The 56,245-nt window shown below is 70.2% G+C and carries 49 protein-coding genes and 1 tRNA gene (1 of these 50 cut by a window edge); 35 read left to right on the top strand and 15 right to left on the bottom strand.

Going from position 1 to position 56,245, the window contains the following annotated elements; all coding sequences use genetic code 11:
• From ACY0MJ_RS16330 to glgA, 13 genes are all read left to right on the top strand, one after another.
• Positions 1-450: the 3' portion of a flavodoxin domain-containing protein gene (locus ACY0MJ_RS16330; RefSeq protein ID WP_462639571.1), read on the top strand. The gene continues 27 nt to the left of window position 1, outside the view; only the last 450 of its 477 coding nucleotides appear in the window; its start codon lies off the left edge, out of view; the stop codon is at positions 448-450.
• Positions 451-571: 121 nt separating this feature from the next.
• Positions 572-2,143, top strand: a complete 1,572-nt coding sequence (locus ACY0MJ_RS16325; protein WP_462639570.1) for a benzoate-CoA ligase family protein — start codon at positions 572-574, stop codon at positions 2,141-2,143.
• A gap of 76 nt (positions 2,144-2,219) precedes the next feature.
• Positions 2,220-3,407, top strand: coding sequence for an ABC transporter substrate-binding protein (locus ACY0MJ_RS16320; RefSeq protein ID WP_462639569.1), 1,188 nt, complete (start codon positions 2,220-2,222; stop codon positions 3,405-3,407).
• Between the two features lie 55 nt (positions 3,408-3,462).
• Positions 3,463-4,326 (top strand): branched-chain amino acid ABC transporter permease, encoded by an 864-nt coding sequence (locus ACY0MJ_RS16315; protein ID WP_462639568.1) that lies wholly within the window; start codon positions 3,463-3,465, stop codon positions 4,324-4,326.
• A complete protein-coding gene (locus tag ACY0MJ_RS16310) occupies positions 4,323-5,384 on the top strand; it encodes a branched-chain amino acid ABC transporter permease (RefSeq protein ID WP_462639567.1) in 1,062 nt (353 codons plus the stop codon). Before ACY0MJ_RS16315 ends, ACY0MJ_RS16310 begins: the two co-directional genes overlap by 4 nt.
• Positions 5,377-6,135 (top strand): ABC transporter ATP-binding protein, encoded by a 759-nt coding sequence (locus ACY0MJ_RS16305; RefSeq protein WP_462639566.1) that lies wholly within the window; start codon positions 5,377-5,379, stop codon positions 6,133-6,135. Before ACY0MJ_RS16310 ends, ACY0MJ_RS16305 begins: the two co-directional genes overlap by 8 nt.
• Complete coding sequence (locus tag ACY0MJ_RS16300; RefSeq protein WP_462639565.1) at positions 6,128-6,841, top strand: ABC transporter ATP-binding protein; 714 nt, start codon at positions 6,128-6,130, stop codon at positions 6,839-6,841. The genes ACY0MJ_RS16305 and ACY0MJ_RS16300 overlap by 8 nt, the downstream gene beginning before the upstream one ends.
• Before the next feature lie 175 nt (positions 6,842-7,016).
• Positions 7,017-8,951 carry a 1,4-alpha-glucan branching protein GlgB gene (gene glgB, locus ACY0MJ_RS16295; protein ID WP_462639564.1) on the top strand — a complete coding sequence of 645 codons (1,935 nt, stop codon included), beginning with the start codon at positions 7,017-7,019 and terminating at the stop codon, positions 8,949-8,951.
• A complete protein-coding gene (locus ACY0MJ_RS16290; RefSeq protein WP_462639562.1) occupies positions 8,938-10,239 on the top strand; it encodes a glucose-1-phosphate adenylyltransferase in 1,302 nt (433 codons plus the stop codon). The genes glgB and ACY0MJ_RS16290 overlap by 14 nt, the downstream gene beginning before the upstream one ends.
• Positions 10,236-12,419: a glycogen debranching protein GlgX gene (glgX, locus tag ACY0MJ_RS16285; protein WP_462639561.1), complete on the top strand. Its 2,184-nt coding sequence runs from the start codon at positions 10,236-10,238 to the stop codon at positions 12,417-12,419. Before ACY0MJ_RS16290 ends, glgX begins: the two co-directional genes overlap by 4 nt.
• Before the next feature lie 3 nt (positions 12,420-12,422).
• Positions 12,423-14,243, top strand: coding sequence for a malto-oligosyltrehalose trehalohydrolase (gene treZ, locus ACY0MJ_RS16280; protein WP_462639560.1), 1,821 nt, complete (start codon positions 12,423-12,425; stop codon positions 14,241-14,243).
• Entirely contained in the window at positions 14,240-19,303 is a 5,064-nt protein-coding gene (locus ACY0MJ_RS16275) for a malto-oligosyltrehalose synthase (RefSeq protein ID WP_462639558.1), read from the top strand. The genes treZ and ACY0MJ_RS16275 overlap by 4 nt, the downstream gene beginning before the upstream one ends.
• Positions 19,300-20,802 (top strand): glycogen synthase GlgA, encoded by a 1,503-nt coding sequence (gene glgA / locus ACY0MJ_RS16270; protein WP_462639557.1) that lies wholly within the window; start codon positions 19,300-19,302, stop codon positions 20,800-20,802. The genes ACY0MJ_RS16275 and glgA overlap by 4 nt, the downstream gene beginning before the upstream one ends.
• On the opposite strand, the gene ACY0MJ_RS16265 is transcribed toward glgA, so the two are convergent.
• Positions 20,780-21,703 carry a LysR substrate-binding domain-containing protein gene (locus ACY0MJ_RS16265; protein WP_462639653.1) on the bottom strand — a complete coding sequence of 308 codons (924 nt, stop codon included), beginning with the start codon at positions 21,701-21,703 and terminating at the stop codon, positions 20,780-20,782. The two genes, glgA and ACY0MJ_RS16265, sit on opposite strands and share 23 nt — an antisense overlap.
• Positions 21,704-21,819: 116 nt before the next feature.
• Between ACY0MJ_RS16265 and ACY0MJ_RS16260 the strand changes: the two genes are divergently transcribed.
• Positions 21,820-22,467, top strand: a complete 648-nt coding sequence (locus tag ACY0MJ_RS16260; protein ID WP_462639556.1) for an FMN-dependent NADH-azoreductase — start codon at positions 21,820-21,822, stop codon at positions 22,465-22,467.
• Positions 22,468-22,575: 108 nt separating this feature from the next.
• On the opposite strand, the gene ACY0MJ_RS16255 is transcribed toward ACY0MJ_RS16260, so the two are convergent.
• A complete protein-coding gene (locus ACY0MJ_RS16255) occupies positions 22,576-23,142 on the bottom strand; it encodes an NADPH-dependent FMN reductase (RefSeq protein ID WP_462639555.1) in 567 nt (188 codons plus the stop codon).
• A gap of 211 nt (positions 23,143-23,353) precedes the next feature.
• Between ACY0MJ_RS16255 and ACY0MJ_RS16250 the strand changes: the two genes are divergently transcribed.
• Complete coding sequence (locus ACY0MJ_RS16250) at positions 23,354-23,626, top strand: oxidative damage protection protein (RefSeq protein ID WP_462639554.1); 273 nt, start codon at positions 23,354-23,356, stop codon at positions 23,624-23,626.
• A 1-nt stretch (position 23,627) separates the two neighbouring features.
• Positions 23,628-25,469 (top strand): bifunctional tRNA (5-methylaminomethyl-2-thiouridine)(34)-methyltransferase MnmC2/FAD-dependent 5-carboxymethylaminomethyl-2-thiouridine(34) oxidoreductase MnmC1, encoded by a 1,842-nt coding sequence (mnmC, locus tag ACY0MJ_RS16245; RefSeq protein ID WP_462639553.1) that lies wholly within the window; start codon positions 23,628-23,630, stop codon positions 25,467-25,469.
• On the opposite strand, the gene ACY0MJ_RS16240 is transcribed toward mnmC, so the two are convergent.
• Entirely contained in the window at positions 25,438-26,175 is a 738-nt protein-coding gene (locus tag ACY0MJ_RS16240; RefSeq protein WP_462639552.1) for a response regulator, read from the bottom strand. The two genes, mnmC and ACY0MJ_RS16240, sit on opposite strands and share 32 nt — an antisense overlap.
• Positions 26,176-26,313: 138 nt before the next feature.
• Between ACY0MJ_RS16240 and ACY0MJ_RS16235 the strand changes: the two genes are divergently transcribed.
• The 8 genes from ACY0MJ_RS16235 to ACY0MJ_RS16200 all read left to right on the top strand — a co-directional run bounded on the left by ACY0MJ_RS16235 (position 26,314) and on the right by ACY0MJ_RS16200 (position 33,178).
• Positions 26,314-28,143, top strand: a complete 1,830-nt coding sequence (locus ACY0MJ_RS16235; RefSeq protein ID WP_462639551.1) for a nitrite/sulfite reductase — start codon at positions 26,314-26,316, stop codon at positions 28,141-28,143.
• Positions 28,140-28,523 (top strand): DUF934 domain-containing protein, encoded by a 384-nt coding sequence (locus ACY0MJ_RS16230; RefSeq protein ID WP_462639550.1) that lies wholly within the window; start codon positions 28,140-28,142, stop codon positions 28,521-28,523. Before ACY0MJ_RS16235 ends, ACY0MJ_RS16230 begins: the two co-directional genes overlap by 4 nt.
• Before the next feature lies 1 nt (position 28,524).
• Positions 28,525-29,247 carry a phosphoadenylyl-sulfate reductase gene (locus ACY0MJ_RS16225; RefSeq protein ID WP_462639548.1) on the top strand — a complete coding sequence of 241 codons (723 nt, stop codon included), beginning with the start codon at positions 28,525-28,527 and terminating at the stop codon, positions 29,245-29,247.
• Complete coding sequence (cysD, locus tag ACY0MJ_RS16220; RefSeq protein ID WP_462639547.1) at positions 29,244-30,176, top strand: sulfate adenylyltransferase subunit CysD; 933 nt, start codon at positions 29,244-29,246, stop codon at positions 30,174-30,176. Before ACY0MJ_RS16225 ends, cysD begins: the two co-directional genes overlap by 4 nt.
• Entirely contained in the window at positions 30,176-31,489 is a 1,314-nt protein-coding gene (locus ACY0MJ_RS16215) for a sulfate adenylyltransferase subunit 1 (protein ID WP_462639546.1), read from the top strand. The genes cysD and ACY0MJ_RS16215 overlap by 1 nt, the downstream gene beginning before the upstream one ends.
• Positions 31,490-31,593: 104 nt before the next feature.
• Positions 31,594-31,917, top strand: coding sequence for a ferredoxin FdxA (fdxA, locus tag ACY0MJ_RS16210; RefSeq protein WP_462639545.1), 324 nt, complete (start codon positions 31,594-31,596; stop codon positions 31,915-31,917).
• A 2-nt stretch (positions 31,918-31,919) separates the two neighbouring features.
• Positions 31,920-33,035 carry an NAD(P)/FAD-dependent oxidoreductase gene (locus ACY0MJ_RS16205; protein WP_462639544.1) on the top strand — a complete coding sequence of 372 codons (1,116 nt, stop codon included), beginning with the start codon at positions 31,920-31,922 and terminating at the stop codon, positions 33,033-33,035.
• A 67-nt stretch (positions 33,036-33,102) separates the two neighbouring features.
• A tRNA-Asn gene (locus ACY0MJ_RS16200) sits at positions 33,103-33,178 on the top strand.
• Positions 33,179-33,231: 53 nt separating this feature from the next.
• On the opposite strand, the gene ACY0MJ_RS16195 is transcribed toward ACY0MJ_RS16200, so the two are convergent.
• The 4 genes from ACY0MJ_RS16195 to ACY0MJ_RS16180 are packed head-to-tail and all read right to left on the bottom strand — an operon-like array spanning position 33,232 to position 38,064.
• Entirely contained in the window at positions 33,232-34,449 is a 1,218-nt protein-coding gene (locus ACY0MJ_RS16195; protein ID WP_462639543.1) for an MFS transporter, read from the bottom strand.
• A 16-nt stretch (positions 34,450-34,465) separates the two neighbouring features.
• On the bottom strand, positions 34,466-35,842 hold the full coding sequence (locus ACY0MJ_RS16190; protein WP_462639542.1) for an MmgE/PrpD family protein: 1,377 nt from the start codon (positions 35,840-35,842) through the stop codon (positions 34,466-34,468).
• A 1-nt stretch (position 35,843) separates the two neighbouring features.
• Positions 35,844-36,812, bottom strand: coding sequence for a tripartite tricarboxylate transporter substrate binding protein (locus tag ACY0MJ_RS16185; RefSeq protein WP_462639541.1), 969 nt, complete (start codon positions 36,810-36,812; stop codon positions 35,844-35,846).
• 25 nt (positions 36,813-36,837) lie between these two features.
• Complete coding sequence (locus tag ACY0MJ_RS16180; protein WP_462639540.1) at positions 36,838-38,064, bottom strand: methylaspartate ammonia-lyase; 1,227 nt, start codon at positions 38,062-38,064, stop codon at positions 36,838-36,840.
• A gap of 89 nt (positions 38,065-38,153) precedes the next feature.
• Here ACY0MJ_RS16180 and ACY0MJ_RS16175 point away from each other — a divergent pair, with 89 nt between their 5' ends.
• From ACY0MJ_RS16175 to ACY0MJ_RS16145, 7 genes are all read left to right on the top strand, one after another.
• Complete coding sequence (locus tag ACY0MJ_RS16175) at positions 38,154-38,861, top strand: Crp/Fnr family transcriptional regulator (protein ID WP_462639539.1); 708 nt, start codon at positions 38,154-38,156, stop codon at positions 38,859-38,861.
• Between the two features lie 35 nt (positions 38,862-38,896).
• The gene (locus ACY0MJ_RS16170) at positions 38,897-39,661 is read left to right on the top strand and encodes an IclR family transcriptional regulator (protein ID WP_462639538.1); all 765 of its coding nucleotides are present in this window, start codon (positions 38,897-38,899) and stop codon (positions 39,659-39,661) included.
• A gap of 97 nt (positions 39,662-39,758) precedes the next feature.
• Positions 39,759-41,009: a methylaspartate ammonia-lyase gene (locus ACY0MJ_RS16165; protein ID WP_462639537.1), complete on the top strand. Its 1,251-nt coding sequence runs from the start codon at positions 39,759-39,761 to the stop codon at positions 41,007-41,009.
• Complete coding sequence (locus ACY0MJ_RS16160; protein WP_462639536.1) at positions 41,009-41,986, top strand: tripartite tricarboxylate transporter substrate binding protein; 978 nt, start codon at positions 41,009-41,011, stop codon at positions 41,984-41,986. The genes ACY0MJ_RS16165 and ACY0MJ_RS16160 overlap by 1 nt, the downstream gene beginning before the upstream one ends.
• On the top strand, positions 41,983-43,506 hold the full coding sequence (locus ACY0MJ_RS16155) for an argininosuccinate lyase (protein WP_462639534.1): 1,524 nt from the start codon (positions 41,983-41,985) through the stop codon (positions 43,504-43,506). Before ACY0MJ_RS16160 ends, ACY0MJ_RS16155 begins: the two co-directional genes overlap by 4 nt.
• Positions 43,503-44,474: a Bug family tripartite tricarboxylate transporter substrate binding protein gene (locus ACY0MJ_RS16150; protein WP_462639533.1), complete on the top strand. Its 972-nt coding sequence runs from the start codon at positions 43,503-43,505 to the stop codon at positions 44,472-44,474. The genes ACY0MJ_RS16155 and ACY0MJ_RS16150 overlap by 4 nt, the downstream gene beginning before the upstream one ends.
• Before the next feature lie 4 nt (positions 44,475-44,478).
• The gene (locus ACY0MJ_RS16145; RefSeq protein ID WP_462639532.1) at positions 44,479-45,576 is read left to right on the top strand and encodes a CaiB/BaiF CoA transferase family protein; all 1,098 of its coding nucleotides are present in this window, start codon (positions 44,479-44,481) and stop codon (positions 45,574-45,576) included.
• Between the two features lie 30 nt (positions 45,577-45,606).
• On the opposite strand, the gene ACY0MJ_RS16140 is transcribed toward ACY0MJ_RS16145, so the two are convergent.
• The 4 genes from ACY0MJ_RS16140 to ACY0MJ_RS16125 all read right to left on the bottom strand — a co-directional run bounded on the left by ACY0MJ_RS16140 (position 45,607) and on the right by ACY0MJ_RS16125 (position 47,644).
• Positions 45,607-46,620, bottom strand: coding sequence for a transporter (locus ACY0MJ_RS16140; protein WP_462639531.1), 1,014 nt, complete (start codon positions 46,618-46,620; stop codon positions 45,607-45,609).
• Positions 46,621-46,671: 51 nt separating this feature from the next.
• Positions 46,672-47,103, bottom strand: coding sequence for a DUF2946 family protein (locus ACY0MJ_RS16135; RefSeq protein ID WP_462639530.1), 432 nt, complete (start codon positions 47,101-47,103; stop codon positions 46,672-46,674).
• A 65-nt stretch (positions 47,104-47,168) separates the two neighbouring features.
• Positions 47,169-47,381 carry a hypothetical protein gene (locus ACY0MJ_RS16130; RefSeq protein WP_462639529.1) on the bottom strand — a complete coding sequence of 71 codons (213 nt, stop codon included), beginning with the start codon at positions 47,379-47,381 and terminating at the stop codon, positions 47,169-47,171.
• A 95-nt stretch (positions 47,382-47,476) separates the two neighbouring features.
• Entirely contained in the window at positions 47,477-47,644 is a 168-nt protein-coding gene (locus ACY0MJ_RS16125; protein ID WP_462639528.1) for a hypothetical protein, read from the bottom strand.
• 191 nt (positions 47,645-47,835) lie between these two features.
• Between ACY0MJ_RS16125 and ACY0MJ_RS16120 the strand changes: the two genes are divergently transcribed.
• The 4 genes from ACY0MJ_RS16120 to ACY0MJ_RS16105 are packed head-to-tail and all read left to right on the top strand — an operon-like array spanning position 47,836 to position 50,554.
• Positions 47,836-48,210, top strand: coding sequence for a PilZ domain-containing protein (locus ACY0MJ_RS16120; RefSeq protein ID WP_462639527.1), 375 nt, complete (start codon positions 47,836-47,838; stop codon positions 48,208-48,210).
• Positions 48,211-48,233: 23 nt separating this feature from the next.
• Entirely contained in the window at positions 48,234-48,980 is a 747-nt protein-coding gene (gene aat, locus ACY0MJ_RS16115; protein WP_462639526.1) for a leucyl/phenylalanyl-tRNA--protein transferase, read from the top strand.
• The gene (locus ACY0MJ_RS16110; RefSeq protein WP_462639525.1) at positions 48,977-49,732 is read left to right on the top strand and encodes an arginyltransferase; all 756 of its coding nucleotides are present in this window, start codon (positions 48,977-48,979) and stop codon (positions 49,730-49,732) included. The genes aat and ACY0MJ_RS16110 overlap by 4 nt, the downstream gene beginning before the upstream one ends.
• A 24-nt stretch (positions 49,733-49,756) precedes the next feature.
• Positions 49,757-50,554 (top strand): IclR family transcriptional regulator, encoded by a 798-nt coding sequence (locus ACY0MJ_RS16105; protein WP_462639524.1) that lies wholly within the window; start codon positions 49,757-49,759, stop codon positions 50,552-50,554.
• 72 nt (positions 50,555-50,626) lie between these two features.
• On the opposite strand, the gene pbpG is transcribed toward ACY0MJ_RS16105, so the two are convergent.
• From pbpG to pssA, 4 genes are all read right to left on the bottom strand, one after another.
• A complete protein-coding gene (pbpG, locus tag ACY0MJ_RS16100) occupies positions 50,627-51,610 on the bottom strand; it encodes a D-alanyl-D-alanine endopeptidase (protein WP_462639651.1) in 984 nt (327 codons plus the stop codon).
• Positions 51,611-51,827: 217 nt separating this feature from the next.
• Complete coding sequence (locus ACY0MJ_RS16095) at positions 51,828-53,378, bottom strand: 2-isopropylmalate synthase (RefSeq protein WP_462639523.1); 1,551 nt, start codon at positions 53,376-53,378, stop codon at positions 51,828-51,830.
• A complete protein-coding gene (gene leuA, locus ACY0MJ_RS16090) occupies positions 53,363-55,048 on the bottom strand; it encodes a 2-isopropylmalate synthase (RefSeq protein WP_462639648.1) in 1,686 nt (561 codons plus the stop codon). The genes ACY0MJ_RS16095 and leuA overlap by 16 nt, the downstream gene beginning before the upstream one ends.
• A 191-nt stretch (positions 55,049-55,239) precedes the next feature.
• Positions 55,240-56,052 (bottom strand): CDP-diacylglycerol--serine O-phosphatidyltransferase, encoded by an 813-nt coding sequence (pssA, locus tag ACY0MJ_RS16085; RefSeq protein ID WP_462639522.1) that lies wholly within the window; start codon positions 56,050-56,052, stop codon positions 55,240-55,242.
• Between the last annotated feature and the right edge of the window lie 193 nt (positions 56,053-56,245).

The raw sequence follows: 56,245 nt of genomic DNA, 5'->3' as shown, positions 1-56,245 counted from the left end.
ATGACCAGCACGGCCGACTACGTCGCCCAGGCCATCCAGATGGATTGCGCCGACCTCGTGGACGAGGTCGACATCGTGATGATGGACGGGCAGGACATCGCCGTCTTCGACGAAGATGCGCTATACCTCATCTGCACCTCCACCTACGGTTCCGGCGACGTGCCCGACAACGCGCGGGCGCTCTACGAGTCGCTGGACGCCAACCCGAAGTTCCTGGGCACGGTCCGCTACGGCGTGATCGCGCTCGGCGACCGCACCTACACCCAGACCTTCTGCTTCGGCGGCAAGAAGTTCGATGAACGCCTGCAGGGCCTCGGCGCCCAGCGCATCGGCGAGGTCTGGTGCCACGACGCCAGTGCGGGCACCATGCCGGAGGAACTGGGCACGGCCTGGTGCCGGGAATGGCTGGAGAAGGAAGCGATTCCGGCGATGACCAGGGCCACGGCCTGAGCTTGTCATCCCGGGGAAGCATGTCATCCCGGGCTTGACCCGGGATCCACCGTGGCGCGCCACGGTCCTGGATTGCGGCTCGAGGCCGCAATGACAAAGGGACAGAACGAAGGAGACAACAATGCACCTGAGCCACGCCGACCACAGCACCCGCCCCCCGCGCGTGGAGATCCCGCGCGACTACAACGCCGCGCACGACCTCCTGCGCCGCAACGCCGCCCGCTCCGGCAAGCCCGCCTTCATCGACGCCGCCACCGGCGCGCAACTCACCTACGGCCAGCTCGAGGAACAGGCGCACCGCTTCGCCTCGGCCCTGCGCCAGCGCGGCTTCGCCCCCGAGGCGCGCGTGATGGTCGCCATGCTGGACACGCTGGAGTGGCCCGTGGTCTTCCTGGGCTGCATCCTCGCCGGCGTCGTGCCGATCGCCGCCAACACCCTGCTCACGACGAAGGACTTCGAGTTCATGCTGCGCGACTCGCGCGCGCAGGCCCTGTTCGTCTCCAGGCCGCTGCTGCCCGCCTTCGAGCCGCTGGTGGGCACGATCTCCACGCTCAAGCAGGTCTTCGTCGCCGGCGACGACGGCGAGCACTCGGTCGCCCGCCTGGTCGCCTCCGGGGCGGCCGACAGCGAAGTCGCGGGCACCTGCAGCGACGACGCCTGCTTCTGGCTCTATTCCAGCGGCTCCACCGGCGCGCCCAAGGGCACCGTGCACCTGCACAGCCACCTGGTGCAGACGGCGGAACTCTATGGCCGCGCGGTGCTGGGCATCCGCGAGGACGATGTCGTCTTCTCCGCCGCGAAACTGTTCTTCGCCTACGGCCTGGGCAACTCGCTCACCTTCCCCATGAGCGTGGGCGCCACGGCGGTGCTGCTGCCGGGCCGGCCCACGCCGGCGGAGGTCTTTCGCGTCCTGAAGGAACACCAGCCCACGGTGTTCTACGGCGTGCCGACGCTGTACGCCTCGCTGCTCGCGGACGCGGAGCGGCCGAAGAAGAAGGAGCTGAAGTTGCGCGTGTGCACCAGCGCCGGCGAGGCGCTGCCGGCGGAGATCGGCCAGCGCTGGACCGGCGACTACGGCTGCGAGATCCTGGACGGCATCGGCTCCACCGAGATGCTGCACATCTTCCTGTCGAACCGCCCGGGGCAGGTGCGCTACGGCACGACCGGCCAGCCGGTGCCGGGCTACGAGCTGCGCATCGTCGGCGACGACGGCCGCGAGTGCGGCGACGGCGAGATCGGCGAGCTGCAGATCAGCGGCCCGAGCGCGGCCCTGATGTACTGGAACAACCGCGCCAAGACCAAGGCGACCTTCTGCGGCGAGTGGACGCGCAGCGGCGACAAGTACACGCGCGACGCCGACGGCTACTACACCTACGGGGGCCGCAGCGACGACATGCTGAAGGTCGGCGGCATCTACGTCTCGCCCTTCGAGGTCGAGGCCTGCCTGATGACGCACGCCAGCGTGCTGGAGGCCGCCGTGATCGGCGTCGCCGACCACGAGGGCCTGGTGAAGCCCAAGGCTTACGTGGTGCTGAAGCCCGGGCAGCAGGCCTCGGCGGAGGACCTGCAGGCGCACGTGAAGACGCGCCTCGCGCCCTACAAGTACCCGCGCTGGATCGCCTTCGTGCCGGAACTGCCCAAGACGGCAACCGGCAAGATCCAGCGCTTCAAGCTGCGCGCGGCCGAAGCCTGAGGGAAAGCCATGTGGCGCGAGCCTGCCGCGTTCGCGGAGAATGCAGGCCGCAACGAATCACAATGAAGGAGCATTCATGACCACCCGCCGCCTCGTCCTCTCCCGCGGTGCCGCCCTCGTGGGCGCGGCCTCCACCGGCCTGCTGCTGCCGCAGATCGTGCGCGCGCAGTCCGACCGCCTGCGCGTGGGCTTCATGCTGCCCTACACGGGCACCTACGCGCAGCTGGGCGTCGCCATCGAGAATGGCGTGCGCATGGCCATCGCCGAACAGGGCGGCAAGCTCGGCGGCCGCGAGATCGAATGGTTCAAGGTGGACGACGAGTCCGAGCCGTCCAAGGGCGTGGAGAACGCCAACAAGCTGGTCCAGCGCGACAAGGTCGACGTGCTGATCGGCACCGTGCACTCCGGCGTGCAGATGGGCATCCAGCGCGTGGCGCGCGATTCGGGCGTGCTGAGCCTGATCCCCAACGCCGGCGTCCACGCCGCCACCCGGGCCCTGTGCGCGCCCAACGTGTTCCGCACCTCGTTCACCAACAGCCAGCCGACGCTGGCCCTGGGCAAGCCCATGATGGACCGGGGCCTGAAGAAGGCCGTGTGGATCACCTGGAACTACGCGGCCGGCGAGGAGGCCTTCGAGGGCTTCCGCGACAGCTACACCAAGGCCGGCGGCACCATCGTCAAGAAGCTGGGCCTGCCCTTCCCGAATGTGGAATTCCAGGCGCTGCTCACCGAGATCGCCTCGCTGCGCCCCGACGCCGTGGCCTGCTTCTTCGCGGGCGGCGGCGCCGCCAAGTTCATCCGCGACTACGCCGCCGCGGGCCTGAAGGACAAGATCCCGCTGTGGGGCTCGGGCTTCCTGACCGAGGGCGTGCTGGACGCCGCCGGCCCGGCCGCCGAGGGCATCATGACCACGATGCACTACGCGGACTCGCTGGACACGCCGCGCAACCGCCAGTTCCGCACCGCCTACGCCACGCAGTTCAAGATGCAGCCGGACGTGTACGCCGTGCAGGGCTACGACACCGGCCTGCTGCTGGCGCAGGGCATGAAGGCGGTCAAGGGCGACTTCGGCAACAAGAAGGCCCTGTACAAGGCGCTGGAGACGCAGACCATCGACAGCCCGCGCGGCAAGTGGACCATGAGCAAGGCCCACAACCCGATCCAGGACATGTACCTGCGCCGCGTCGAAAACAAGGACAACAAGGTGATCGGCATCGCCGCGAAGGCGCTGTCGGATTCGGGCGCCGGCTGCAAGATGGCCTGAGGCTTTCCCTCCAGGCATCGGGGGCCAGGGCCCAGCGCCTGGCCCCTTTTCACGTATGGACCTCGCCAATTTCCTCATCCAGCTCCTCAACAGCGTCCAGTACGGGCTGCTGCTGTTCATGCTGGCCGCCGGCCTGACGCTGATCTTCGGGATCATGGGCGTGGTGAACCTCGCGCACGGCAGCTTCTACATGCTGGGCGCCTACCTCGCGTGGTCGCTCGCCGGCCAGACCGGCAGCCTGGCGCTGGCCATCGTGCTGGGCACGGCGCTCTCGGTGCTGTTCGGCCTGGTGCTCGAACGCGTGCTGTTCCGCCACTTCTACCACCGCGACCACCTGGACCAGGTGCTGCTCACCTTCGGCCTGATCTACATCTTCGAGGAGATGCGCTCCATCCTGTGGGGCGACGACGTGCACGGCGTGCCGGTGCCGGAACTGCTCTCGGCCTCCATCCCGCTGACCGACACCCTCTCCTACCCCGTGTACCGGCTGTTCATGTCCGGCCTCTGCGTGCTGATCGCGCTGGGCCTGTACCTCACGATCTCGCGCACGCGCCTGGGCATGAAGATCCGCGCCGGCGCCTTCAACCACCAGATGACCGAGGCGCTCGGCGTCAACGTGAAGCTGATCCACGCCGTCGTGTTCGCGCTGGGCGTGGGCCTGGCCAGCATCGCCGGCATGATCGCCGCGCCCATTTCCAGCGTGTACCCGAACATGGGCTCGCAGGTGCTGATCATGTGCTTCGTGGTGGTGGTGATCGGCGGCATCGGCTCCGTGCGCGGGGCGCTTATCTCGGCCCTGCTGGTGGGGCTGGTGGACACCTTCGGCAAGGTGCTGCTGCCCTCCCTCGCCGGCATGCTGGTCTACATGCTCATGGCGGCCGTGCTGCTGTGGAAGCCGGAAGGGCTGTTCCAGAAATGAGCATGGTTTCCGCCAACATCGAGCGGCTGCCGCGCGGCCTGCAGGCCGCGCTGGCGCTGGGCCTCGTCGCCCTGCTCGCCTTTCCCTTCGTCGGCACCGACTTCTACGCCCAGGTGGTCGCGCGCATGATGATCCTGGCGATCTTCGCCATGAGCCTCGACCTGCTGCAGGGCGTCACCGGGCTGGTGTCGCTCGGCCACGCGGCCTTCTTCGGAATCGCCGGCTACGCGCTCGCCTTCCTCACGCCGCAGGGCGAGCCGGTGAGCCTGTGGTGGACGCTGCCGGCGGCCGTGGCCGCCTCGGGCCTCGCCGCGCTGGTGATCGGCTTCTTCGTGGTCCGCACCCGCGGCATCTACTTCATCATGGTCACCATGGCCTTCGCGCAGATGGTGTTCTACCTGTTCTTCGACAACAAGGTGCTGGGCGGCTCCGACGGCATCTACATCAACTTCAAGCCGGTGCTGGTGCCCGGCGATGGCACGGTGGCTTCGCTGCTGGACCTGGAGAACAAGCGCGTCTTCTATTACTTCACCCTGGGCACGCTGGTGCTGGTCTACCTGTTCCTGCGCCGGCTGCTGTTCAGCCCCTTCGGGCGCGCGCTGGCGGGCATCCGCGTCAACGAGCACCGCATGCGCGCCGTGGGCTTCGGCACCTTCGGGTACAAGCTGGCGGCCTTCACGCTGGCCGGGGCGCTGGCGGGGCTCGCGGGCTACCTGTGGGGCGCGCAGACCGGCTTCGTGAACCCCGAGCTGATGGGATTCCACATGAGCGCGCACGCGATCATGATGGTCATCCTCGGCGGCATGGGCAACTTCGCCGGCGCCATCGTCGGCGCCTTCGCCTTCGAGTACATCCTGCACGCCGCCAAGGACCTGCCCACCGTCGGCGGGTTCAACGCCGGCAAGCACTGGCAGCTGTGGGTGGGCCTGTTCATCGTGCTGGTGGTGGTGTTCGCGCCCCGCGGGCTGCTGGGCCTGATGGAACGCGCGCTGCGCCGGCGCGAACGCGCGGCCCCGGCCGCGCCCGTGGAGCTGGAAGAGGAGCGCAGCCATGGCTGAAGCCCTGCTCTCCGCCCGCGCGCTCACCAGGCGCTTCGGCGGCCTCGCCGCCGTGAACGACGTGACGCTGGACCTCTGGCGCGAACGCATCCATGCGGTCATCGGGCCGAATGGCGCCGGCAAGTCGACGCTGACCAACCTGCTGTCCGGCGACCTGGAGCCGACCACGGGCACGGTGACGCTCGCCGGCCGCGACGTGACCGGCTGGAGCCCGGAGCGCATCTCGCGCGCGGGACTGGGCCGCAGCTACCAGAAGACCAACATCTTCCAGCCCTTCACGGTGTGGGAGAACATCCGCCTCGCCGCGCAGTCGCGCACGCCGCACGCCCTGCGCTGGCTGCGTTCCGCCGCCAGCCTGCCGGAGGCCAACACGCGGGCCGAGCGCGCGCTCGAACTCGCCGGCCTGCAGGCCCGCCGCGACCACGTGGCGGGCGCCGCCAGCCACGGCGAGCAGCGCCAGCTGGAGATCGCGATGACGCTCGCCACCGACCCGCAGGTCCTGCTGCTCGACGAGCCGCTCGCCGGCATGGGCACGGCCGAAGCGGAACGCATGGTGGAGCTGCTGCTGCGCCTGAAGAAGGAACACGCCATGATGCTCGTGGAACACGACATGGACGCCGTGTTCACGCTGGCCGACCACCTGACGGTGATGGTCAACGGCCAGGTGATCGCCAGCGGCACGCCCGCGCAGGTGCGCGCCGATGCCGGCGTGCAGCAGGCCTACCTCGGCGAGGAGGAGGCGCATGGCTGAAGCCCTGATCAGCGCGCGCGGCCTGCATTCCTATTACGGCGCGAGCCACATCCTGCGCGGCGTCGACTTCCACGTGGACCGCGGCGAGACCATCGGCCTCATGGGGCGCAACGGCATGGGCAAGAGCACGCTGCTGAAGACGCTCATGGGCATCGTGTGCCCGCGCGCCGGCGCCGTCGAGGTGAAGGGCCGCAACATGGTGGGCCGTCCGACCTACGAGGTCGCGCAGCTGGGCGTCGCCTACGTGCCCGAGGGCCGCGGCATCTTCGGCAACCTGAGCGTCAAGGAAAACCTGCTGATGGCGGCGCGCCCCGGCACGGCCGGCCAGCGCGACTGGACCTACGAGCGCGTGCTCGACACCTTCCCGCGCCTGGCCGAACGCCTGCACCACGGCGGCCAGCAGCTGTCCGGCGGCGAGCAGCAGATGCTCACCATCGGGCGCGCGCTGATGACCAACCCGGACGTGCTCATCCTCGACGAAGCCACGGAAGGCCTCGCGCCGCTGATCGCGCGCGAGATCTGGCGCATCTGCGACGTGATCCGCGCGAGCGGCATCTCCAGCATCATCGTCGACAAGGCCTGGAAGCACGTGACGCAGGTGACGGACCGCAACGTCATCCTCGTGAAGGGCCAGGTGGTGTTCCAGGGCAGCTCGGCCGAGCTGCAGTCGCAGCCGCACCTGCTCGACCAGTACCTCGGCGTCTGAGCCTCCTGCTCGGCGTCTGACGGCGTCCACCTCGGCGTCAGCCTCCTCCAGATGATCTCTTGCGCGCGCGGGCCCCGCGCGCGTGTAGGTTCCGGCCTACGCTCCTTGATCGGCGCTTCCTTCACCGCTCCTTCGCCGCGGCCAACAGAATGGGCTGCACACAATGACGAAGGCCATGAAGCCCCAGCTGCCGAAAGAGGAGAAAAGTTCACGGGTCGAGGCGGAGGTGCGGCGCGCGAGCCACCACCACCGCCAGTTCGAGGTGATGGGCGCGCACCCGACCGAGCGCGGGACCTGGTTCACCGTCTGGGCCCCCAACGCCCGCAACGTCGGCGTCATCGGCAGCTTCAACGGCTGGCACTGCGAGCCGCTCTTCCGGCTCGATGACGGCAGCGGCCGCTGGAGCGGCTTCATCGAGGGCGCGCGCCCCGGCCAGTGCTACAAGTTCCGCATCCAGAATCCCTGGGGCCACTGGATGGACAAGGCGGACCCGTACGCCTTCCGCATGGAGCACCCGCCGGGCACGGCCTCGCAGATCTGGGACCTGTCGCACGAGTGGGGCGACGGCGAGTGGATGCGCACGCGCTGGGAGCGCCAGTCGCACAAGAGCCCGATCTCCATCTACGAGGTCCACCTCGGCTCCTGGCAGCGCGAGGAGGACGGCCGCTTCCTGAACTACCGCGACATGGCGCAGCGCCTCGCGGTGCACTGCCACAACATGGGCTTCACGCACGTGGAGCTGATGCCCATCACCGAGCATCCCTTCTACGGTTCCTGGGGCTACCAGACCACGGGCTACTTCGCGCCGACCTCGCGCTACGGCACGCCGCAGGACCTGATGGTGTTCGTGGACACGCTGCACCAGCAGGGCATCGGCGTCTTCCTCGACTGGGTCCCCTCGCACTTCCCGGCCGACCCGCACGCGCTGGCGCGCTTCGACGGCACCGCCCTGTACGAGCACGACGACCCGCGCCTGGGCTTCCACCCCGAGTGGAACAGCCTCATCTTCAACTACGGCCGCTACGAGGTGCGCGACTTCCTGATCAGCAACGCGCTCTTCTGGCTGGAGAAGTACCACTTCGACGGCCTGCGCGTGGACGCCGTCGCGTCGATGCTGTACCTCGACTACGGCCGCCGCCACGGCGAATGGATCCCGAACGCGCAGGGCGGCAACCAGAACCACGATGCGGTGCGCTTCCTGCAGGACCTCAACACCTCGGTCTACGCGCACTTCCCCGACATCCACATGATCGCCGAGGAGTCCACGGCCTGGCCGGCGGTCTCGCGGCCGGTGGACTGGGGTGGCCTGGGCTTCGGCATGAAGTGGAACATGGGCTGGATGAACGACACGCTGCGCTACTTCTCGCGGCCGCACTTCTTCCGCCACTGGCACGGCGACGACATCCGCTTCTCCGCCGTCTACGCCTTCCACGAGAACTTCATCCTGCCGCTGTCGCACGACGAGGTGGTGTACGGCAAGGGCAGCCTGCTCACGCGGCAGCCCGGCGACGAGTGGCAGCGCTTCGCGGGCCTGCGCAACCTGTTCGGCCTGATGTGGACGCACCCGGGCAAGAAGCTGCTGTTCATGGGCGGCGAGTTCGGGCAGGCCGAGGAATGGCACCACGAGCGCACGCTCGACTGGCACCTGTGGGCGCGCCCCTACCACGCCGGCCTCGCGCGCTGGGTGGCGGACCTCAACGCGCTCTACCGGCGCGTTCCCGCCCTGCACGTGCACGACTTCGACAGCGAAGGCTTCGGCTGGCTGCCCTGCGAGCACCACGAACCGACGATCCTCTCCTTCGTGCGGCGCGGCGCACCGGGCGACGCCCAGGTGGTCGCGATCTGCAACATGACCCCGGAACCGCGCAGCGCCCTGCGGGTGGCGATGCCGGAAGCCGGGAGCTGGCATGAACTCCTCAACAGCGACGCCGCCTTCTATGGCGGAAGCGGCGTCGGCAACCTCGGGCAGGTGCACGCCACCGCCCATCCGGTGGGCGGCTGGCCGGCCAGCGCCCTCGTCGCCGTGCCGCCCCTGGGCACGGTGATCCTTTCCAACCGACCCATTCCAACGACCGATCCGAACCAGGGAGACTTTCATGCCCGCCAATAGGAATGTGCTGGCCTTCGTGATGGCCGGCGGCGAAGGCGCCCGGCTGCATCCGCTGACCGCCAACCGCTGCAAGCCCGCCGTGCCCTTCAACGGCAAGCACCGCATCGTGGACTTCGTGCTGTCCAACCTCGTCAACTCGGAGATCTATTCCATCTACCTGCTGGTGCAGTACAAGTCGCAGTCGCTCATCGAGCACGTGCGCCAGTCCTGGACCATGGCGCGCTTCATCCCGCAGCACTTCATCACCGTGGTGCCCCCGCAGATGCGCCACGGCCCGGCGTGGTTCCAGGGCACGGCCGACGCCGTGTACCAGAACATCCACCTCATCGAGAGCATGCAGCCGGACATCGTGGCCGTGTTCGGGGCCGACCACATCTACCGCATGGACGTGCGGCAGATGATCGACTTCCACGTCCGCAGCAACGCGCACGCGAGCGTCGCGACGATCCCCGTGCCGCTGGACCAGTGCGACCAGTTCGGCATCGTGGAGGTGGACGACGCGCACCGGATCGTGGACTTCAAGGAGAAGCCGCGCGCGACGGAGCCGATGCCGGGCAGCCGCACGCACGCCCTCGCCTCGATGGGCAACTACATCTTCGATGCCGACGTGCTGCTGCGGCAGCTGAAGCGCATGCACGAGAGCGGCGAGACCGACTTCGGCAAGCACATCCTGCCCTCGATGGTGAAGACGCACAAGCTGGTGGCCTACGATTTCGCCACCAACACCATCCCGGGCACCGAGGCCTACGAGGAGCACGCCTACTGGCGCGACGTCGGCACGATCGATGCGTACTACCAGGCGCACTTCGACACGCTGGGCGCGCAGCCCAAGTTCCGCATGACCAACAGGCAGTGGCCGATCTACGCGAGCCCCGACCAGGCGGAATCGGCGCAGATCGAGAACGGCGTGATCAACCGCTCGGTCGTCGGCTCGGGCAGCATCGTCGACGGCGCGCTGCTGGACCACGCGATGCTGCGCCGCTCGGTGCTGGTGGAGCGCGGCGCGCGGCTCGAGCACTGCATCGTCATGGAGCGCTCGCGCATCGGCCGCGGCGCCAAGGTGCGGCGCGCCATCATCGACCAGGACAACGACATCCCGCCGGAGGAAAGCATCGGCTTCGACCTGGAGCGCGACCGCCGGCGCTTCAGCGTCACGCCCTCGGGCATCGTGGTCGTCCCGGCGGGCGCCTTCCCCGCGCGCAAGGCCGCGACCTCGCCCTTCCTCGCGCCCATGGACGAAGCGAACCGCTACAGCGAGGCCGTGCCCCGGATGGAGGTGCTTGCATGACGGCGCAAGCCGTCGGCAGATCCCGCGCGCATCGCTTCAGCCCCCCACCGGCCGCCGCCGGGAGCCCGGCCGCCTGCCCTCCCGGGCGGCCGTGGCCGCTGGGGGCGACCCTGTCCGACGACGGCGTCAACTTCGCCGTCTACGCCAGCGGCGCCGAGGCCGTGGAGGTGTGCCTGTTCGACGCCCAGGGCCAGGAGGAGCAGCGGCGCATCGCCCTGCCTGCCCGCAGCGACGACGTCTGGCACGGCTTCGTCCCGGGCCTCGCCGCCGGCGCCCGCTACGGCCTGCGCGTGCACGGGGCCTACGACCCGCAGCACGGCTGGCGCTGCAATCCGCACAAGCTCCTGCTGGACCCGTACGCGCGGGCGATCGACCGCCCTCTGCGCGGCGCCGCCTGGCAGTACGCCTACCCGCTGGGCCACGAGAAGCGCGACCTGCACATGGATCCGCACGACAACGCCGCGCAGGCGGCCAAGTGCATCGTGGTGGATCCGCGCTTCGACTGGGGCGACGACGCGCATCCCGGCATTCCCATGGAGGAGACCGTCTTCTACGAAGTGCACGTGCGCGGCTTCACGAAGCAGATGCCCGAGGTGCCGGAGCACCTGCGCGGCACCTTCGCCGGGCTGGCCAGCGAGCCGGCCATCGCGCACCTGAAGTCGCTGGGCGTGACCTCGGTGGAGCTGCTGCCCGTGCAGGCCTTCAACGACGAGCGCCGGCTGATCGACCTGGGCCTGGCGAACTACTGGGGCTACAACAGCATCGCCTTCTTCGCCCCGGAGCCGCGCTACCTGGCCGGCGGCGACGTGAACGAATTCCGGCAGATGGTGAAGGCGCTGCACGCGGCCGGGCTCGAGGTGATCCTGGACGTCGTCTACAACCACAGCTGCGAGGGCAACCACCTCGGCCCCACGCTGTGCTTCAAGGGCATCGACAACCGCAGCTACTACCGCCTCACCGAGGACCACCGCCACTACCTGGACTTCACCGGCACCGGCAACACCCTCAACGCGAGCCATCCCGCCATGCTGCGCCTGCTGATGGACAGCCTGCGCTACTGGGTGGACGAGATGCACGTGGACGGCTTCCGCTTTGACCTGGCGCCGGCGCTCGCCCGCAACAGCCATGGCGGCTTCGACCACCGCGGCCCCTTCCTCTCCGCGGTGGCGCAGGACCCGGTGCTCAAGCGCGCGAAGCTGGTCGCCGAGCCCTGGGACCTGGGGGACCACGGCTACCAGGTCGGCGGCTTCCCCCAGGGCTGGAGCGAGTGGAACGGGCAGTACCGCGACCGCGTGCGCGACTACTGGCGCGGCGTGGAAGGCAGCCTGGGCGACTTCGCCGCGGCGCTGTGCGGCTCGGCCGACCTCTACCGCCACTCGCGCCGCGGGCCCTGCGCCAGCGTCAACCTCGTGACCGTGCACGACGGCTTCACGCTGCAGGACCTGGTGAGCTACAACGACAAGCACAACGAGGCGAACGCCGAGGACAACCGCGACGGCGAGAGCCACAACCGCAGCTGGAACTGCGGCGTGGAAGGCCCCACGGACGATCCGAAGATCCTCGCCTTCCGCGCGCGCCAGAAGCGCAACTTCCTCACCACCCTCTTCTGCTCGCGCGGCGTGCCCCTGCTGCTCGGCGGCGACGAGATGAGCCGCACGCAGGGCGGCAACAACAACGCCTACTGCCAGGACAACGAGGTCAGCTGGTTCGACTGGTCCCCGGAACGCCGCGCCGACCCGCTGCTGCCGTTCACGCAGGCGCTGATCCGGCTGCGCCGCGAACTGCCGGTGCTGCGCCACAATGCCTGGCTCACCGGCCAGCCCGACGAGGACAGCCGGCGCGACATCGTCTGGTACAGCGTCTGGGGCCTCGAGATGACTTCGGAGGAATGGACCAATCCCGCCGTGCGCTGCGTCGCCGCCGTGCTGGACGCGCGCTTCGCGCCGGCGCCCTCCGGGGCGGGCGTCAACCGCTCCGTGCTGCTGGTGTTCAACGCCACGGCGGAGGACACGATCTTCACCCTGCCCGCCGTGGCCGGCCACACCGGCGAGTGGGCCTTGCGCATCTACACGCCCGACGGCTATTTCGAGGAGGCCGACGCGCGCTGCTACGCGCCGCCGGCCAAGCTGCGCCTCCTGTCCCATTCGATGGCCCTGCTGACGCAGGCGCCCGAGGAGTGAAGGATGCGCTGCCAGCATGACATGCCCTTCGGCGCCCGGCTCGATGCCGGCGGCGGCGCCACCTTCCGCCTGTGGGCGCCGGCCGCGCAGCAGGTCGAACTCGCCATCGAGGCCGCCGCGGGACCGGCCTTCCACGCCGCGCAGTCCACCGGCGAAGGCTGGTGGCAATGCAGCCTGCCGCAGGCGGCAGCGGGAACGCTGTACCGCTGGCGCATCGACGGCGGCCTGCTGGTGCCGGACCCCGCTTCGCGCAGCAATCCGCAGGGGCCGCACGAGGCGAGCCGCCTGTGCGACCCGGCGCGGTTCGAGTGGGACGAGGGCTGGACCGGCCGCCCCTGGCCCGAGACGGTGCTCTACGAATTGCACGTGGGCGACTTCACGCCCGAAGGCACCTTCGCCGCGGCGGCGGGGCGCCTGCAGGCCCTGGCGGATGCCGGTGTCACGGCCGTCGAACTGATGCCGGTGGCGGACTTCGCCGGCCGCTTCGGCTGGGGCTACGACGGCGTGCTGCCCTATGCGCCGCACCACGCCTACGGCACGCCCGAGGACCTGAAGGCCTTCGTGCAGCAGGCGCACCGGCTGGGCCTCATGGTGTTCCTGGACGTGGTCTACAACCACTTCGGCCCGGAGGGCAATTACCTCCACGCCTACGCGCCGGCCTTCTTCTCGCGGACGAAGCACAGCCCCTGGGGCGCCGCGATCAACTTCGACGGCCCCGGCAGCCGCTGGGTGCGCGAGTTCTTCATCCACAACGCGCTGTACTGGGTGCAGGAGTACCGATTCGACGGACTGCGCCTGGACGCCGTGCATGCGATCAGCGACGACAGTCCCGTGCACGTGCTGGAGGAGCTCTCCCGGCGCGTGCGCGAGGCCACGGCGGGACGGCACGTGCACCTGGTGCTGGAGAACGAGGACAACGGCTACCGCTTCCTGGCGCCGACGCCGCAGCCCGGCCGCTACGACGGCCAGTGGAACGACGACTTCCACCACGTCCTGCACGTGGCGCTGACCGGCGAGACGCAGCGCTACTACCACGACTACGGCGTCCACACGATGGACCTGCTGGCCCGCTGCCTCACGCACGGCATGGTGTTCGAGGGCTCGCGGCGCAAGGAAGGCGGCGCGCGCGAGGTGGTGGAAGCCGCGCCCGCTCAGCCGCTGGGCACGCTGGTGAACTTCGCGCACAACCACGACCAGGTCGGCAACCGCGCGCGCGGCGAGCGCCTGGGGCAGCTGGTGCCCGAGCAGGCGCGCCTGCTGCCGACGCTGCTGGCGCTGCTGACGCCCGCGGTTCCCATGCTGTTCTTCGGCGAGGAATGGGGCGCGGCCGAACCCTTCCTGTACTTCGCCGACTGGCAGGGCGAGCTGCGCGATGCCGTGCGGGCCGGGCGCAAGCGCGAGTTCGGCCACGAGCACGCGGAGGACCTGCCCGATCCCTGCAGCGAGCAGACCTTCCTGGCGAGCCGACCCGACGCCGGGCGGGCCGGCAGCGCGGCGGGGCAGGCCTGGCTGGCCGAGGTGCGCGCGGCGCTGGCTGCCCGCCGGCAGTGGATCACGCCGCGCCAGCACCTGCTGCTCACGGGGCGGCATTCGGCGCAGCGCATCGGCCCTCACGGGCTGTGGGTGCAATGGCGCTACGACGACGGCCGCATGCTGGGACTGGAACTGAACCTGGGCCCCGAAGCGCTGCAGGCGGAGCCGCAGCACATCGGCCCGGTCGAGGCGCAGCTGGTGTTCGCGCATCGCAGACAGGCGGACACGCCGCGCGAAACCTGGCCGGCCTACAGCGCCCGCTGGACGCTCGGCGAGGAGATCACGTTGTGAACGCGCCCGCCGACCACGCGGCCGTGTCGCTCGCCGAGCAGGCACGCCGCCTGGGCGTGGCCGACCGCTACCACGGCTTCTGGGGCAAGGAAGAAACCGTGCCCGACGCGGTGCTGCAGCGCGCCGTGCAGGCGATCGCCGGCGACGGCCGCGCGGCCGAAGCGCAGCAGCTGGGACTGCCGCTGCTGCTGGTGGCGCGCGAAGGCGAAGCGATCGTGCTGCGCTGGACGGCCGGCGGCGAGGCCGCGGCGCGCTGGCAGCTGCTGGCCGAGGACGGCGGCGACGCGCTCGCCTCCGGCGAGCTGCAGCGCAACGGCGACGAAGCCGCGATCGCCCTGCCGCACGGCCTGGAGCCGGGCTACTACCGCGTGCAGCTGGAGGGCGCGCCCGCGCACGAGCATTGCCGCGTCGTGGTCGCGCCGCGCCAGTGCTACGTGCCGCCGGCCCTGCAGCAGGGCGAACGCTGGTGGGGCTGCACCATCCAGCTCTATGCGCTGCGCTCCTCGCGCAACTGGGGCATCGGCGACTTCGGCGACCTGCGGCGCCTGTGCGACGCCGCGGCGCACCAGGGCGCGTCCTTCATCGGCCTGAGCCCGCTGCACGCCCTCTTCCCGCACAACCCCGCCGTCGCCAGCCCCTACAGTCCCTCCAGCCGGCAGGCGCTCAACCCGATCTACCTGGACGTGCAGGCGCTGGTGGACCTCGGCGGCTGCGAGGAAGCGCTGCAGAGGGTGCAGTCCGAACCCTTCCAGGAACGGCTGCACGCGCTGCGCGAAGCGGAGATGGTGGACTACGCCGGCGTGGCCGCCGCGAAGGAGGAGGTGCTGCGCATCCTGTGGCGCCACTTCGAGCGGCACGAACTGGACAAGGACCGTTCGCGCGGCGCCCACTTCCTCGCCTACATGCGCGAGCGCGAGCAGACCACCGGCCGGCACGCGCTGTTCGAGGCGGTGCAGGAGCACCTGCACGCGCAGGACGCGTCGGTCTGGGGCTGGCCCGCGTGGCCCGACGCCTGGCGCGACCCCGAGGGCGCCGAGGTGCAGGCCTTCCGCGCCGCGCATGCGTCTGACGTGCGCTACCGCTTCTGGCTGCAGTGGCTGGCCGAGGTGCAGCTGGAATCCTGCCAGCGCTACGCGCGCACGCGCGGCATGGGCATCGGCCTGTACTGCGACCTCGCCGTCGGCGTCAACGGCGGCGGCGCCGAGACCTGGGGGGAGCACGGGCTGTTCGCGCTGGGCATGCACGCCGGCGCCCCGCCCGACCCGCTCGCGCCCAAGGGGCAGGACTGGGGGCTGCCGCCCTGGAGCCCGCAGCGGCTGCGCGAGGCGCGGCTGCAGCCCTTCATCGCGACGCTGCGCGCCAACATGCGGCACAGCGGCGCGCTGCGGCTGGACCACGTGATGGCGCTGATGCGCCTGTTCTGGACCGGCCCCGACGGCGGCACCTACGTGGAGTACCCGCTGGAGGAACTGCTGGGGGTGCTGGCGCTGGAAAGCCGGCGCCACCAGTGCATGGTGATCGGCGAGGACCTGGGCAACGTCGCGCCGCGCATGCGCGAGGCGATGCGCGAAGGCAACCTGCTGTCCTACCGGCCGCTGCTGTTCGAGCGCGAGGACGACGGGGGCTTCCGCCGGCCCGCGCAGTGGCAGCCCAAGGCGCTGGCGGTGGTCAGCACGCACGACCTGCCGACGTTGCGCGGCTTCTGGCTGGGCGAGGACATCGAGCTCGCGGCGAAGCTGGGGCTCTATCCCGACCCGCAGGCGCACGAGCAGCAGGTGCTGCAGCGCGCCCAGGACCGCGCGCGGCTGCTGCTCGCGCTGCAGCGCGAGGACCTGCTGCCCGAGGGCACCAGCGTGCAGCCGACCTCGCTGCCCGATGCCAGCCCCGCCTTCGTCGACGCGGTCTACGCCTTCCTCGCGCGCACGCCGTGCTGGCTGGTGGGCGTGCAGCTGGAGGACGTGACCGGCCAGCGGCTGCAGGTCAACGTGCCCGGCACCACCGAGGACCGCTTCCCCAACTGGCGCCGCAAGCTGCCGGTGACGGTGGACGGCCTCGCCAGCGATCCGCGCTGGGCTTCGCTGGCGGCGGTGCTGCGCGCCGAGCGCAGCGGGCCGCAGCCGCAGGAAACCGCGCCGCTCGAACTGCCGGACCTCGACACGGCCGACGTGCCCTGCGGCACCTACCGCGTGCAGTTCCACAAGGGCTGCACCTTCGAGCACGTGACCCAGGCCATCCCCTACCTGCGCGCGCTGGGCGTGAGCCACCTCTACAGCTCGCCCTACCTGCGGGCGCGCCCGGGCAGCACGCACGGCTACGACATCGTGGACCACGGCGAGCTCAATCCGGAGGTCGGCGACGCGCTGGCGCACCGGCGCATGTGCCAGGCCCTGCGGCGCAACGGCATGGGGCAGATCCTCGACATCGTCCCCAACCACATGGGCGTGCTGGAAGCCGACAACGCCTGGTGGCTCGACGTGCTGGAGCACGGGCGCGCCTCGGTCCACGCGCAGACCTTCGACATCGAATGGAACCCGGCGCAGCCCGAGATGGCCGGCCGCGTGCTGCTGCCCGTCCTGGGCGACCATTTCGGCAAGGTGCTGGAAGCGGGCGAGATCCAGCTGCACTTCGACGCCGAGGCCGGCGAGTTCGGCCTGCGCTACTGGGACCACCGCTTCCCCATCGACCCGGCCAGCTATCCGGTGATCCTCACGGCCCTGCCCGCGCCGCCCGCGCGCGACGACAGCGAGGGCGACAGCCACGCCGTGGTCGCGGCCCTGCTCGACGCCTTCGGGCGCCTGCCCTCGCGCGACGATCCCGACGAGGAGACGCGGCGCGTGCGCGTGCGCGACAGCGCGGTCTACAAGCGCCAGCTCGCGCGCCTGGCCTCCTGCCACGAATGGCTCGCGCGCTGGATCGAGGGCTGCGTGCGGCACCTCAACGGCCAGCCGGGCGAGCCGGAGAGCTTCGACGCGCTGGAGCGGCTGATCGCCGCGCAGGCCTACCGCCTGGCCGACTGGCGCGTCGCCAGCGACGACGTGAACTACCGGCGCTTCTTCGACGTGAACACGCTCGCGGGCCTGCGCATGGAGCGGCCGGAGGTGTTCGAGGCCACGCACCGCAAGGTGCTGCACTGGCTGCAGGACGGCCTGCTGACCGGGCTGCGCATCGACCATCCCGATGGCCTGAGCGATCCGCAAGCCTATTTCGAGCAACTGCAGGCGCGCTACGCGGCGCAGGCCGAGGTGGGCGGACACCCGCCGCGCGCGCTGTACCTGGTGGTGGAGAAGATCCAGGCCGAACACGAATCGCTGCCCGACGCCTGGCCGGTGCACGGCGACACGGGCTACCGCTTCGGCAGCCTGGTCAACGGCCTCTTCGTCGACCCGCGCAACGAGGACGCGCTGCTGGCCGCCTACCAGGCCTTCACGGACGAGACGACCGGCTTCGACGAGGTGGTGTACCAGTGCAAGAAGCTGATCATCGAGACCTCGCTGTACTCGGAGCTGAACTGGCTCGCGCACACGCTGTACCGCATGACGCGCAGCAACCGGCGCCGCTGCGACTTCACCCGCAACCGCCTGCGCTGGGCGATGGCGGAAGTGGCGGCCGCCTTCCCGGTGTACCGCACCTACCTGCGCGTGGACGAGGCGCCGAGCGCCATGGACCGCCGCCACATCGACTGGGCGATCGCCGCGGCGGAGCGGCGCCTGGGCAAGTCGGAAGCGACCGTGCTGCAGTACTTCCGCGACGTGCTGCTGGGCGAAGGCGAAGGGGCCAACCTGCCGCACGACCTGCGCCAGCGCTTCCTGGCGCGGTGGCAGCAGTTCACGGCGCCGGTGACGGCCAAGGCGATGGAGGACACGGCCTTCTACCGCTACCTGCCGCTGCTGTCGCTCAACGAGGTCGGTGGCGACCCGCGCAGCTTCGGCGTCTCGGTCGCGGCCTTCCACTTCGCCAACCTGAACCGGCAGCGGCACCGGCCGCACTGCCTGCTGGGCACGTCCACCCACGACAGCAAGCGCGGCGAGGACCTGCGCGCGCGCATCGACGTGCTGTCGGAGCTGCCGGCGCAATGGGAGGACTGCCTGCTGCGCCTCTCCGGCTGGGCGCAGCTGTACCTCACGCGCACGCCCGAGCACGCGTGGCCGGCGCAGAACGACATCTGGCTGCTGTTCCAGACGCTCGTGGGCCTGTGGCCCGCGCAGCCGCCGGACGACGCGGCGCGCGAGGACCTGCGCCAGCGCGTGCAGGCCTACATGCGCAAGGCGGTGCGCGAGGCCAAGCTGAACACGACCTGGGTCTGCCCGGAGACCGACTACGAGGACGCGCTGGAGCGCTACGTCGACGGCGTGCTGCGCGCCGGCCCCAGCCCCTTCGCCGACGAACTGCAGAAGTTCACCGCGCGCATCGCGCCCTTCGGCTTCCGCAACAGCCTGGCGCAGCTGGCGCTGAAGTTCACCGCGCCGGGCGTGCCCGACCTGTACCAGGGCTGCGAGCAGTGGAACTTCAGCCTGGTGGACCCGGACAACCGCCGGCCCGTGGACTACGGCGCGCTCGCGCGCAGCCTGGAAGGGCTGCAAGCCCTGTACCGCGACGGCTGGCCCGGCGAGGCGCACTGGACCGAACTGCAGCGCGAGGCCGCCGACGGCCGCATCAAGCAGCTCGTGACCTGGCGCCTGCTGCAACTGCGGCGCGAGCGCCGCCCGCTGTTCCACCAGGGCAATTACCTCGCGCTGTCCGCCGAAGGCCCGGCGGCGGAACATGCCGTGGCCTTCGCCCGCGTGCATGAACGCGAAGCGGTGCTGGTGGTCGTGGCGCGGCTCACCTGCACGCTGTGCCACGGCGACGACGCGGCCTGGTCGCCGGCGCTGTGGGAAGGCACGACGCTCGCCGGCGACGCCGGCCTGCGGCGCTTCCGCCGCTGGCGCAACTGGCTCACCGGCGCCGAGTCCGCGCTGTCCGGCGACGACGACGCCACCCTCGACCTGCAGGCGCTGTTCGGCGGCGCCGGCGGCCTGCCCTTCGTGGTGCTGGTCGCGCAAGCGGAGGCTGCTGCATGAAGATCCTGTTCGCGACGCCCGAGTGCGCCCCCTACGTGAAGACCGGCGGCCTGGGCGATGTCAGCGCCGCGCTGCCCGCGACGCTCGCCGCCCTCGGGCACGACGTGCGCGTGCTGCTGCCCGCCTACCGCGGCATGAAGGTCAGCGGCGAGATCGGCGACGGCGTCGAGCTGCCGCCCTGGGGCGCCTGGCCGGCGGCGCAGCTCGTGCCGGTGAAGACGGCCAACGGAGTCACCCTGCTGCTGCTCGCGTGTCCCGCGCTGTACCAGCGGCCCGGCGGTCCCTACGTCGACGCGAGCGGGCGCGACTACCACGACAACGCGCTGCGCTTCGGCCTGCTCTCGCGCGTGGCCGCGCAGCTGGGCACGGCGCATTCGCCGCTGCGCGGCTGGACCGCCGACATCGTGCACGCCAACGACTGGCCCTGCGGGCTCGCGCCGCTGTACCTGGCGCAGTCGCGCCTGGTCTCGCCGCAGGAGACCGTGGCCGCCAGCGTGCTCACGATCCACAACCTGGCCTTCCAGGGCGTGTTCCCCATGGACACGGCCGATCCGCTGGACGTGCCGCATCCCTGGCGCGGCATGGACGGCGTCGAGTTCTGGGGCCAGCTGTCCATGCTCAAGGCCGGCGTGCAGTTCGCCGACGCCATCACCACCGTGAGCCCGACCTACGCCCGCGAGATCCAGACCCCCGACCACGGCGTCGGCTTCGACGGCATCCTGCGCGCGCGCTCGGCGCGGCTGCGCGGCATCCTGAACGGCATCGACACGCAGCTGTGGAACCCGGCGCAGGACCCGCTGCTGCCGCACCGCTTCGGCCCCGGCGACCTGAAGGGCAAGGCCGCGTGCAAGGCCGCCCTGCAAGGCCACTTCTCGCTGCCGGCCGACAGCGGCGCCATGCTGCTGGCGGTGGTGAGCCGGCTCACGCCGCAGAAGGGCATCGACCTCGTGCTGGGCGCCCTGCCCCGCATCGTCGCGGCGGGAGCGCAGCTCGTGGTGCTGGGCCAGGGCGAGCCGGGACTGCAGCAGGCGCTGCAGGACGCGGCGCAGAAGCACCCGCGCCAGGTCGCCGTGAAGCTGGGCTTCGACGAGGCGCTCGCGCACCTGATCGAGGCCGGCGCCGACGCGTTCCTGATGCCTTCGCGCTTCGAGCCCTGCGGCCTCAACCAGATGTACAGCCAGGCCTACGGCACGCCGCCGATCGTGGCGCCGGTGGGCGGGCTGCTGGACTCGGTGACCGACGCCAGCGCCGACCCGGCGCACGGCACCGGCTTCGTGATGACCGGCTGCGATCCCGCGGGACTCGAAGACGCCCTCGCGCGCGCGCAGCGCGCCTGGCGCGAGCCGCAGCGCTGGCGCCGCATCCAGGCCAACGGCATGGCGCGCCACTTCGGCTGGGAAGACAGCGCGATGCAGTACCTGGAGGTCTACGAGCGCGCGGCGATGGACGCGAACGGCGGCACGCCGGCGGGGCCCGTCACGGGCTCGCTGCAGCGCTGACGATCCGCTCGCCCACGACGTTCTCGCCGAGGAAATCGAGGAAGCGCCGCACCGCCGGCACCATGCCGCGACGCGAGGGGAAGACGGCGAGCACGCGCGCCACCGGCGGCGCCCATCCGGGCAGCACCGGCACCAGCTCGCCGCGGCGCACCTCTTCCCGGCACAGGTAGTCGGGCAGCACGCACATGCCCGTGCCCTGCAGCACCGCGCACTTCAAGGTCGGCAGGTCGTCGGCGGTGTACACGGGCCGGTGCTGGAGTTCGATCGCCGCGCCGCGCGGTCCGTGCAGGTGCCAGGTCGCGCGCCCGTCCGCGGCGGACATGGCCACCGTCGGCAGGTTGTGCAGCTCCTCGGCATCGTTCGGCTGGCCGAAGCGCTGCAGCAGCTGGGGACTGGCCACCAGCGCGCCATGGGTCTCGCCAAGGTTCTTCACCACGAGGCTGCCGCTGTCGTCGAGGTTGGCGCGCACGCGCAGCGCGAGGTCCACGCCTTCCTGCACGAGGTCCACCACGCGGTTGCTCACCTGCATGTCGATGCGCACCTGCGGGTGGGCGGCGAGGAAGCGCGGAATCAGCGGCCCGATGGTGGTCTGCGCCAGCGTCACCGGGCAGGTGATCCGCACCGTGCCGCGCGGCTCGTCGTGCACGCGCGCGACGGCCTCGTCGGCGGCTTCCGCCTGCTCGCGCATCGCGACGCAGTGGCGGTGGTAGACCTCGCCGGCCTGGGTCAGCGAGAGCTTGCGCGTGGTGCGCTGGAGCAGGCGCACGCCCAGCCGGGCCTCGAGCTCGGCGACGCGCCGCGACAGCCTGGACTTCGGCACGTTCAGCGCCCGGCCGGCGGCGGCGAACCCGCCGCGGTCCACCACCTCGGCGAAGAAGAGCATGTCGTTGAGGTCCTGCACGATTCGTCCCATGGATGGAACAATCTATCTTGAAATTGCAGGCTTATCAAGCGACTGGCCCGTCTCCACAATCAATGCTCCCGGCCAAGCGGCCGCCCAGACACAGGAGAAGAGCCATGAAACTGCTGCACATCGATTCCAGCCCCCTAGCCGGCCAGTCCGTCTCGCGCGAACTCACGGCGCGCGCCGTGGCGCAATGGCAGGCGAGCCATCCCGGCACGACGGTCGAGTACCTCGACCTGGCCGTGGACGCCCCCAGCCACCTCGACATCGATTCGCTGGGCTTCCGCCTCGGGCTGGACGACGCGAGCCTGACCGACGCGCAGCGCCGCGAGAACGCGGTGTCCGAGCGCCTCGTGAGCCAGTTCCTGGCCGCCGACGTGGTGGTGCTGGGCGCGCCCATGTACAACTTCTCCGTGCCCAGCCAGCTGAAGGCCTGGATCGACCGCATCGCGCAGGCGGGCCGCACCTTCAAGTACACGGAGCAAGGCCCGGTGGGCCTGGCCGGCGGCAAGACCGTGATCATCGTGTCGACCCGCGGCGGCGCCTATTCGCAGCAGCCGGCGCTGGCGATGGACCACCAGGAAAGCTACCTGCGCACGATCTTCGGCTTCTTCGGCGTCACGGACGTGCGCTTCGTGCGCGCGGAAGGCGTGGCGATGGGCGACGCGGCCAAGGGCAAGGCGATCGCGGCAGCCGACGCCGACATCCAGGCGCATGCGGGGGTGGCGGCGAACGAGGCGGTGGCCGCGCTGCAGGCGTAGCGCCTCGGCCCGGCCCTCACCCCGACCCTCTCCCGCCAGCGGGAGAGGGAGTCCGCCTTGCTCCCTCTCCCGCTTGCGGGAGAGGGCGGGGGTGAGGGCGGTAGCGAGCTACTTGTTCGCCACCTTGTCCGCGTGGTGCTTCACCCACTCCGCGAACCGTTCCATGAACTTCTGCAGGAACTGCTTCGTGTCGTCGGGCCCGATGCTGCCGTCAGCCGCGAACAGCCCGGGCTTGTTCTGCAGGAACATCTCCGGCTGGCCCAGCGTGGGCATGTCGAGGTAGGCGAGCACGTTGCGCAGGTGCTGCTGCGCCAGCGCGGTGCCGATCGCGCCGACCGAGATGCCGATCACGCCCGCCGGCTTGCCGGCCCAGGCGCTCTGGCCATAGGGCCGCGAGGCGTTGTCGATCGCGTTCTTCAGCACGCCCGGGATCGAGCGGTTGTATTCCGGCGTCACGAACAGCACGCCCTGCGACTGCGCGATCTCGCCCTTCAGGCGCCGCACCGGCTCGCTCTGGTTGCTGTCGTCGTCCTGGTTGTACAGCGGCAGGTCGTCGATGCGCACCGGCACCAGCTCCAGGTCCTTGGGGGCGAGCTTCACGAGCGCCTGCGCCAGCTGGCGGTTGAACGAGTCGCGGCGGAGGCTGCCGACGACCAGGGCGATGCGGTAGGTCATGTTGTTCTCCTTTGACTGGAATACGGATGCTGCGCCGCCAGGGCGCCCGCCGCTGTCGGCGGCTTCCGACGTTCGCAGTGTAGATGCGGGCGGGCGGCGCATGGACGAACTGGCCACGGTCGGCCTGCGCCAGGCGTCCCCGCGGCGGCGATGGCCGGGGGATTCTTGCTAAAGTCGGGTCGATTCCCCTCAAGACATTCCAGGAGGCGTGATGGCACGCACCGTCCATTGCATCAAGCTCGGTCGCGAGGCCGAAGGTCTCGACTTCCCGCCCTACCCCGGCGAACTCGGCAAGCGGCTGTACGACAACGTCAGCAAGGAAGCCTGGCAGGGCTGGCTCAAGCACCAGACCATGCTCGTCAACGAGAACCGGCTGAACCTGGCCGACCAGCGCGCGCGCGAGTACCTCAAGCGCCAGATGGAAAACCACTTCTTCGGCGCCGGCGCGGAGCAGGCCGCCGGCTACGTGCCCCCCACCAAGTGAGATGAGCGAGCCGGTCGCCTGGGGCGATGACGGCACGCCGCGCAGCGCGCGCTTCGACGACATCTACCATTCCGCGAGCGGCGGCCTCGCGCAGGCGCAGCACGTGTTCCTGCACGGCTGCGGCCTGCCCGAAGCCTGGGCCGGGCGCGCACAGTGGCGCATCCTCGAGACCGGCTTCGGCCTGGGCCTCAACTTCCTCGCCACGTGGCACGCGTGGCGCACGGATCCGCGGCGGCCCCGGCTGCTGCACTTCGCCTCCATCGAAGCCTGGCCGGTCGGCCCCGACGACCTGCTGCGCACGGCCGCCCGCGCACCGGCGCTGCAGCCGCTGGCGCAGGCGCTCGCCGCGCAGTGCACCGGGCTCACGCCCGGATTCCACCGCCTCGCCTTCGAGGACGGGCGCGTGCTGCTCACGCTGTGCATCGGCGACGTCGCGCCCTTGCTGCGCGAGCAGGCCTTCCGCGCCGACGCGGTGTTCCTGGACGGCTTCGACCCGGCGCGCAATCCGCAGATGTGGAGCGGCGACACGCTGAAGGCCGTCACGCGCCTGTGCCGGCGCGGCACCTTGCTCGCCACGTGGACGGTCGCGGGCGAGGTGCGGCGCGAACTGCGCTCCTGCGGCTGGCAGGTCGACAAGCGCCCGGGGCTGCCGCCCAAGCGCGAGATCACGTGCGCCCGCTACGACCCGCAGTGGGAGGTGAAAGGGCTGCAGGAAGAACCCGCCGTCACGCCCGGCGACGCCGTCGTGATCGGCGCCGGCCTGTCGGGTGCGGCGGCCGCGGCCAGCCTGGCGCGCCGCGGCTGGTCCGTGCGCGTGCTGGATGCGGCGCTGCAACCGGCCGGTGGCGCCTCGGGCCTGCCCTGCGGCCTGCTGGCGCCGCACCAGTCGCCCGACGACAACCCGCTGTCGCGCCTGTCGCGCGCCGGCGTGCGCATCACCTTGCAGGAGGCACGGCAACGGCTGGCTCCCGGCCTCGAATGGGAGCGCACCGGCGCGCTCGAATGGCGCGGCGGCGACGCCCGCGCCTTGCCGGCGCTGGGCGAGGCGCTGGCCCCCTGGAGCCGCGAGGCGACGCCGGCGCAGAAGCGCGCCGCGGCCATCGCGGAGAGCGACGCCGCCTGGTGGCACGAGAACGCCGCCTGGATCGAGCCGGCAGCGCTGGTGCGCTCCTGGCTGCGCGAGCCGGGCGTGCGCTTCACCGGCGGGCAGCGCGTGGCGCGCGTGCGCCGCATCGACGCAGGCTGGAGCATCGAGGACGCCGCGGGCGAACGCATCGCTTCGGCGGCCCTCGTGGTGGTGGCCGCGGCGCTCGGCAGCGCGGCCCTGCTCGATGCGGCGCCCGCGCTGCATGCGGTGCGCGGGCAGGTCACCTGGGCGCCGCACGGCGAGGACGCCGCTGCGTTGCCGCCCTTCCCCGTCCACGGTCACGGCCACTTCCTGCCGCGCGTCCCGCTGGAGGAGCGCATGGCCTGGATCACGGGCTCCACCTACGGTCGCGGCGACGCCGACACCGACCTGCGGCCGCAGGACGACGCCGCGAACCTGCAGCGCGTGAGCGAAGTGATGCCCCGCGCGGCCGCCGTCATGGAGGCGGCGGGCCGCCGCGAGGAACTGCGCTCCTGGGCCGGCGTGCGTTGCGCCTCCTCCGACCGCCGCCCGCTGCTCGGCGAGTGGGCGCCCGGCCTCTGGGCCAGCATGGCGATGGGATCGCGGGGCCTGAGTTTCGCGGCGCTGTGCGCCGAACTGATGGCGGCCCGCCTGCACGGCGAGCCCTGGCCCCTGCCCGCGCGGCTCGCGCAGGCGCTGGACCTCAGGCGGCCGGGCCGAGCTCGATCCGGCTGAGCCAGGCGTCGAGCCGTTCGGGATCGGGCGGGTCTTCCAGCAAGGCCGTGCGGCCGGCCCAGGCGCGCATGCGCGTCGACAGCGAGCGCGAGGCCTTGATCAGCGCCACGTGCGGCACCGGCAGCCGCCCACGCCGCATCTGCCGCAGCAGTTCCCAGGCGTCGAAGTCGTGCAGCCCGGCATCGACCAGCGCCAGGTCGTACTGCTTGCCGCGCACGAGGTCCATGGCCTCCGCGCCGCTCTCCGCTTCGTCGGCCTGCGTCAGCCGCGCCAGCGCGAGGCGCGCCCGCAGGTAGAGCCGCCCGTCGCGGTCCTTGCTGACAATCAGGGCCTGCTTCCGCGACATGGCCGATTCGATGGATGCGAGCGCATCCAGGTCCAGCACGGCTTCGGGGGCGAACAGGGCGTCCAGCGCGCCGATGACTTCGGGCCAGGCGATCGGCCGTTCGAAAGATTGCCAGACGGCGGGCGGAGCGTTGGTTCCAACCCACAAAAGGCGCAATTCGCGATTCAGCGGAGACTCCGCCTGCACCCGCGCCTCCCAGCTCTGGCCGTCCAGCAAGGCCACCCGCGCGGGCTCGGCCGCCTGCGGCGTCCACAGCTGGTACATCGTGCGGCACTGCTCCGACAGGCGGAATACGGTGTTGAGCGCATGGCGCTCCTCGTCGGAAAACCCGACCACCTTGATGTAGATCCTCTGCGCCATGCCTGCTGCCGCGTCCGCGCTCCCCTCCTGCCGCATAAGCTTATCCGCATAAGCGCGGAAGCAAAAAATAGTTTGGTTCGGCGGCGGGCCTGCCTACAGTCGCCGCTCCGGCCCCAGACGGCCTGCAACGCCGCTTCCATGTACCAGTACAACGAGTTCGACCGCCAGTTCGTGCGCGCCCGCGCCGCCCAGTTCCGCGACCAGCTGGAACGCTGGCAGGCCGGCACCCTGAGCGAGGACGAACTGAAGCCGCTGCGCCTGCAGAACGGCTGGTACATCCAGCGCTACGCGCCGATGGCGCGGATCTCCGTGCCCTACGGCGAGCTCTCCAGCGCGCAGCTGCGCGTGCTGGCCCGGGTGGCCCGCGAATTCGACCGGCCCGATCCCGCGCTGCTGCAGGACGCGCAGGACAGGCAGCTGGCCCTGGGCCCCGTCCCGGTGCCGGGCAGCGGCAAGCAGGTGGTGAGCCGCCTGAAGTACGGCTACGGCCACTTCACGACGCGCACCAACGTGCAGTTCAACTGGATCCCGATCACCCGGGCCGCCGACGTGATGGAGCTGCTGGCCACGGTGAGCATGCACGGCATCCAGACCAGCGGCAACGCCATCCGCAACATCACGACCGACGAACTCGCCGGCATCGCGGTGGACGAGATCGCCGATCCGCGGCCCTTCGCGGAGATCATCCGCCAGTGGGCGGCGCTGCACCCGGAGTTCGCCTTCCTGCCGCGCAAGTTCAAGATCGCCCTGAACGGCGCGACGGAAGACCGCGCTGCGCTCGGCTGGTACGACATCGGCCTGCAGCTGCTGCGCGACGAAGCGGGCACCCTGGGCTTCAAGGTGATGGTGGGCGGCGGCATGGGCCGCACGCCGGTGGTCGCCACCGTGGTGCGCGAGTTCGTGGAGTGGCCGCAGCTCCTGAACTACCTGGAAGCCTGCATCCGCGTCTACAACCGCTACGGCCGCCGCGACAACATCTGGAAGGCGCGCATCAAGATCCTCGTGAAGTCCGAGGGCCAGCGCTACATCGACCAGGTGGAAGAGGAATTCCGCCAGATCGTCGAGATCGACGGGGCCCCGCACACGCTGACGCACGCCGAGGTGGACCGCGTCACGGCGTACTTCGTGCCGCCCGCGCTGCAGCCGCGCCAGCAGGACGCGGCGGCCGCGCGCGTGCACGAGATCATCCGCGCCGACGCCGAGGCCGACCCGCAGTACGACCGCTGGCTGCAGCGCAACGTGCTGCCGCACCGCCAGCCGCAGCTGCGCGCCGTGAAGCTGTCGTTCAAGCGCCTGGGCTACAACCCCGGGGACTGCACGGCGGAACAGTTCGAGGCCTGCGCCGACCTGGCCGACCGCTTCTCCGCCGGCGAGGCGCGCGTCACGCACGACCAGAACCTGCTGCTGCCCTGGGTGCACCAGGACGACCTGCCGCAGCTGTGGGCCGCGGCCCGCAAGCTGGGGCTCGCCCGCCCCAACATCGGCCTGATCACCGGCATGATCGCCTGCCCCGGCGGCGACTTCTGCTCGCTGGCCAACGCGCGCTCGCTGCCGATCGCCGAGGCGATCACCGAGCGCTTCCAGGACCTCGACGAGGAATGGGACATCGGCGAGATCGACCTGAACTTCTCGGGCTGCATCAATTCCTGCGGCCACCACCACGCCGGGCACATCGGCATCCTCGGCGTCGACAAGGACGGCAAGGAGTGGTACCAGATCACGCTGGGCGGCTCGGACGGTTCGGCGCTGTCCGGGCCGGCGGGTCCCGGCAAGATCATCGGGCCCTCGTTCGCGAAGGAGGAAGTGCCCGCCGTGATCGAGGCGCTGGTCGACACCTACCGCCAGCTGCGGCAGCCGGCGGCCGACGGCAAGGACGAAAGCTTCATCGCCACGCTGCGCCGGGTGGGCCCCGAGCCCTTCAAGGCCGCCGCCAACGCCTGCCGCTTCGTGGAAAGGGAAACCGCATGATCCCGCTGCAACTGGTCGCGCCCGGCGGCACGGCGCCCGAGGACAACGACAAGGTGCTGGTGCTGCCCAACGACAGCGACCCCATGGAGGTCCCGCTGGAGGGCGTGGAACGCATCGAGCTGAACTTCCCCAAGTTCACCGACGGCCGGGCCTTCAGCCAGGCCTACCTGCTGCGCCGCCGCCGCAAGTTCGCCGGCGACATCCGCGCCACCGGCGACGTGCTGATCGACCAGCTGGTGCAGATGCACCGCACGGGCTTTTCCAGCGCCGTGCTGAAGGAAGGCAAGGACGCGGCCGAGGCCGAACGCCAGTTCGCCCGCTACGCCGCCTTCTACCAGGCGGACGCGGTGGTGGGCCGGCCGCGGTTCGCGCGGAGCTGAGATGGGCGCGATCGAACTGAACGCCCGCCCCTCGAAGGACTACGCGGCCAGGCTCGCGGAGACCCAGGCGCTGCTGGTCCGCGCGGCCACCGAGTTCGCGCCGCTCAAGCAGGCCTCCAGCCTGGGCGCCGAGGACGTCGTCATCACGCACCTGGTGAACGCGCTGGCGCTGGACATCCCCGTGTTCGTGCTGGAAACCGGCGCCCTGCACGCGGAGACGCTGCAGCTGCTGGAGCGCACGCAAGCCACGTCCCGCGCGCCGGTGGAGGTCTACCGGCCCCGCGAGGAAGCGGTGGTGAACTTCGTGGCGCGCGAAGGCCGCGAGGCCATGTACCGCAGCATCGAACTGCGCAAGGCCTGCTGCGCCATCCGCAAGCTGGAACCGCTGGAACGGGCGCTGGCCGGGCAGAAGGCCTGGATCACCGGGCTGCGCCGCGAACAGTCGGCCGCGCGGGCCGAGGTTCCCTTGGTGGACACGGCCGAAGCACGCATCAAGATCAACCCCCTGGCCGACTGGACCTGGGGCGACGTGTGGCACTACATCGCGGTGAACGGCGTCGACTACAACCCGCTGCACGACCGGTTCTTCCCCAGCATCGGCTGCGCGCCCTGCACGCGGGCGACCAGCCTGGGCGAGGACTTCCGTGCCGGCCGCTGGTGGTGGGAAGAGGAGCAGGCGAAGGAATGCGGCCTGCACGTGAAGGAAGAAAAGGCAGTCGCATGAACGCTCGCACCGAACCCCGGCTCCTGGCCCGGATCAGCAACCGGCACCTGGACGCCCTGGAGGAGGAAGCCATCTTCGTCCTGCGCGAGGTCGCCGGCGCCTTCGAGCGGCCGACGCTGCTGTTCTCCGGCGGCAAGGACTCGCTGGTGATGCTCAAGTGCGCCGAGAAGGCCTTTGGCGCCGGGCGCATCCCCTTTCCCCTGCTGATGATCGACACCGGGCACAACTTCCCGGAGGTGACCGCCTTCCGCGACTTCCGCGCGCGGGAACTGGGCGCCCGGCTGATCGTGCGCGGCGTGGAAGACTCCATGAAGCGCGGCACCGTGCGCCTGGCGCGCCCCGACGAGAGCCGCAACGCGCACCAGGCCGTCACGCTGCTGGAAGCGATCGAGGAATTCCGCTTCGATGCCCTGATCGGCGGCGCCCGCCGCGACGAGGAAAAGGCGCGCGCCAAGGAGCGCATCTTTTCCCACCGCGACAGCTTCGGCCAGTGGCATCCCAAGGCCCAGCGGCCGGAACTCTGGACGCTGTTCAACACCCGCCTGCACCCGGGCGAGCACTTCCGCGTGTTCCCCATCTCCAACTGGACCGAGCTGGACGTGTGGCAGTACATCGAGCGCGAGCAGGTCGCCCTGCCCTCGATCTACTACGCCCACCGGCGCGAGGTGATCGAGCGCCGCGGGATGCTGGTGCCGGTGACGCCGCTCACGCAGCCCCGGGAAGGCGAGCAGGTCGTGACCCGCACGGTGCGCTTCCGCACCGTGGGCGACATCACCTGCACCTGCCCCGTGGCCAGCCCCGCCGCCAACGCGAGCGAGGTGGTGGCGGAGACGCTGTCGGTGGAGGTGAGCGAGCGGGGAGCGACGCGCATGGACGACAAGACCTCCGAGGCGTCGATGGAAAAGCGCAAGAAGGACGGGTATTTCTGATGACGGCTCTGAACGTGGATCCCGGCTTGCGCCGGGATGATGAACGCTCGCACGGCGGCGACCACGCCGCCGCGCTACGGTTCATCACTTGCGGTTCCGTGGACGACGGCAAGAGCACGCTGATCGGCCGCCTGCTGGTGGACAGCCGCGCGGTGCTGCAGGACCAGCTGGCTTCCGTCTCGAAGTCCGGTGAGGCCGACCTGGCGCTGCTGACCGACGGCCTGTCGGCCGAGCGCGAACAGGGCATCACGATCGACGTGGCCTACCGCTACTTCGCCACCCCGGCGCGCAAGTTCATCATCGGCGACGCGCCCGGCCACGAGCAGTACACGCGCAACATGGTGACGGCCGCCTCCAGCGCCGACGCCGCCGTGGTGCTGGTGGACGCCACCAAGCTGAAGTGGCAGAACCCCGGCCTGGAGCTGCTGCCCCAGACCCGCCGCCACACGCTGCTGTGCAACCTGCTGCGCGTGCCCGCCATCGTGTTCGCCGTGAACAAGCTCGATGCGGTGGAGGACGCCCAGGTGGCCTTCACCAACATCCGCGGCGCGCTGGAGGACTTCACCGCCGCCGCCGGCGTGCAGGCGGGCGCCGTGGTGCCGATCTCCGCGCTGAAGGGCCACAACGTCGTCGAAGGCAAGCCGGGGTGGTGCAACTACAAGGGCCCCTCGCTGCTGTCGGTGCTGGAAGCGCTGGACGTGACGCCCGCCGAAGCGGACGAGGCCTTCGCCTTCCCGGTGCAGTGGGTGGAGAAGTTCTCCGCCTCCGCCGATACCTCCCAGGGCCGCCGCGTGTTCTGGGGCCGCGTGGCCACCGGCCAGGTCCAGCCCGGACAGGAGGTGACCGTGCTCCCGGGCGGACAGACGGCCCGGGTGGCGCAGGTGCTCGACGCCGTGCGGCGCCCGGCCACTGTGGCGGCGCGGCACAGCGCCGGCATCGTCCTCGATCGCGAGGTGGACGTGTCGCGCGGCGACTGGCTGCTGGCCCCGGGCGCCTTCGCGCCGGCCCGGGACCTGTCGGCCACGGTCGCCTGGCTCGACGACGAGCCGCTGGTGGCCGGCCGCGTGTACTGGGCGCTGCACGGCCACCGCTGGGTGAAGGCCAGGATCCAGCGCATCGTGCACAGGCTGGACGTGAACAGCCTGGCCGAACACGACGCCGACCACCTGGAACCGAACGGCATCGGCCACGTCGAACTGGCGCTGCAGGAGCCCCTGGCCACCCTGCCCTACGCCCGTTCGCGCACGCTGGGTGCCCTGGTGCTGGTGGACACCGCCAGCCACAAGACGGCGGGGGCGCTCCTGGTTCGTTGATCCAGCGCAACCCTGGCGCCGTCGCGCCCTCGCCACCCTCGGGCAGCGGGGCAGAATGAGAAATCCATAAAATCGAGGGTTTCCCCCGAACCCTCGGCACAACAATGACCCACGTCGTCACCGAATCCTGTATCCGCTGCAAGTACACCGACTGCGTGGATGTCTGCCCCGTGGACTGCTTCCGCGAGGGGCCGAACATGCTGGTCATCGACCCGGACGAGTGCATCGACTGCGCCGTGTGCATCCCCGAATGCCCGGTCAACGCGATCTACGCGGAAGAGGACGTGCCGGCCGACCAGGTCGGCTTCATCCAGCTGAACGCGGACCTCGCGCCCGGCTGGAAGAGCATCACGAAACGCAAGCCGGCCCTGCCGGATGCCGAGGAATGGAAGGACAAGCCGGGCAAGTTGTCCGAGCTGGTCAAGTGAATATGGAACCACAGCTGAACCAGGAAGTGATCAAGACCGCCGCCGCCCATGACGGACCGATCGAGACCGATGCGGTCATCATCGGCGCCGGCCCCGTGGGGTTGTTCCAGGTGTTCGAGCTCGGGCTGCTCGAGATCAAGGCCCACGTGATCGACTCGCTCGCCTACCCGGGGGGCCAGCCGATCGAGCTCTACCCCGACAAGCCGATCTACGACATCCCGGCGATCCCGGTGTGCACCGGCAAGGAACTGACGGACGCGCTGCTCAAGCAGATCGAGCCCTTCGGCGCCACCTTCCACCTGGGCCAGACGGTGACGGTCGTGCAGAAGCAGGACGACGGCCGCTTCTTCGTGGAGACGTCCAAGGGCACGCGCTTCCTGACCAAGACCATCTTCATCGCCGCCGGCGTGGGCGCCTTCGAGCCGCGCACGCTGAAGGTCGACGGCCTCGAAAAGTTCGAAGGGTCGCAGCTGTTCTACCGCGTGCGCAACCCCGCCGACTTCGCCGGCAAGAACCTGCTGGTGGTGGGCGGCGGCGACTCCGCGCTGGACTGGTCGCTCAACTTCTGCGCCGGCAACGAGGACGGCAACGCGCACAAGGCCGAGAGCGTGATCCTGGTGCACCGCCGCGACGGCTTCCGCGCGGCGCCCGCCTCGGTGGCGCGCATGCACGAGCTGTGCGAGCAGATGGAGATGCAGTTCGTGGTCGGCCAGGTGACGGGCTACGAGGAGAAGGACGGCAAGCTCACCGGCGCCAAGGTGACCGGCTCGGACGGCGTGACGCGCGTCGTGCCCGCGGACGTGCTGCTGGTCTTCTTCGGCCTCTCGCCCAAGCTCGGCCCGATCGCCGACTGGGGCCTGGACATCGAGCGCAAGCAGCTGAAGGTGGACACGGAGAAGTTCTCGACCAGCGTGCCGGGCATCTTCGCCGTGGGCGACATCAACACCTACCCGGGCAAGAAGAAGCTGATCCTGTCGGGCTTCCACGAATGCGCGCTGGCCGCCTTCGGCGCCGCGCCCATCATCTTCCCCGAGAAGGGCAAGATCCACCTGCAGTACACGACCACCAGCCCCAAGCTGCACAAGGTGCTGGGCGTCGAGACGCCGGTGTTCGACTGACGCTTTGCTGATGGGATGGGGGCGGCCGCGGAAGGCCGCCAAACCCACGCTATAATCTAAGGCTTGTTCCCCGATAGCTCAGTCGGTAGAGCGCCGGACTGTTAATCCGTAGGTCCCTGGTTCGAGCCCAGGTCGGGGAGCCACCCAACAAGAAGGGGCCTGGTCGCGAGACCAGGCCCCTTTTCCTTGTCCGCCCTCAGGTCGCCGCGGGCTGCAGGCTCCGCTCCGCGGACACCATCTTCCGGAACGACCACAGCCCCAGCAGCGGCCCCAGCGCCACCGGCACGAACAGCCACTGCACAGGCAAGACCTGCAGCAGCCAGTTGGTCGCCGCGATGCTCGCGATTGTCAGCGCGAAGCCCGTGCAGTTGATGGCCATGAGCACCGAGCCGACGTCCTCGGCCGGCGCATGCCGCGCCGCCAGCGTGGAGAACTGAGGCGAATCGCCCACCACGGTGATACCCCAGACCAGCAGCATCGCCAGGAACAGCCCCGGCGGCCAGTGGAAGGCCCAGGGCAGCAGCAGGCAGCACAGTCCGGACACGCACAGCTGCGCGAAGGCCACCCGCGCGCTGCCCACGCGCTGGCTCCAGTGCCCGCCGGCGGCGCTGCCGATCGCGCCGCTGGCGATGACGAGGAAGGACCAGGCGGGCACGGACAGGTCCATGCCTTCGCTGCGCGCATAGGCGGCGAGGATGAGGGGCACGAAGGTCCAGAAGGTGTAGAGCTCCCACATGTGCCCGAAGTAGCCCAGCGCGCTCGCGCGCACCTGTGCGTTCGCGAACAGGCGGCCTCGCGCGCGCCGCGCCCCGGGCGCGGCGCGCGGCGCGAGATAGGGGCCGTCCGGGACCAGCGCGAACATCGCGAGCGCCCCGCAGGCCGCGAGTGCGCTGGAGACGATCACCGTCGCCTCCCACGGCAGGCCATGCAGCACGGCCACCGCGCCATGCGGCAGCGCCGTGCCGACAACGAGTGCTCCGACCAGCAGGCCGAGCGCCCTGCCGAGTCCGCCGCGGTACCAGCCGGAGGCGATCTTCATGCCCACCGGATAGATGCCCGCCAGCACGAAGCCCGTGGCGACGCGCAGCCCCAGCAGCACCGCGATGCCCGCGCCGCCGGCCCCGGGCGCGAGCAGGATGCCGAGGTTCAGCGCCGCCCCGAGCACGCAGCATGCCGTGAACAGGCGCCGTGGCGAGAACCGGTCGGCGATGCGCCCCAGCGTGAAGGCCAGCGTGCCGACGACGAATCCGAGCTGCGCCGCCGACGTCAGCCAGCCGGCCAGCGAGGGCGCGGCGCCGAGCAGCGCCTGCAGGGGGCCGACGATCGCGTTGCCGCTGAACCAGAGGCTGGTGCCGGCAACCTGGCAGAAGATGATCGCGGGGAGGATGCGCCGTGGCGGGACGAGGTCGTTCACGGCGTGGAGCATGCCCTCAGCGGGTGCAGGCGCGCAAGGCCGACGTGAGCGGCTCGACCGAGGTGTCGCCCAGCCGCTGCACGGCGAGGGCGACGCCCCGCGAGCGGTCCGCCCCGAACACACGCCCTGCGATCGCGTGGAACTTGCGCTCCACCTTGTCCTGCTGCCCAGCGAGGTCCGGCATGGGCACGCCCGCATCATGGAAGGCAGCGTGCTGGCGGCCGTCGCGCAGCGTCACGCGGACCTCGCTCGCCATCCTCGGCAGCGCGTCACTGAAATCGACGGCCACCCGCGGAACGAGCCGACGCACCTGCGGCTGCGCAAGGCTCTCGGTGCTGAAGGTCTGCGGCACGGAGGTGTCGAGTCCCGCCAGCGTCATGGCCGCGCAGGCCCGCAGGCTGAACTTGGCCTCGGTGTCCGTCGTCGGCGCGGGGATGTTGCAGACCGTGGCGGAGCTGCCGTGGACCGTCACGCGCACGCTTTCCACGTCTTCCACGGCAAAGCCCTCGTCCCGTTGCAGTTCGAACAAGGCGTCCATGCAGGCGCTGGTGCCGTAGCAGGACGCGTGGAACTTGAACAAGGTATTGCGCAAGTGCCAGCCGCCCTCGGGTTCCTCCAATGCCGCATCGGCGTGGAAGTCACCACTGTAGGCACCGGCGAAGCCCTGCGGATGCTCGAGGATGTCCGCCGGACCCGTGAAGCCGCGTGCCGTCATCGCCGCGGCCATGAGACCATTGCGAGCGGCCAGGCCGGCGTGCCAGGGCTTGCCCATGCTGCCGAACATCGCCTTGAGCCCGCTCGCCTGGGTGGCGGCGAGGCCCAGCGCGACGCACGCCGCATCCTCGGACAAGCCGGCGAGGTGCGCGCACGCCACGGCGGCGCCAAGCGAGCCCGCCGTGGACGTGGAATGGAAGCCGCGGTCGTAATGACTGGGCGCGATCAGCTTCCCGACGCGGCAAACCATCTCGCAGCCAGCCACCAGGGCGGCAAGGAGCTGCGCGCCGCTGGCCGTGCGTCGCTGCTGCGCAAGGGCCAGCAGCGCAGGGAGGATCACCGCGGTGGCGTGCCCGGTGATCGCGATGTGCACGTCGTCGTAGTCGAGCGTGTGGCCGAGCGTGCCGTTGTACTCGGCGGCAGAGAGCGCCGGCAGGCGCAAGTCGCTTCCGAGGACGGTGGCCTCCGGCGTGCCGCCGCGCGCTGCCAGTTCCACCAGCAGCAGGCGGGGGCCCGCTTCATCGACGGCCGCCAGGCTCACGCCCAGCCAATCCAGAACGCACTGCGCCGCGACCGTGCGCACGTCGGCGGGCAGTTCCTCGTAGCTCGCCTGCATGGATCGCCGCACCAGGGTGCGCGTGAGGCCCTCCCGGCCCGGGACGTCGCTGCGCTTGCTCATGTCACTCCTGTGCGATGCCCGCTTCGCGGAAGATCTTCGCGTAACCCGTCATCTCCTTGCGGATCAGGTCGCTGAAGTCCTGCGGCGTGCCGCCCACCAGTTCGAGGCCCAGGGGCTGCAACGCGGAGATGACGTCCTGCGCCTTGACGATCCTGGCGACCTCGGCCTGCACCTTCTGCACGACGGCGTCGGGGGTGCCGGCCGGTGCGATCAGGCCGATCCAGGCGGACATTTCATAGCCGGGCAGGCCTGCTTCGGCAATGGTGGGCACGTCGGGCAACGAGCTCGAGCGGCTCGTGGTGGTGACGCCCAGCGCCTTGAGCTTGCCGGCCTTGATGTGCGGCAGCGACTGCGCCACCGTGTCGAACATCAAGTCGACCTGGCCGCCCAGGAGGTCCGCGAGCGCCGGACCGGCGCCGCGGTAGGGCACGTGCTTCATCTGCACGCCGGCCAGCTTCTCGAACAGCGCGCCGGCCAGGTGGATGGAGCTTCCGCTGCCCGAGGAGGCGTAGTTGAGCTTGCCGGGTTCAGCCTTCGCCAGAGCGATCAGCTTGCCCACGGAGTCGGCCGGCACCTTCGGGTTGACCACCAGCACGTTCGGCGACCAGGCCACCAGGCTCACCGGCTTGAAGTCCTTGATCGGGTCGAACATGGGCTTCTTCATCATCTGCGGCCCCATCGTGTGGCTGCTGCTGGTCGCCATCAGCAGCGTGTAGCCGTCCGGGGCGGACCGGGCGACGTACTGCGCGCCGATGCCGCCGGTGGCGCCCGCCTTGTTTTCCACGACCACGGTCTGGTTCCAGTTCTCCGACAGCTTCTTGGCGACGGTGCGCGCCAGGGTGTCGGTGGCGGCGCCCGGCGGGAAGGGCACCACGATCGTGATGCGCTGCGACGGGTACGCCGCTTGCGCGAACGCGGTGGTGGCGCACAGCAGCGCGGCGGCTGCCAGGAATCGGATGGAATGACGCATGCTTGTCTCCTCTTTTGGGGGTGGATCAAAGACCGGCTTCGGCCCGGTTCAGTTCATTGGTCAGGATCATCAGGCCCTCGTCGACGCCGAGGCCCGGCTTGGTGAACAGGCGCCAGGCGCCGAACGCGAGTCCCACGTGCACCGTCGTGCGCACGGAGATGTCGGTCTCGTTGCAGCTGCCGCCCAGGTAGGCGAGCACCCCGTCCTTCTGGCACAGGCGCAGGCCTTCGATGGTGGTGGTGAGCGAGCCGTTGTCCGGCACCTTGATCTGGATGCCGTGCACCGCCTGGTCGCGGGTGAACAGCTCCATCTCGCCCGGCGCGTTGGCCCATTCGTCCGCGATCAGGCGGCAATCCAGCCCGCTCTGCTCCAGCCGGCGGCGCAGTCGGGCCGCGCGTTCGGCCGCCTCGGGCGCGCTTTGCGCGAACAGCGGATCCTCGAAATACACCTGGAAGCCCTGCGCCCGCCGCACCACGTCGGCGAGGTAGTCGACGACCCTGTCCTCATCGTTGCCCAGCATGCGCCCGAGCGAGGCGTGGAAGTCGAAGTGCAGGTCGGGGCGGTAGCCGGTCGAGCCGAGCTCACCGATGCGCTGCACGATCCAGCTGCAGTACTCCGGCAGCCGCTGACATTCGTCCGACGTCTGCATGGCGGCGTGGGGCAGCATGGCCACCCGGCGGGCGATCGCCTTGTCGGCGTTCTTGTACCAGTCGGGTCCGCAGGATGCGGCGAAACCGGGGCGGTCGTAGGTACGGGTGATCCCGTACTCGTGGCGCAGCACGTCGGCCGGCGTCATGCCGCTGGACAGGGCGGCCGCGTTCAGGAAGGCCTGCGACAGTCCGTAGGCGACCGGCCGTCCGCCGAACGCCTCGGGCCAGTCCTCCAGCAGCGCGCAGGCGTCGCGGAAGCCGTTGAAGGTGCGGCCTTCGAACTGCTCGAGCAGGCGGCGCCGGATCTCGGGCAGCGCGTCCGAACGCAGCGGGTCGGGCCGCCCGCCCAGGCCCAGGTTGGCCACGGTCATGCAGTCGCCGTAGGCGCGCTGACCGTCCTGCAGGCGCAGCGCGATGCAGTACGCCACGCTCGGGGACCGGATGGATTCGAACAAGGGACTGGTGGTCTTTCCCTTGAAGAAGAATCCGTCGGCCTGCGCGCCGGCCTGCACCGCCTCCTGGTCAGCGATCCAGAACCCGCCGATGCCCTCGACCATGCCGAAACTCTCGATGCGGAACGTCGTTTTCAACTCTTTCGCCATTCGTGCCTCCTGGGAATGCCGCGGAGTCTAGGCAGCGGGGGCGCGGCCTTCTGCTAACCACTGAGCGTTGGCGCATTTACAGTTGCGCCATGGCCCAGGCGGATGCCGGATTCACCGCGGTGCCGAAATGGCACATGGTCCTCGGTGCGCTGAGCGCGGGGGACCGCGCGGCGCTGGCCGGGCGCATGAGCAGCATGGTGCTGCCGCCGGGCAGCCAGGTCTTCCGCCAAGGCGAGCCAAGCGACCGGCTGGTGATCGTGGAAAGCGGCCGCGTGCGCGTCTACCAGACTTCCGCGCAGGGGCAGACGTTCACGCAGGCCGTCTGCGTGGGCGGCACGAGCATCGGCCTGGCGGCGCTGGTGGCACGCAGGCGTCGCGACACGTCGGCGGAAACAATCGACACCTCTACCCTGCAGTTCATGCCGGCCGCGGTGTTCCTCGACCTGATGCACACCCTGCCGGGGCTCGGCGCCGGCGTGGCACGGTTGCTGGCGACCACCGCGATGGAAAGCTTCGCGCGCACCGAAGCACTGGTCGTCGAATCGGCACGCGTGCGGCTGGCGCGCATCCTCGTCTCGCTGGCCGGCGACCGCGCCTGCGGACCGGCCGATGGGCGCGAGATCGAAGGCATCACCCAAGAGGATCTGGCGCGCATGGTGGGCGTCAGCCGGACCTGGATCGTGCTGTCGCTCAAGCTGTTCGAGGACCAGGGGCTGATCCAGCGGCACAGGCGCCGCATCGTGATCCCCGACACCGGGAAGATGCTGCGCTTCGCGCAGGACGAAGCGGGGGCCTGAGCGGACTCTCCTCTTCCGTGCCGATAATCGCGCGCATGGAGAATGATCGCGGTACCGTTGAACGCACCTTGCGCCTGCTCTCGTTCATCGCCTCTGTGGATGGCGAGATCAGCGTCAAGGCGGTGGGTGAGGAGCTGAAACTGCCCCAGAGCACCGCGCACCGACTGGTGCAGCAGCTCGTGGGGCTGGGATTCCTGCAGCGCGCGGGCGAGTCGCGCCGATACGACTTCGGCCCCGCCATGTACCGGCTCGGGGCGCTGATCTCCAGCCGGGTCGACATCGTCCGCGTCGCCATGCCGGCACTGCAGCGCATCGTGGCGAAGACCAACGAGGGCTGCGCGCTGGGCGTGCTGCGCGAGCACGACCACACGGTGCTGTTCGCCGCCCACGTGGAGTCGCCGCTGCCGCTGCGCTACCGCATCGCGCTGCACGAACCGGTGTCCATCCTCTGGGGCGCCTCGGGCCGCTCCATTCTCGCCTTCCTGGAACCCGGGCTGGCGGAGGAGCTGGGCCGCGCCGCCGAGCGTTCGCCCACGGGCAAGCCGCCACTGTCGGCGCGCGAACTGAAGAAGGAGATGGAGAACATCCGGGCGAACGGGTACTCCATCAACAAGCGCGGCGAGAAGATCGCGGGAGCGTCCGGCGTGTCCGCGCCGATCTTCGGCATGGGCGGCCGAGTCCTCGGCTGCCTCTCGCTGACCATCCCGGAAGTGCGCTATCCGCGCGGCAAGGAAGCCGCGCTGGGCAAGCTGCTGATGGAGGAATCCGCGGCCATCACCCGGGCGCTCGTGGGCGGCTGACTAATTCCATTGAACGGGTTTTGTAATCCGTTTATTGACTAAACGGAGGGCGACTCGCAGACTTCGCCGGGTTCCAACCACGGCAAGGATGCAGTCCATGAAGATTTCCGGTCTCTACGCCAGCGAGGGAATCGGCGGCTACTACTGGCGCGACCAGGAGGCGATCGCCCGGGGCGCCGAGCGCGATGGGTTCATCTATCGCGGCCAGCCCGTCACCCCCGGCTTCGACAGCATCATCCAGGTGAGCTCCACCGTCCTGCTCACCGCGGTGGCGGACGACGGCCGGGAAATCCATGGCGACTGCGCGACCGTGAACCACGCGTTCCGCTCGGGACGCGAAGGCGCGCCCCGGCCCGCCGACCTCGTGTCGCTCGCCGAAGGACCGCTGCGCGAATGGTTGCAGGGCTGCGACCTGGCGCGCTTCCGCGAGAACGCCCGCCGCCTGGACAGCATGGAGATCCAGGGCAAGGGGCTGCACATGGCCCTGCGCTACGGCCTGTCGCAGATCCTGCTGCAGGCCGTCGCCGCACACCGCCGCATCACGATGGCGGAAGTGCTGGCCGACGAATTCGGACTGAAGCTCGCCCGCCGCCCGGCGCCGCTGCTCGGATCCTGTGGCGGCAGCTGGTACGAGAACGTCGACAAGGCGATCCTGCGCAAGCTGCCCTTCTTCCCGCAGACGGCCATGGTGCGCCTCGACCAGCTCGAGGAATTGCCGCGCTATGCCGCCTGGATCGCGCAGCGCGTGCGCGACGTGGGCGCAGCCGGCTACCAGCCGACGCTGCACTACGACCTGCACGGCCTGCTGAGCCTGAAGGTCGGGGACGATATCGACGAGGCGATCCGCTACCTGAAGCAGGTGGAGGAGGCGAGCGGCCCGCACCCCGTGCTGTTCGAGGATCCGCTCGACGCCGGAAACAAGAAGGAGCAGATCCGCGTAATGCGCGAACTGCGCCGGGCCCTGCCGCGCGCCGGCTCGCGCATCCGGCTGATCGCGGACGAATGGTGCAACACGCGCACCGACGTGGACGACTTCGTCGACAGCGGCTGCTGCGACCTGATCCAGATCAAGATGCCGGACCTCGGCGGCGTCGACAACACCGTCATGGCCTGCATGAAGTGCACGGCCGGTGGCGTCGGCATCTACCTCGGCGGCAGCTGCAACGAAACCGACATTTCCGCGCGCGTGTCCTCGCACCTCGCGCTTGTGGTGCAGCCGACCGAATTCCTCGACAAGCCCGGGCTGGGCGTGGACGAGGGCGTGATGATCGTGACCAACGAGATGGCGCGCGCGATCCGTTCCTATTCCACCCGCGTCGACGCCAGCCGCTATCAGGAGGCCGCATGATGGATCTTGTTTCCCGCAGCCGCCGCGCGCTGCTCGCTGCCGCCGCAGCCTTCGCCTGCACAGGTGTCCTGGCGCAGGACTATCCGAACAAGCCGATCACGCTGGTCATCCCCACGGGCGCCGGCGGCGGCACCGACCTGGTCGCACGCGTGCTCCAGAAGAAGCTGGCGGACACGCTGGGCCAGCCGATCGTCATCGAGAACAAGGCGGGCGCGGGTGGCATCCTCGGCAACCAGTTCGTCGCGCGCGCCGCCCCGGACGGGTACACCTTGCTCATGTCCAGCAACCAGTTCGCCATCATCTCGGCCGTCCACAAGAGCACGCCCTACGACCCGCGGAAGGACTTCCAGCCGGTCTCGTACATCGGGCTCATTCCGACCGTCGTCGTGGTCAACCCGAAGCTCGGCGTGAACTCCGTGCAGGAACTTGTCGCGGCCGCGCGGGCCAGGCCCAGGGGCCTGCAGTTCGGCTCCGCCGGCAACGGCTCTCCGAACCACCTGTTCGGAGAGATGTTCAACCGCATGGCCGGCATCGACGTTCTGCACGTGCCCTACAAGGGCATCGCGCCGGCGCTGGCCGATGTCGTCGGCGGCACGCTTTCGATGGCGTACGCCAGCCTGCCCACGGTGCAGGGCTTCCTGGGATCGGGCCAGCTGAAAGCGGTGGCGGTCACTTCCGCGAAGCGCCTGCAGGCCTTGCCGGAGCTGCCGACGCTCGCAGAGGTCGCACCCGGCTACGAAGCCGACATCTGGCTGGGACTCTGGGGCGTGGCGAAGACTCCGCCCGCCGTGCTGCGCAAGGTGCACGACGCGATGGCGGTGACGCTGCAGGACCCGGAGGTGCGCAGGAAGCTGGCGCACCTCGGTTTGGTGGTCGAGCCGCGCAGCGCGCGCGAATTCGAAGGCATGGTGGAGGCGGAACTCGACAAGTGGGCCAAGGTCGTCTCCAGTTCCAACGGAGGGATCGCCACCCAATGAGCGCATCCTCCACCCTGGGCGTCGGCGGCATTCTCCGCAGCGAGCCCGCCGAAATCGTCCGCAAGCTGGTCTTCGCCACCAAGGAGGCCGCGCGGCCCGAGCACCGCGACCTCTTCGACGCGATGTCGCGCGTCAACCTCGCGCACGTCGTCATGCTGCACGAGCGGCGCCTCGTCGCGCCCGACGTCGCGGCGGCGCTGGCCGCCTACCTCCTCGAGATCCGCGAAGGCGGGCCTGAGGCCGTGCCCGTGCGCCCCCAAGGGGGCGACCTTTATCCGCAGATCGAGGCCGCGGCGACGCAGCGGCTCGGCCACGAAGTGGCGGGCTTCCTGCAATTGGGCCGCTCCCGCGGCGACGTCATCCCGGCGGCCATGCGCCTGAAGCTCCGGACCAAGAGCGTGCGGCTGCTCGCGGCGCAACTGCCGCTGCGGCGCACGCTGCTGGACCTCGTCGAGCGCCACGCGGCCACGGCCATGCCTGCCTACACCCACTACCAGCAGTCGCAGGTGATGTCGCTCGGGCACTTCCTCGGCCGCTTCGCCGCCTGGTTCGAGAAGGACTTCGCGCGGATGTGGGAATGCGTGCGCCGCCACGACCAGTCACCGCTCGGGAGCGCTAACGGCGTCGGCACGAGCGTGGCGGTGGACCGCGAGCTCACGGCGCGTCTGCTCGCGCACCGCGGACCGGTCCCCTCGGCCGGCGACGCGGTCTATGCCTGGGACTACATGATTGAGCCTGTCTCGCATGCCGCCCTCTTCTGCAGCAACGCGTCGCGCCTGGCGTGCAATTTCGTCCTGTGGCACACGCGCGAATTCGGGATGGTGCAGTTGTCCGATGCGTTCGCCACCGCGAGCACCTACCTGCCGCAAAAGCGCAATCCCGAGCCGCTGGAGACGGTGAAGTTCTTCGCCGAGGCCGTGGCCGGCCACCTGGCCGCGGTCTACCAGTTTGCCCGGAACGAGGACTGGCCGCACAGCCTGATCAACCACGGCTTCGAAGCGATCAATGGCAGCCTGCAGATGGCGACCGACGCGGCGGAACTGATGGAAGCCATGCTGCGCGACCTGCAAGTGGACGAGGCGCGCATGGCCCAGCTCGCGGCCGGCGGCTTCGTCACCGCCTCGGAGGTGGCGAACACCATCGTGCGCAGCGCCGGCGTCCCGTTCCGCACTGCGCACGAGATCGTGGGCTTCGCGGTTCGCAAGGCCATCGATCGCGGCGAGGAGACCCTTCGGACGGCCGACCTGCGCGAAGCCGCGCAGCACTTCCTGGGGCACGACCTCGCAATGAACGATGCCGAACTGTCCGCCGCGGCGGACAGCAGGCTCTTTCTCGGCCGCCTCGCCTCGAGCGGCAGCGCCGAACCCGACCAGACCCGGCTGCTCGTCCAGCGCTGGCGCGACGGGCTCGCCCGCGACGAGCAGGAACTCGCTTCGCTGCTGGACGCCCAGGCCAGGGCGGACGCGGAACTGCTGGCGCGCGCCCGCGCCATCACACTCGACAAGGAGACAAGCGCATGAAAACCCTTCGGCTGCTGGCCGCCCTGGCCCTTTCATTCGCCGCTGCCGTGGCGGCGGCGCAGGGAAGCTATCCCTCCCGCCCCATCAAGCTCGTGGTGCCCTACCCGCCCGGCGGCGGCGCCGACCTGTTGGCACGCGCCGTCTCCGACAAGCTCGGTGAAGCGCTCGGACAGACCATCGTCGTCGAGAACAAGCCCGGGGCGAACGGCATCATAGGGACCGATGCCGTCGCCAAGGCGGCGCCGGACGGCTACACGCTGCTGCTGGGCAACATCGGCCCGAACGCGATCAACCAGCCGCTGTATCCGAACCTGCCCTACGACTGCGTCAAGGACTTCGCGCCGGTCGGGCAGATGGCGACGACGGCACACATCCTCGCCGTGCACCCCTCGGTCCCGGCGCGCAACGTGAAGGAACTGATCGCTCTCGCGAAAGCCTCGCCCGACAAGCTGAGCTATGGGTCCAGCGGAATTGGCGGCTCGCCGCACCTCGCCGGCGAACTGTTCGACCTGCTGGCCGGCGTGAAGATGCACCACATCCCCTACAAGGGCGCGTCGCCCGCCAACGCGGACCTGATCGGCGGCCAGGTGCAGCTCGTCTTCAACACGCTGCCGCCCCTGCTGCCGCAGGTGAAGGCGGGCCGCGTACGGGCCCTGGCCGTGACCAGCGCGCGCCGGGTGTCGACGCTGCCGGACCTGCCGACGATCGCGGAAAGCGGTGTGCCGGGCTATGACGTGAGCACGTGGTATGGCCTGCTCGCGCCCGCCGGCACGCCGCCCGAGATCGTCGCGCGCCTGAACGCCGAACTGAACAAGGTGCTGCAGTCGCAGGAAACCCGGGCCCACCTGGGCAAGAAGGGCTTCGACGTCGAGACCGGGACGCCCGAGCAGTTCGGCCAGTTGATTGCCGGCGAGGTCGCGAAATGGACGAAGGTGGTCCGCTCCGCCAATGTGAAGCTGGACCAGTGAGGTGATGGACGCGAAGCCCTTCGACGGGATCGTCGTCGTCGCCCTGGAGCAGGCGGTCGCGGCGCCCTGGTGTTCGTCGCGGTTGGCGGATGCCGGGGCGCGGGTCATCAAGATCGAGCGGCCCGAAGGCGACTTCGCGCGAGGCTACGACACGGCGGTACACGGCGAGTCCTCGTACTTCGTGTGGACCAATCGCGGCAAGGAGTCGCACGTCCTCGATCTGCGTCGCGAGTCAGACGGCGACCAGTTGCAGGAGCTCGTCGCCGGCGCCGACGTCTTCCTGCAGAACCTGGCCCCTGGCGCCGCGGCCCGCCTGGGCTTCGGGTCGGAGGCGCTTCGCGCGCAGTACCCGCGCCTGGTCACCTGCGACATCAGCGGCTATGGCGAAAGCGGGCCGCTCAAGGACCTGAAGGCCTACGACCTGCTGGTCCAGGCCGAGAGCGGACTGGTCGCCGTCAGCGGCGCGCCGGGTCCCTGGGGTCGCATCGGGGTCTCCATCTGCGACATCGCGGCCGGCATGAATGCCCTGATCGGCATCCAGCAGGCGCTGGTGCAACGGATGCGCACGGGCCAGGGCAGCCGGGTGCAGGTCTCGCTGTTCGATTCCGCGGCGGAACTCATGGCCGTTCCCTACCTGCAGGCACGGTATGGAGCATCCGCGCCGCAGCGCGTCGGCCTGAAGCACCCGAGCATCGCCCCTTACGGCGCATTCACCTGCGCGGACCACCGGGAGATCGTGATCTCGATCCAGAACGAACGGGAGTGGGTGAACTTCTGTGCCGTCGTGCTGGAGGATCCCGGCCTCGCAAAAGACCCGCGCTACGCGAGCAACCGCCTACGGACGTCCCATCGCGAGGAATTGGATGCCCGCGTCGCCGCCACGTTCAGCCGCCTGGGTTATGCCGAGGCCGTCGCCCGTCTCAGCCGCGCGCAGACGGCCTACGGGACCATCAATTCGGTCGACGACCTGCAGGACCATCCACAGTTCCGTACCCGGCCCATGGCGGTCCGCGGCAGGACCGTGCACGTTCCCGCCGTGCCCTACATCACGGAATGGGATCGGCCGAGTTTCCCGCCGGCCCCAGGCTTGGGCGAACGGTGACCCCGCGCCGGCCGCGCGGCCGGGCCGCGCTCAGAACCGCGTCGACACCCCCACCACCACCGCCCGGTCCGCCGTCAGCTGCACCCCGTTGACGTGCTGGTACAGCGGCTGCTGGTAGTACGCATACACCAGGAACCGCTCCCCGAGCTTGTAGCTCAGGCCCGGGCTCAGGAACAGGAAGCGGCCGCCGCTGTCGTCCGGCTCCGCGTTGGCGCCGCGGTCGCGGCGCTTGGCCAGTGCGTTGACCTGCACGAGACCCGACAGCCGCTGCGTGAACGGGTGCGCGTAGCCGAGGTCGAGCCCGAGCTGCGCGCCCGGACGGAAGCCGTCGTGCGAGTTCAGGGGCTGCTGCAGCTGCACCTGCGCGAACCACGCGGCGCCGCTCGCGGCGACCTGCTGGTGGAAGATCGCGCCGGCCAGCAGGTCGGTCGTGCCCGAGCCGGGCTGCAGGCTGCGCTCGGCCTCGTCGCCGTTGCCGTTCGCCTTGTCCGTGCGGCCGGTGGGCAGCTTCAGGCCAAGGAACACGCCGGCCGTGCGCGGCGTGGCGTCCGGGCCTTCCAGGGCGCGCTGGTAGCGGCCGGTCAGCCGCATGTCGCCCAGCTCGCGGAAGTTCCATTGCTCCCGCAACTGCGCGCCGTGGTGGTTGTGGATGTGCAGGTGGTCGCGGTCCACGAAAGGCAGCGTGGCCGAGAGGCCCCAGCCCGAGGCCCAGGTCTGGCTGTAGGTCGCCACCAGGTTCTGGTTGAACGTGTGGACCTCGTCGTGGTGGCTGGGAACCTCGCCGACGCCCACCTTGCGCGAGCCGCTGCGCGGCTGCGCCTGCCGGATGTTCTCGTAGCGCACGTCGAGCGTGCTGCCCTCGGTGAGGCCGGTGGTGCCGGCGCCCCAGTCGGTGTTGATGGCGCAGAAGGCGGACCCGCAGCTCGCGTGGGCCGCGCCGGCGCAGCCGGCGGCGAGCACGAGGGCGGACGAAGCGCGGAACAGCTGGTTCCGCAGGGACGAAGGCGAGCGTGCCGCAGTGGCCGCTCCTTGGATCGGATGCACGTGGATCTCCTGATGGCGATGAAAGGGCCGCCGCGGGGCGGCGGGGGGCGCTCAGGAGTAGAAGGGCGGACCACGGCCCGGCGGTGGCGCCGCGCTGCGCACCCGCGGCGCCGGAGCATCCGCCGCGGCGACCCGCAGGCCGGGCGCGTCGTCCCGCGCCGGCTGCATCGCCGCGGACTGCGGCGGGGCGGCCGAGTGCAGGCACAGCGGACAGTGCACGGCCGATCCCGCCGCGTGGCCGCCATGCGCATCGGCGGCATCGCCGGCGTGTGCATGCAGCCTGGGATCGGCGTCGTGCGCGTGGGCTCGCGCTTCATGCGCGTGCGATCCGCAAGCCTCATCCGCACCGTCCGCGGCCGCACTCGCGAGCGGGACCGCGGGTGCCACTTCCTGCAAGGCCGGCGGCGTGACGACCGCCATCGCGAGGAACCACAGCAGCAGCCAGCCCGCCAGGAGCCGGCCGAATCCGCGGAAGTTGCGCAAGCCGTGCATCGTCGTTGTCCGGGCCGCAGTATGCCCGCCCGCGATGCCCGCCTGTTGACCTGGGTCTACTGGCGGTGCCGCAAGGCCCGCAGCGCGTCCGCCATCTGCGGGAACACCGGGTTGCGAATGGATGCCAGGAGTTCGTCGTCCGTTCCCGGCCGCGCATCCTGCGCGGCGGAGAGATAGGGCACCACGCTGCGCGCACCGAAACCCCAGCGCCGCCCCTCGGGCAGCAGCCGGTGGCGTGGATCGGAAGGGAAGGAGGAGGCGCGCATCATGGCAGGACGCCCCCAGTTTGGCACAGACGGGCGCGCAACACTACCGCCAGGGCAGCCCGCGGCGCGGCAAGCGGGAATGTTCCCCGCGGCGAGCGTCAGGCGGTCAGCACGAAGGCGAGCGCGGTCCAGAGCAGGAGGGACGCTCCGCCGCTGAGCCACAGCGCGAACCCGTCGAGGAAACCCTGGTTCGTTTCCACCGGCATTCCCCACGCCAGGAAGATCGGCGCGTTGTCGGCATGGGCTTCGCGGGTGTCCTGCGGCATGGGGCGGCTCCTTCGACGACGAAGGGCGATGCTGGGAGCCGCCGCGACGGGTCTTTGTGGGAGAAATCCTTCCCCTCGCGTCGGCGGGCCTCTGCCGGGCACGCTGCACGCACGCGTCCGACGGCGTCGCGGGAAGCACGCCTACACGGACAACCCGCCTCAGCGATACCTTGGGCGGCGAGGAGGCGACGATGACCAGCGACGATCCCACGATCCCGGTACCGCTGCGCACCGGCGCCGAGCGGCGGCAGGCCGAGCGCTTCGCCGCGGCGATGCCCGTCAGCATCGACGGCCGCGGCGGCACCACGCAGGACCTGAGCACGAGCGGCCTGTCCTTCCGCGCCGACCGGCCCTACGCCCCGGGCGCGCGGATCGAAGTCGTCATCGAGTACCTCCTCGACGGCCACCAGTACCCGCTGCGCTGCCAGGCGGAAGTGGTGCGCAGCACGGCCGACGGCGCGGGCTACACGATCGGCGCGCGGCTCACGCCGCAATCGCGGCTGGAGGAAGTGGCGGTCGGCGGCGAGCCCGCCGCGGGGCGGCCCCACCTGCGTCGCGTGGAGTGAGCGGCGCGGCACAATCGGAGCCGATGCACCTGCCCTGGCTCCAACCCGGCGACCCGTTCCCCGACCCCGAGCAGGCCTGGGACGATCAGCAGCCCGCACCGGGCCTGCTCGCCGCCGGCGGCGCGCTGGACGTGGACACCCTGCAGCGGGCCTACGCGCGCGGCATCTTCCCCTGGTTCAGCGAAGGCCAGCCCATCCTGTGGTGGAGCACCGATCCGCGCATGGTGCTGTTCACCGACGAATTCAGGCTGCACCGCTCGCTGCGCAAGACCGTCACGCGCTTCGCGGCCGACCCGCGCTGCGAGATCCGCTTCGACGGCGACTTCGACGCGGTGATCCGCGCCTGCGCCACCAGCGAGCGGCCGGGGCAGTCCGGCACGTGGATCGTGCCGGCCATGGTCTCGGCCTACCGGGACTTCCACCGCGCCGGCCACGCGCACAGCGTCGAGACCTGGATCGACGGGCGCCTGGCCGGCGGGCTCTATTGCGTCGTCGTCGGCCGTGCCGTCTTCGGCGAGTCGATGTTCACGCGCGTGCCCGACGCCTCCAAGATCGCGCTCGCGGCGCTGGTCGCCTGGGCGCGCCACGCGGGCATCGCCCTGATCGACTGCCAGCAGAACACGCGGCACCTCGCCTCGCTGGGCGCGCGCGAGATCCCCAGGGCGGAATTTGTGCAGCATGCGCGCGCGCAGGCGCGCCGCAGCCCCGCACCGTGGCAGTTCGAGCCCGTATACTGGAAAGCAATCCTGCCGCCTCCCAGCCAAGCGTGACGCACCTCAAGGACCTCCCGCTCCAGACGCTGCAGTTCTATGCGACCGCGCCGTATCCGTGCAGCTACCTGCCGGGCAAGCAGGCCCGCTCCCAGGTGGCGACGCCCAGCCACCTGATCCACAACGACGCCTACTCGGACCTCGTGGTCGGCGGCTTCCGCCGCAGCGGGATGTTCACGTACCGGCCCTACTGCGACGGCTGCCGCGCCTGCGTGCCGCTGCGCGTGCTGGTCGACGGCTTCCGCGCCAGCCGCAGCCAGCGGCGCGCCTGGACGCAGCACGCGGACCTGCAGGCGCGCGTGCTGAAGCTGTGCTTCGTCCCCGAGCACTACCACCTGTACCTGCGCTACCAGACCGGCCGCCACGCGGGCGGCGGCATGGACCACGACAGCATCGACCAGTACACGCAGTTCCTGCTGCAAAGCCGGGTGAACTCGCGCCTGGTGGAGTTCCGCGAGAAGCTGCCCAACGGCGCGCCCGGACCGCTGCGCATGGTCTCCATCCTCGACGTGCTCAACGACGGGATCTCCGCCGTGTACACGTTCTACGAGCCCGACCCGTCCGCCAGCTACGGCACCTACAGCGTGCTGTGGCAGGTGGACCAGGCGCGCCGCCTGAAGCTGCCGCACGTGTACCTGGGCTACTGGATCGAGGAAAGCCCCAAGATGAACTACAAGGCCCGCTTCCATCCGCACGAGGTGCTGGTGGACGGACAGTGGCGCGCCGGAGCACGGAACCGTTTCACAAGATAAAATGGGCGGCAAGGACATCCGCTCATGCGACAAAAAGACTCCCAGGCTCCGGCCACGCCCACCATCCAGGTGATCGAGCGCATGTTCGCGCTGATCGACGTGCTCGCCTCCCGCGAGGAGGCGATCTCGCTCAAGGAGATCAGCGAGAAGACGGGCCTGCATCCGTCCACCACGCACCGCATCCTCAACGACCTCGCCACCGGCCGCTTCGTCGACCGTCCCGAGGCCGGCAGCTACCGGCTGGGCATGCGCCTGCTGGAACTCGGCAACCTGGTGAAGGCGCGCCTGAACGTGCGCGACGCGGCGCTGGCGCCCATGCGCGAGCTGCACCGGCAGATCCAGCAGCCGGTGAACCTGAGCGTGCGCCAGGGCGACGAGATCGTCTACGTCGAGCGCGCGTACAGCGAACGCTCGGGCATGCAGGTGGTGCGCGCCATCGGCGGCCGCGCCCCGCTGCACCTCACCTCCACCGGCAAGCTGTTCCTGGCGGCCGAAGACCCGCAGCGCGTGCGCGCCTATGCCACGCGCACGGGCCTCGCCGGCCACACGCGCAACAGCATCACGCAGCTGGCCGCGCTGGAGCGCGAGCTGGCCAAGGCGCGCCAGTACGGCCTGGCGCGCGACAACGAGGAACTGGAGCTGGGCGTGCGCTGCATGGCCGCCGGCATCTACGACGACCAGTCCCGCCTGGTGGCCGGCCTGTCGATCTCCGCGCCGGCGGACCGGCTGGACGAGAACTGGCTGCAGAAGCTGCAGGCCACGGCCAGCGAGATCTCCGCGGCGCTCGGCTACAAGCCTCCCACCCAGAAGCTTGCTGCCTGAAGCTCGCGCATGCGAGCTCCACCAGCGGACAAGGCCCCGTCAGGGGCCTTGTTTTCACCTCCGCCGAAGGCGTTACCCGTTGACCTGCTTGATCAGCGTGTTGCCGTTGGACAGCGGCACGCCGTGGGGCGCGTGCGTCTCGACCCACTTGCGCACGCGCTCGGCGTCGGCGATGCGGCTCAGCTTGCCGGCGGAGTCGAGGAACACCATGATCAGCTTGCGGCCGGCGACGCGCGCCTGCATCACCAGGCACTGGCCCGCTTCGCGGATGTAGCCGGTCTTCTGCAGGCCGATGTCCCAGGCCGGGTTCTTCACCAGCCGGTTGGTGTTGTTGAACTGCAGGGTGCGGTTGCCGACCTCGACCTGGTGCCCCGGCGAGGTGGACAGCTCGCGCAGCATCGGGTCCTGCGAGGCGGTGGCGACCAGCCGCGCGAGGTCCTGCGCGCTCGACTGGTTGTTGCTGGAAAGGCCGGTCGGCTCGACGTACTTCGTGTCGTTCATGCCCAGCATCCGCGCGCGCTGGTTCATGGCCTCGACGAAGGCGCTCAGGCCGCCGGGATAGGTGCGGCCCAGCGCGTGCGCCGCGCGGTTCTCGCTGGACATCAGCGCCAGGTGCATCAGCTCGCCGCGGCTGAGCGTCGTGCCCACGCGCAGGCGCGAGCTGCTGCCCTTCTCGGTGTCCACGTCTTCCTGCGTGATGGTGATCGCCTCGTCCATCGGAAGCTTGGCCTCGCTGATCACCAGCCCCGTCATCAGCTTGGTGATGGAGGCGATGGGCAGCACGGCCGAATCGTTCTTGCTCAGGAGCACCTCACGCGTGTCCTGGTCGATCACCAGGGCGACACTGGAGCGCAGGTCGAGTTCGTCCTGCGTCTGGTGCAGGCCCGCGAGCTGGCCGAACGAGGGCTTGGCCGGCACGCGGACGACGGAGCGGTGCCGCGTGGTGACCGAAGAACGCCGCGCCGCGGTGTAGGTCTTGCCGACGCGCGCCTTCTTCACCACCGTGGTGCGGGCCTCCTTCTTCACGCCCTTGGCTGGGCCGGCGGCCTGCGCCATGCCAGGCGCCAGCGCGAGGGCCAGCAGGCCCACGGCGAAGGTGTGTACGAGTCGGTTCAAGTTCGGTACTCCTGGCAACGACACTCCGGGTGTAGGAGACAGCTGACACCCTTGGCGCGGAGTGTACTTCGGCCGTGTACTTCGCGCGGCATTGTTTACAAAAATCAATGACTTAGCAGCGTATTCTCACGGCCGAGCTGCGAAATAGGGGAAAACCCTAGATGTTGCCGCCGCCCTGCGCCGCCACGCGTTCCACCTTGCTGTGCAGCTTGTTCAACGCGCTGAGGTAGGCTTTCGCCGACGCGACCACGATGTCCGGATCCGCGCCGACGCCGTTGACCACGCGCCCCGAGTTCTGCAGCCGCACCGTCACCTCGCCCTGGCTCTCGGTGGAGCCGCTGATGGCGTTGACCGAATACAGCACCATCTCGGCGCCGCTCTTCACGTGGCTTTCGATCGCCTTCAGCGACGCATCGACCGGCCCGTTGCCGTCCGCTTCGCCCCGCACCTCCTTGCCCTGGGCGGTGAACACGACCTCCGCGTGCGGACGCTCGCCGGTCTCGCTGTGTTGCCGCAAGGAGACAAGGCGGTAGGTTTCCTGCTCCGCCGTGACGGCCTCGTCGCTCACCAGGGCGACGATGTCCTCGTCGAAGATCTCGCTCTTGCGGTCGGCCAGTTCCTTGAACTTGGCGAAGGCGGCGTTGATCTCGGCTTCGCTGTCCAGGTGCACGCCCAGCTCCTGCAGGCGCTGCTTGAAGGCGTTGCGGCCCGACAGCTTGCCCAGCACGATCTTGTTGGCGGACCAGCCGACGTCCTCGGCGCGCATGATCTCGTAGGTGTCGCGCGCCTTCAGCACGCCGTCCTGGTGGATGCCGCTCGCATGCGCGAAGGCATTGGCGCCCACCACCGCCTTGTTCGGCTGCACGACGAAGCCGGTGGTCTGGCTGACCATGCGGCTCGCGGCGACGATGTGCTTGGTGTCGATGTTCACGTCCAGGCCGAAGTAGTCCCTGCGGGTCTTCACGGCCATGACGATCTCTTCCAGCGAGCAGTTGCCCGCGCGCTCGCCCAGCCCGTTGATCGTGCACTCGACCTGCCGGGCCCCGCCGATCTTCACGCCCGCCAGCGAGTTGGCCACGGCCATGCCGAGGTCGTTGTGGCAGTGCACCGACCAGATCGCCTTGTCGGAGTTCGGGATGCGCTCGCGCAGCGTCCTGAGGAAGTTGCCGTACAGCTCGGGCACGGCGTAGCCGACGGTGTCGGGCACGTTGATCGTCGTCGCCCCCTCGGCGATCACCGCCTCCAGCACGCGGCAGAGGAAGTCCATGTCGCTGCGGTAGCCGTCCTCGGGCGAGAACTCGATGTCGCCGCACAGGTTGCGGGCGAACCGCACCGACAGCCGGGCCTGCTCCAGCACCTGCTCGGGCGACATCCGCAGCTTCTTCTCCATGTGCAGCGGCGAGGTGGCGATGAAGGTGTGGATGCGCGCCCGCGCCGCGCCCTTCAGCGCCTCGGCGGCGCGCGAGATGTCGCGGTCGTTGGCGCGCGACAGCGAGCAGACCGTCGAGTCCTTGATCGCGTTGGCGATGGCGGTCACCGCCTCGAAGTCGCCGTTGGAGCTGGCCGCGAAGCCCGCCTCGATCACGTCCACCTTCAGGCGCTCGAGCTGGCGCGCGATGCGCAGCTTCTCGTCCTTGGTCATGGAGGCGCCGGGCGACTGCTCGCCGTCGCGCAGGGTCGTGTCGAAGATGATCAGTTGGTCTGCCATGTGGATTCCTCTTGTTCGATGGCGATGCCGGCGCGCTGCAGGCCCGAGACGATGGCCTTGAGTGATGCCGAAACGATGTTGCCGTCCATGCCCACGCCGTAGAGCGTCCTGTCGCCGACGCGCAGCTCCAGGTAGGCGACGGCGCGGGCGTTCGCGCCGGAGTCGATCGCATGCTCATGGTAAGCGAGCACGCGGATGCTTTCGCCGGTGGCCTGCGCCAGGCCCTGGACGAAGGCGTCGATGGGGCCGTTGCCGGCGCCGCGCACGGCGATCTCCTGCCCGCCGATGCGCACCTGCGCCGTCACGGCCACCGTGCCGTCCGGGCCGGATTCGCCGAGCTGGTGCGCGACGCTCGCCTGCCCCACGCGGTACTCGCGCTCGAACAGCGCCCAGAGGTCGGCCGCGCCCAGTTCCTTGCCGTCGGCGTCCATCACGCCCTGCACCACGCGGCTGAACTCGATCTGCAGGCGGCGCGGCAGCTCCAGGCCGTACTCCGCCTCCAGCAGGTAGGCGATGCCGCCCTTGCCCGACTGGCTGTTGACGCGGATCACCGCCTCGTAGCTGCGGCCCAGGTCCTTGGGATCGATCGGCAGGTAGGGCATGTCCCAGGCGTCGCCTTCCTTGCGTGCGGCGAACGCCTTGCGGATCGCGTCCTGGTGCGAGCCGGAGAAGGAGGTGTAGACCAGGTCGCCGACGTAGGGGTGGCGCGGATGCACGGGCAGCTGGTTGCAGTGCTCCACCGTGCGGCGGATCTCGTCGATGTCGGAGAAGTCCAGGCCCGGGTCCACGCCCTGGCTGTACAGGTTGAGGGCGACGTTCACCAGGTCCAGGTTGCCGGTGCGCTCGCCGTTGCCGAACAGGCAGCCTTCCAGCCGGTCGGCGCCGGCCATCACGGCGAACTCGCCGGCCGCCGTGCCCGTGCCGCGGTCGTTGTGCGGGTGCACCGAGAGCACGATGCTGTCGCGCCGCGCGAGGTGGCGGTGCATCCACTCGATCATGTCGGCGAAGATGTTGGGCGTGGAGTGCTCCACCGTCGACGGCAGGTTGACGATGCACTTGCGCGCGGGCGTCGGCCGCCAGACCTCCGTCACCGCGTCGACCACGCGCTTGGCGAAGGGCAGCTCGGTCCCGGAGAACATCTCGGGCGAGTACTGGAAGATCCAGTCGGTTTCCGGCTGCTGCGCGGCCAGCTCCTGGAACAGGCGGGCCTGCGAGGTCGCGAGCTGCACGATCCCGTCTTCATCCAGCCCCAGGACCACCTTGCGCATCACCGGCGCCGTGGCGTTGTACAGGTGCACGATGGCCCGGCGGGCGCCGCGCAGCGACTCGAAGGTGCGGCGGATCAGCTCCTCGCGCGCCTGCGTGAGCACCTGGATGGTCACGTCGCGCGGGATCAGCTCCTCCTCGATCAGCTTGCGCACGAAGTCGTGCTCCACCTGGGAGGCCGAGGGAAAGCCGACCTCGATCTCCTTGAAGCCGATCGCCACGAGCGTCTCGAACATGCGCAGCTTGCGCGGGATGTCCATCGGTTCGATCAGCGCCTGGTTGCCGTCGCGCAGGTCCACGCTGCACCAGGTGGGCGGCCGGGTCAGCACGGCGTCCGGCCAGGTGCGGTCCGCCAGGCGCACGGGGGCGAAGGGGCGGTACTTGCTGGCGGGGTTCTTCAACATCGGCATGGGGGTCTCGCTGGGTTGGATAGACCAGCAGCCCCGAAACGAAAACGGCCCGCTGCTGGTGCATACGGGCCGTGATCCGGGAAAAAAAGCGCGCGCGCTACCGTCTCCGCCCGTGGGGGGATAGGAGTAGGGCCAGCGCGATGCGGTTCATGGCCATCAATGTAGCACACAAGCCGGCGGCAACGCTAGCGGTGCAGCCCGCTTTCCTCGGGTTCGTCGGTCGACGTGCTGATCACGCTGGCGCGCTCGCCGCGGTACTTGCGCCAGCCGTAGACCGCGTAGCCGGAGAGCCCGTAGACGACGAACACGGCGAACAGCACCGCGGGCGGGTAGATGTTGATGACCGCAATGCCCAGCGCGATCAGCACGATCACCGCGAAGGGCACGCTCTTCTTCATCTGGATGTCCTTGAAGCTGTAGAACGGCACGTTGGTGACCATGGTGAGGCCCGCGTACAGCGCCACGGCGAAGGTGACCCAGGTGACCTGGTAGGGCTTGACGCCGTACTCGGTCATCAGCCAGATGAAGCCCATGACCAGCGCCGCCGCCGCCGGCGAAGGCAGGCCCTGGAAGTAGCGCTTGTCGATCACGCCCGTGTTGACGTTGAAGCGCGCGAGGCGCAGCGCGGCGCAGGCGCAGTAGACGAAGGCGGCGATCCAGCCCCAGCGCCCCAGGCCCTTGAGCGCCCACTCGTAGGCGATCAGCGCGGGCGCGGCGCCGAAGGACACCATGTCCGACAGCGAATCCATCTGCTCGCCGAAGGCGCTCTGCGTGTTGGTCATGCGGGCGACGCGCCCGTCCAGGCTGTCCAGCACCATGGCGCTGAAGACGCCCGCGGCCGCGAGGTCGAAGCGGCCGTTCATGGCCATGACGATGGCGTAGAAGCCGCCGAACAACGCGGCCAGGGTGAAGAGGTTGGGCAGGATGTAGATGCCCTTGCGGCGCTTGCGCACCACCACCCCTTCCGGTGCCAGTTCGTCGTCGTGTCCGTCGTGCATGCTGTAAGTGTAATTGGTGATCCTTCCGTCATCCCCGCGGAGGCGGGGACCCAGGGCACCCAAAGGAAAAGCGGCCCCGCAGGGCCGCCTTCAAAGCTCTGGGTCCCCGCCTCCGCGCACTGCTGTCCGGGATAAATCCGCCAGGGTGCGCCAAGTCGTTCCGGCACAACGGAAAAGCGGACTGAGCTCGGGA

The organism is Ramlibacter sp. bp-362, from assembly GCF_054956735.1.
The sequence above is the reverse complement of the archived record's forward strand: the minus strand, read 5'-3'. Positions and strand labels throughout refer to the sequence as shown.

What these genes read in the sequence shown, in the direction of transcription:
- ACY0MJ_RS16325 (WP_462639570.1), top strand. Translation starts at nt 572, where the DNA reads ATGCACCTGAGCCACGCCGACCACAGCACCCGCCCCCCGCGCGTGGAG.
- ACY0MJ_RS16320 (WP_462639569.1), top strand. Translation starts at nt 2,220, where the DNA reads ATGACCACCCGCCGCCTCGTCCTCTCCCGCGGTGCCGCCCTCGTGGGC.
- ACY0MJ_RS16315 (WP_462639568.1), top strand. Translation starts at nt 3,463, where the DNA reads ATGGACCTCGCCAATTTCCTCATCCAGCTCCTCAACAGCGTCCAGTAC.
- ACY0MJ_RS16310 (WP_462639567.1), top strand. Translation starts at nt 4,323, where the DNA reads ATGAGCATGGTTTCCGCCAACATCGAGCGGCTGCCGCGCGGCCTGCAG.
- ACY0MJ_RS16305 (WP_462639566.1), top strand. Translation starts at nt 5,377, where the DNA reads ATGGCTGAAGCCCTGCTCTCCGCCCGCGCGCTCACCAGGCGCTTCGGC.
- ACY0MJ_RS16300 (WP_462639565.1), top strand. Translation starts at nt 6,128, where the DNA reads ATGGCTGAAGCCCTGATCAGCGCGCGCGGCCTGCATTCCTATTACGGC.
- glgB (WP_462639564.1), top strand. Translation starts at nt 7,017, where the DNA reads ATGAAGCCCCAGCTGCCGAAAGAGGAGAAAAGTTCACGGGTCGAGGCG.
- ACY0MJ_RS16290 (WP_462639562.1), top strand. Translation starts at nt 8,938, where the DNA reads ATGCCCGCCAATAGGAATGTGCTGGCCTTCGTGATGGCCGGCGGCGAA.
- glgX (WP_462639561.1), top strand. Translation starts at nt 10,236, where the DNA reads ATGACGGCGCAAGCCGTCGGCAGATCCCGCGCGCATCGCTTCAGCCCC.
- treZ (WP_462639560.1), top strand. Translation starts at nt 12,423, where the DNA reads ATGCGCTGCCAGCATGACATGCCCTTCGGCGCCCGGCTCGATGCCGGC.
- glgA (WP_462639557.1), top strand. Translation starts at nt 19,300, where the DNA reads ATGAAGATCCTGTTCGCGACGCCCGAGTGCGCCCCCTACGTGAAGACC.
- ACY0MJ_RS16260 (WP_462639556.1), top strand. Translation starts at nt 21,820, where the DNA reads ATGAAACTGCTGCACATCGATTCCAGCCCCCTAGCCGGCCAGTCCGTC.
- ACY0MJ_RS16255 (WP_462639555.1), bottom strand. Translation starts at nt 23,142, where the DNA reads ATGACCTACCGCATCGCCCTGGTCGTCGGCAGCCTCCGCCGCGACTCG.
- ACY0MJ_RS16250 (WP_462639554.1), top strand. Translation starts at nt 23,354, where the DNA reads ATGGCACGCACCGTCCATTGCATCAAGCTCGGTCGCGAGGCCGAAGGT.
- mnmC (WP_462639553.1), top strand. Translation starts at nt 23,628, where the DNA reads ATGAGCGAGCCGGTCGCCTGGGGCGATGACGGCACGCCGCGCAGCGCG.
- ACY0MJ_RS16240 (WP_462639552.1), bottom strand. Translation starts at nt 26,175, where the DNA reads ATGGCGCAGAGGATCTACATCAAGGTGGTCGGGTTTTCCGACGAGGAG.
- ACY0MJ_RS16235 (WP_462639551.1), top strand. Translation starts at nt 26,314, where the DNA reads ATGTACCAGTACAACGAGTTCGACCGCCAGTTCGTGCGCGCCCGCGCC.
- ACY0MJ_RS16230 (WP_462639550.1), top strand. Translation starts at nt 28,140, where the DNA reads ATGATCCCGCTGCAACTGGTCGCGCCCGGCGGCACGGCGCCCGAGGAC.
- ACY0MJ_RS16225 (WP_462639548.1), top strand. Translation starts at nt 28,525, where the DNA reads ATGGGCGCGATCGAACTGAACGCCCGCCCCTCGAAGGACTACGCGGCC.
- cysD (WP_462639547.1), top strand. Translation starts at nt 29,244, where the DNA reads ATGAACGCTCGCACCGAACCCCGGCTCCTGGCCCGGATCAGCAACCGG.
- ACY0MJ_RS16215 (WP_462639546.1), top strand. Translation starts at nt 30,176, where the DNA reads ATGACGGCTCTGAACGTGGATCCCGGCTTGCGCCGGGATGATGAACGC.
- fdxA (WP_462639545.1), top strand. Translation starts at nt 31,594, where the DNA reads ATGACCCACGTCGTCACCGAATCCTGTATCCGCTGCAAGTACACCGAC.
- ACY0MJ_RS16205 (WP_462639544.1), top strand. Translation starts at nt 31,920, where the DNA reads ATGGAACCACAGCTGAACCAGGAAGTGATCAAGACCGCCGCCGCCCAT.
- ACY0MJ_RS16190 (WP_462639542.1), bottom strand. Translation starts at nt 35,842, where the DNA reads ATGAGCAAGCGCAGCGACGTCCCGGGCCGGGAGGGCCTCACGCGCACC.
- ACY0MJ_RS16185 (WP_462639541.1), bottom strand. Translation starts at nt 36,812, where the DNA reads ATGCGTCATTCCATCCGATTCCTGGCAGCCGCCGCGCTGCTGTGCGCC.
- ACY0MJ_RS16180 (WP_462639540.1), bottom strand. Translation starts at nt 38,064, where the DNA reads ATGGCGAAAGAGTTGAAAACGACGTTCCGCATCGAGAGTTTCGGCATG.
- ACY0MJ_RS16175 (WP_462639539.1), top strand. Translation starts at nt 38,154, where the DNA reads ATGGCCCAGGCGGATGCCGGATTCACCGCGGTGCCGAAATGGCACATG.
- ACY0MJ_RS16170 (WP_462639538.1), top strand. Translation starts at nt 38,897, where the DNA reads ATGGAGAATGATCGCGGTACCGTTGAACGCACCTTGCGCCTGCTCTCG.
- ACY0MJ_RS16165 (WP_462639537.1), top strand. Translation starts at nt 39,759, where the DNA reads ATGAAGATTTCCGGTCTCTACGCCAGCGAGGGAATCGGCGGCTACTAC.
- ACY0MJ_RS16160 (WP_462639536.1), top strand. Translation starts at nt 41,009, where the DNA reads ATGGATCTTGTTTCCCGCAGCCGCCGCGCGCTGCTCGCTGCCGCCGCA.
- ACY0MJ_RS16155 (WP_462639534.1), top strand. Translation starts at nt 41,983, where the DNA reads ATGAGCGCATCCTCCACCCTGGGCGTCGGCGGCATTCTCCGCAGCGAG.
- ACY0MJ_RS16150 (WP_462639533.1), top strand. Translation starts at nt 43,503, where the DNA reads ATGAAAACCCTTCGGCTGCTGGCCGCCCTGGCCCTTTCATTCGCCGCT.
- ACY0MJ_RS16145 (WP_462639532.1), top strand. Translation starts at nt 44,479, where the DNA reads ATGGACGCGAAGCCCTTCGACGGGATCGTCGTCGTCGCCCTGGAGCAG.
- ACY0MJ_RS16130 (WP_462639529.1), bottom strand. Translation starts at nt 47,381, where the DNA reads ATGATGCGCGCCTCCTCCTTCCCTTCCGATCCACGCCACCGGCTGCTG.
- ACY0MJ_RS16125 (WP_462639528.1), bottom strand. Translation starts at nt 47,644, where the DNA reads ATGCCGCAGGACACCCGCGAAGCCCATGCCGACAACGCGCCGATCTTC.
- ACY0MJ_RS16120 (WP_462639527.1), top strand. Translation starts at nt 47,836, where the DNA reads ATGACCAGCGACGATCCCACGATCCCGGTACCGCTGCGCACCGGCGCC.
- aat (WP_462639526.1), top strand. Translation starts at nt 48,234, where the DNA reads ATGCACCTGCCCTGGCTCCAACCCGGCGACCCGTTCCCCGACCCCGAG.
- ACY0MJ_RS16105 (WP_462639524.1), top strand. Translation starts at nt 49,757, where the DNA reads ATGCGACAAAAAGACTCCCAGGCTCCGGCCACGCCCACCATCCAGGTG.
- pbpG (WP_462639651.1), bottom strand. Translation starts at nt 51,610, where the DNA reads ATGGCGCAGGCCGCCGGCCCAGCCAAGGGCGTGAAGAAGGAGGCCCGC.
- ACY0MJ_RS16095 (WP_462639523.1), bottom strand. Translation starts at nt 53,378, where the DNA reads ATGGCAGACCAACTGATCATCTTCGACACGACCCTGCGCGACGGCGAG.
- leuA (WP_462639648.1), bottom strand. Translation starts at nt 55,048, where the DNA reads ATGTTGAAGAACCCCGCCAGCAAGTACCGCCCCTTCGCCCCCGTGCGC.
- pssA (WP_462639522.1), bottom strand. Translation starts at nt 56,052, where the DNA reads ATGCACGACGGACACGACGACGAACTGGCACCGGAAGGGGTGGTGGTG.